Annotated in this window: 54 protein-coding genes and 1 tRNA gene (1 of these 55 running past the window's edge); 18 read left to right on the top strand and 37 right to left on the bottom strand. The window is 66.6% G+C overall.

Annotation, left to right across the window (positions count from 1 at the left end; all coding sequences use genetic code 11):
• Positions 1 to 140: 140 nt before the first annotated feature.
• On the bottom strand, positions 141 to 803 hold the full coding sequence (locus WKB88_RS04220; RefSeq protein WP_341393319.1) for an MOSC domain-containing protein: 663 nt from the start codon (positions 801 to 803) through the stop codon (positions 141 to 143).
• 10 nt (positions 804 to 813) lie between these two features.
• On the bottom strand, positions 814 to 2,112 hold the full coding sequence (locus WKB88_RS04215) for a glycosyltransferase 87 family protein (RefSeq protein WP_341393318.1): 1,299 nt from the start codon (positions 2,110 to 2,112) through the stop codon (positions 814 to 816).
• Between the two features lie 129 nt (positions 2,113 to 2,241).
• On the opposite strand from WKB88_RS04215, the gene WKB88_RS04210 reads away from it, so the two are divergent.
• Entirely contained in the window at positions 2,242 to 3,423 is a 1,182-nt protein-coding gene (locus WKB88_RS04210; RefSeq protein WP_341393317.1) for an amidohydrolase, read from the top strand.
• A complete protein-coding gene (locus tag WKB88_RS04205; protein WP_341393316.1) occupies positions 3,420 to 3,857 on the top strand; it encodes a hypothetical protein in 438 nt (145 codons plus the stop codon). The genes WKB88_RS04210 and WKB88_RS04205 overlap by 4 nt, the downstream gene beginning before the upstream one ends.
• A gap of 29 nt (positions 3,858 to 3,886) precedes the next feature.
• Here the strand turns inward: WKB88_RS04205 and WKB88_RS04200 are convergent, their stop codons facing one another.
• Both WKB88_RS04200 and WKB88_RS04195 read right to left on the bottom strand, forming a co-directional pair.
• Positions 3,887 to 5,035 (bottom strand): cystathionine gamma-synthase, encoded by a 1,149-nt coding sequence (locus tag WKB88_RS04200; RefSeq protein ID WP_341393315.1) that lies wholly within the window; start codon positions 5,033 to 5,035, stop codon positions 3,887 to 3,889.
• Positions 5,036 to 5,105: 70 nt separating this feature from the next.
• Positions 5,106 to 6,485 (bottom strand): cystathionine beta-synthase, encoded by a 1,380-nt coding sequence (locus WKB88_RS04195; protein WP_341393314.1) that lies wholly within the window; start codon positions 6,483 to 6,485, stop codon positions 5,106 to 5,108.
• A gap of 124 nt (positions 6,486 to 6,609) precedes the next feature.
• On the opposite strand from WKB88_RS04195, the gene WKB88_RS04190 reads away from it, so the two are divergent.
• From WKB88_RS04190 to WKB88_RS04180, 3 genes are all read left to right on the top strand, one after another.
• A complete protein-coding gene (locus tag WKB88_RS04190; RefSeq protein ID WP_341393313.1) occupies positions 6,610 to 7,635 on the top strand; it encodes a DNA-3-methyladenine glycosylase family protein in 1,026 nt (341 codons plus the stop codon).
• Positions 7,636 to 7,734: 99 nt separating this feature from the next.
• Positions 7,735 to 8,835 (top strand): Gfo/Idh/MocA family protein, encoded by a 1,101-nt coding sequence (locus WKB88_RS04185; RefSeq protein ID WP_341393312.1) that lies wholly within the window; start codon positions 7,735 to 7,737, stop codon positions 8,833 to 8,835.
• Positions 8,835 to 9,608: a ThuA domain-containing protein gene (locus WKB88_RS04180; protein ID WP_341393311.1), complete on the top strand. Its 774-nt coding sequence runs from the start codon at positions 8,835 to 8,837 to the stop codon at positions 9,606 to 9,608. Before WKB88_RS04185 ends, WKB88_RS04180 begins: the two co-directional genes overlap by 1 nt.
• On the opposite strand, the gene WKB88_RS04175 is transcribed toward WKB88_RS04180, so the two are convergent.
• The 5 genes from WKB88_RS04175 to WKB88_RS04155 form a co-directional block, all read right to left on the bottom strand.
• Positions 9,581 to 11,182, bottom strand: coding sequence for an ammonium transporter (locus WKB88_RS04175; protein WP_341393310.1), 1,602 nt, complete (start codon positions 11,180 to 11,182; stop codon positions 9,581 to 9,583). The genes WKB88_RS04180 and WKB88_RS04175 overlap by 28 nt on opposite strands.
• Before the next feature lie 264 nt (positions 11,183 to 11,446).
• Entirely contained in the window at positions 11,447 to 12,664 is a 1,218-nt protein-coding gene (gene fdhA, locus WKB88_RS04170; RefSeq protein ID WP_341393309.1) for a formaldehyde dehydrogenase, glutathione-independent, read from the bottom strand.
• Positions 12,665 to 12,899: 235 nt separating this feature from the next.
• Entirely contained in the window at positions 12,900 to 13,298 is a 399-nt protein-coding gene (gene trxA / locus WKB88_RS04165) for a thioredoxin (RefSeq protein WP_152219900.1), read from the bottom strand.
• Between the two features lie 132 nt (positions 13,299 to 13,430).
• A tRNA-Tyr gene (locus WKB88_RS04160) sits at positions 13,431 to 13,512 on the bottom strand.
• A gap of 125 nt (positions 13,513 to 13,637) precedes the next feature.
• Positions 13,638 to 13,991 (bottom strand): hypothetical protein, encoded by a 354-nt coding sequence (locus WKB88_RS04155; RefSeq protein ID WP_341393308.1) that lies wholly within the window; start codon positions 13,989 to 13,991, stop codon positions 13,638 to 13,640.
• Positions 13,992 to 14,118: 127 nt separating this feature from the next.
• On the opposite strand from WKB88_RS04155, the gene WKB88_RS04150 reads away from it, so the two are divergent.
• Together WKB88_RS04150 and WKB88_RS04145 are read left to right on the top strand one after the other, a co-directional pair.
• A complete protein-coding gene (locus WKB88_RS04150; RefSeq protein ID WP_341393307.1) occupies positions 14,119 to 14,610 on the top strand; it encodes a YajQ family cyclic di-GMP-binding protein in 492 nt (163 codons plus the stop codon).
• Positions 14,611 to 14,774: 164 nt separating this feature from the next.
• Positions 14,775 to 15,374, top strand: coding sequence for a hypothetical protein (locus WKB88_RS04145; RefSeq protein ID WP_341393306.1), 600 nt, complete (start codon positions 14,775 to 14,777; stop codon positions 15,372 to 15,374).
• An 11-nt stretch (positions 15,375 to 15,385) separates the two neighbouring features.
• Here WKB88_RS04145 and WKB88_RS04140 read toward each other — a convergent pair whose 3' ends face one another.
• The 3 genes from WKB88_RS04140 to WKB88_RS04130 all read right to left on the bottom strand — a co-directional run bounded on the left by WKB88_RS04140 (position 15,386) and on the right by WKB88_RS04130 (position 18,444).
• Positions 15,386 to 16,066 carry a histidine phosphatase family protein gene (locus tag WKB88_RS04140; protein ID WP_341393305.1) on the bottom strand — a complete coding sequence of 227 codons (681 nt, stop codon included), beginning with the start codon at positions 16,064 to 16,066 and terminating at the stop codon, positions 15,386 to 15,388.
• 42 nt (positions 16,067 to 16,108) lie between these two features.
• On the bottom strand, positions 16,109 to 16,981 hold the full coding sequence (gene htpX / locus WKB88_RS04135) for a zinc metalloprotease HtpX (protein WP_341393304.1): 873 nt from the start codon (positions 16,979 to 16,981) through the stop codon (positions 16,109 to 16,111).
• Between the two features lie 191 nt (positions 16,982 to 17,172).
• Complete coding sequence (locus tag WKB88_RS04130) at positions 17,173 to 18,444, bottom strand: MFS transporter (RefSeq protein WP_341393303.1); 1,272 nt, start codon at positions 18,442 to 18,444, stop codon at positions 17,173 to 17,175.
• A gap of 131 nt (positions 18,445 to 18,575) precedes the next feature.
• Between WKB88_RS04130 and WKB88_RS04125 the strand changes: the two genes are divergently transcribed.
• Positions 18,576 to 19,319, top strand: a complete 744-nt coding sequence (locus WKB88_RS04125) for an MBL fold metallo-hydrolase (RefSeq protein WP_341393302.1) — start codon at positions 18,576 to 18,578, stop codon at positions 19,317 to 19,319.
• On the opposite strand, the gene WKB88_RS04120 is transcribed toward WKB88_RS04125, so the two are convergent.
• Together WKB88_RS04120 and WKB88_RS04115 are read right to left on the bottom strand one after the other, a co-directional pair.
• Complete coding sequence (locus tag WKB88_RS04120; RefSeq protein WP_341393301.1) at positions 19,316 to 20,050, bottom strand: esterase/lipase family protein; 735 nt, start codon at positions 20,048 to 20,050, stop codon at positions 19,316 to 19,318. The two genes, WKB88_RS04125 and WKB88_RS04120, sit on opposite strands and share 4 nt — an antisense overlap.
• Positions 20,047 to 20,808: an alpha/beta fold hydrolase gene (locus tag WKB88_RS04115; protein ID WP_341393300.1), complete on the bottom strand. Its 762-nt coding sequence runs from the start codon at positions 20,806 to 20,808 to the stop codon at positions 20,047 to 20,049. The genes WKB88_RS04120 and WKB88_RS04115 overlap by 4 nt, the downstream gene beginning before the upstream one ends.
• Positions 20,809 to 20,898: 90 nt before the next feature.
• Here WKB88_RS04115 and WKB88_RS04110 point away from each other — a divergent pair, with 90 nt between their 5' ends.
• Positions 20,899 to 21,348 carry a Fur family transcriptional regulator gene (locus WKB88_RS04110; protein WP_341393299.1) on the top strand — a complete coding sequence of 150 codons (450 nt, stop codon included), beginning with the start codon at positions 20,899 to 20,901 and terminating at the stop codon, positions 21,346 to 21,348.
• Between the two features lie 34 nt (positions 21,349 to 21,382).
• Positions 21,383 to 22,873 carry a catalase gene (locus WKB88_RS04105; protein ID WP_341393298.1) on the top strand — a complete coding sequence of 497 codons (1,491 nt, stop codon included), beginning with the start codon at positions 21,383 to 21,385 and terminating at the stop codon, positions 22,871 to 22,873.
• A gap of 97 nt (positions 22,874 to 22,970) precedes the next feature.
• Here the strand turns inward: WKB88_RS04105 and WKB88_RS04100 are convergent, their stop codons facing one another.
• From WKB88_RS04100 to WKB88_RS04075, 6 genes are read right to left on the bottom strand one after another with little or no spacing between them, the layout of a single operon-like run.
• Positions 22,971 to 23,858 carry a prenyltransferase gene (locus tag WKB88_RS04100; protein ID WP_341393297.1) on the bottom strand — a complete coding sequence of 296 codons (888 nt, stop codon included), beginning with the start codon at positions 23,856 to 23,858 and terminating at the stop codon, positions 22,971 to 22,973.
• On the bottom strand, positions 23,855 to 24,289 hold the full coding sequence (locus WKB88_RS04095; protein WP_341393296.1) for a lycopene cyclase domain-containing protein: 435 nt from the start codon (positions 24,287 to 24,289) through the stop codon (positions 23,855 to 23,857). The genes WKB88_RS04100 and WKB88_RS04095 overlap by 4 nt, the downstream gene beginning before the upstream one ends.
• Positions 24,286 to 24,648, bottom strand: coding sequence for a lycopene cyclase domain-containing protein (locus tag WKB88_RS04090; protein WP_341393295.1), 363 nt, complete (start codon positions 24,646 to 24,648; stop codon positions 24,286 to 24,288). Before WKB88_RS04090 ends, WKB88_RS04095 begins: the two co-directional genes overlap by 4 nt.
• Positions 24,648 to 26,312: a phytoene desaturase family protein gene (crtI, locus tag WKB88_RS04085; RefSeq protein WP_341393294.1), complete on the bottom strand. Its 1,665-nt coding sequence runs from the start codon at positions 26,310 to 26,312 to the stop codon at positions 24,648 to 24,650. The genes WKB88_RS04090 and crtI overlap by 1 nt, the downstream gene beginning before the upstream one ends.
• Positions 26,309 to 27,220, bottom strand: coding sequence for a phytoene/squalene synthase family protein (locus WKB88_RS04080; RefSeq protein ID WP_341393293.1), 912 nt, complete (start codon positions 27,218 to 27,220; stop codon positions 26,309 to 26,311). The genes crtI and WKB88_RS04080 overlap by 4 nt, the downstream gene beginning before the upstream one ends.
• 3 nt (positions 27,221 to 27,223) lie before the next feature.
• Complete coding sequence (locus tag WKB88_RS04075) at positions 27,224 to 28,291, bottom strand: polyprenyl synthetase family protein (RefSeq protein ID WP_341393292.1); 1,068 nt, start codon at positions 28,289 to 28,291, stop codon at positions 27,224 to 27,226.
• A 35-nt stretch (positions 28,292 to 28,326) separates the two neighbouring features.
• On the opposite strand from WKB88_RS04075, the gene idi reads away from it, so the two are divergent.
• Complete coding sequence (gene idi / locus WKB88_RS04070) at positions 28,327 to 28,896, top strand: isopentenyl-diphosphate Delta-isomerase (protein WP_341393291.1); 570 nt, start codon at positions 28,327 to 28,329, stop codon at positions 28,894 to 28,896.
• Here idi and WKB88_RS04065 read toward each other — a convergent pair.
• Positions 28,893 to 29,651 carry a glycosyltransferase family A protein gene (locus WKB88_RS04065; protein ID WP_341393290.1) on the bottom strand — a complete coding sequence of 253 codons (759 nt, stop codon included), beginning with the start codon at positions 29,649 to 29,651 and terminating at the stop codon, positions 28,893 to 28,895. The genes idi and WKB88_RS04065 overlap by 4 nt on opposite strands.
• Positions 29,652 to 29,751: 100 nt before the next feature.
• On the opposite strand from WKB88_RS04065, the gene WKB88_RS04060 reads away from it, so the two are divergent.
• Positions 29,752 to 30,384: a hypothetical protein gene (locus WKB88_RS04060; RefSeq protein WP_341393289.1), complete on the top strand. Its 633-nt coding sequence runs from the start codon at positions 29,752 to 29,754 to the stop codon at positions 30,382 to 30,384.
• Positions 30,385 to 30,479: 95 nt separating this feature from the next.
• On the opposite strand, the gene WKB88_RS04055 is transcribed toward WKB88_RS04060, so the two are convergent.
• The 8 genes from WKB88_RS04055 to WKB88_RS04020 form a co-directional block, all read right to left on the bottom strand.
• A complete protein-coding gene (locus tag WKB88_RS04055) occupies positions 30,480 to 31,664 on the bottom strand; it encodes a TerC family protein (protein WP_341393288.1) in 1,185 nt (394 codons plus the stop codon).
• Between the two features lie 250 nt (positions 31,665 to 31,914).
• Positions 31,915 to 32,220 (bottom strand): DUF4193 domain-containing protein, encoded by a 306-nt coding sequence (locus WKB88_RS04050; RefSeq protein WP_229964803.1) that lies wholly within the window; start codon positions 32,218 to 32,220, stop codon positions 31,915 to 31,917.
• Between the two features lie 326 nt (positions 32,221 to 32,546).
• Positions 32,547 to 32,939, bottom strand: coding sequence for a hypothetical protein (locus tag WKB88_RS04045; RefSeq protein WP_341393287.1), 393 nt, complete (start codon positions 32,937 to 32,939; stop codon positions 32,547 to 32,549).
• 160 nt (positions 32,940 to 33,099) lie between these two features.
• On the bottom strand, positions 33,100 to 33,501 hold the full coding sequence (locus tag WKB88_RS04040) for a DUF779 domain-containing protein (protein WP_341393286.1): 402 nt from the start codon (positions 33,499 to 33,501) through the stop codon (positions 33,100 to 33,102).
• Positions 33,501 to 34,520 (bottom strand): alcohol dehydrogenase AdhP, encoded by a 1,020-nt coding sequence (gene adhP, locus WKB88_RS04035; protein WP_341393285.1) that lies wholly within the window; start codon positions 34,518 to 34,520, stop codon positions 33,501 to 33,503. Before adhP ends, WKB88_RS04040 begins: the two co-directional genes overlap by 1 nt.
• A 60-nt stretch (positions 34,521 to 34,580) precedes the next feature.
• Positions 34,581 to 36,104, bottom strand: a complete 1,524-nt coding sequence (gene exaC / locus WKB88_RS04030) for an acetaldehyde dehydrogenase ExaC (protein WP_341393284.1) — start codon at positions 36,102 to 36,104, stop codon at positions 34,581 to 34,583.
• A 109-nt stretch (positions 36,105 to 36,213) separates the two neighbouring features.
• Entirely contained in the window at positions 36,214 to 37,590 is a 1,377-nt protein-coding gene (locus tag WKB88_RS04025) for a GAF domain-containing protein (RefSeq protein WP_341393283.1), read from the bottom strand.
• A 217-nt stretch (positions 37,591 to 37,807) separates the two neighbouring features.
• Positions 37,808 to 39,229 carry an FAD-dependent oxidoreductase gene (locus tag WKB88_RS04020; protein ID WP_341393282.1) on the bottom strand — a complete coding sequence of 474 codons (1,422 nt, stop codon included), beginning with the start codon at positions 39,227 to 39,229 and terminating at the stop codon, positions 37,808 to 37,810.
• Between the two features lie 173 nt (positions 39,230 to 39,402).
• Between WKB88_RS04020 and rarD the strand changes: the two genes are divergently transcribed.
• Positions 39,403 to 40,446, top strand: coding sequence for an EamA family transporter RarD (gene rarD / locus WKB88_RS04015; protein ID WP_341393281.1), 1,044 nt, complete (start codon positions 39,403 to 39,405; stop codon positions 40,444 to 40,446).
• Positions 40,447 to 40,548: 102 nt separating this feature from the next.
• On the opposite strand, the gene WKB88_RS04010 is transcribed toward rarD, so the two are convergent.
• From WKB88_RS04010 to WKB88_RS03995, 4 genes are all read right to left on the bottom strand, one after another.
• On the bottom strand, positions 40,549 to 42,189 hold the full coding sequence (locus tag WKB88_RS04010; protein WP_341393280.1) for a CAP domain-containing protein: 1,641 nt from the start codon (positions 42,187 to 42,189) through the stop codon (positions 40,549 to 40,551).
• Positions 42,190 to 42,403: 214 nt separating this feature from the next.
• Positions 42,404 to 43,939, bottom strand: a complete 1,536-nt coding sequence (locus WKB88_RS04005) for an APC family permease (RefSeq protein ID WP_341393279.1) — start codon at positions 43,937 to 43,939, stop codon at positions 42,404 to 42,406.
• Positions 43,936 to 44,832 (bottom strand): universal stress protein, encoded by an 897-nt coding sequence (locus WKB88_RS04000; RefSeq protein ID WP_341393278.1) that lies wholly within the window; start codon positions 44,830 to 44,832, stop codon positions 43,936 to 43,938. The genes WKB88_RS04005 and WKB88_RS04000 overlap by 4 nt, the downstream gene beginning before the upstream one ends.
• A 12-nt stretch (positions 44,833 to 44,844) precedes the next feature.
• Positions 44,845 to 46,251 carry a flavin monoamine oxidase family protein gene (locus WKB88_RS03995; protein WP_341393277.1) on the bottom strand — a complete coding sequence of 469 codons (1,407 nt, stop codon included), beginning with the start codon at positions 46,249 to 46,251 and terminating at the stop codon, positions 44,845 to 44,847.
• A gap of 171 nt (positions 46,252 to 46,422) precedes the next feature.
• Between WKB88_RS03995 and WKB88_RS03990 the strand changes: the two genes are divergently transcribed.
• Positions 46,423 to 47,103, top strand: coding sequence for a TetR/AcrR family transcriptional regulator (locus tag WKB88_RS03990; RefSeq protein ID WP_341393276.1), 681 nt, complete (start codon positions 46,423 to 46,425; stop codon positions 47,101 to 47,103).
• A 12-nt stretch (positions 47,104 to 47,115) separates the two neighbouring features.
• On the opposite strand, the gene gabT is transcribed toward WKB88_RS03990, so the two are convergent.
• Entirely contained in the window at positions 47,116 to 48,468 is a 1,353-nt protein-coding gene (gene gabT, locus WKB88_RS03985; protein WP_341393275.1) for a 4-aminobutyrate--2-oxoglutarate transaminase, read from the bottom strand.
• A gap of 67 nt (positions 48,469 to 48,535) precedes the next feature.
• Positions 48,536 to 49,966, bottom strand: a complete 1,431-nt coding sequence (locus WKB88_RS03980) for a gamma-aminobutyraldehyde dehydrogenase (RefSeq protein ID WP_341393274.1) — start codon at positions 49,964 to 49,966, stop codon at positions 48,536 to 48,538.
• 166 nt (positions 49,967 to 50,132) lie between these two features.
• On the opposite strand from WKB88_RS03980, the gene WKB88_RS03975 reads away from it, so the two are divergent.
• From WKB88_RS03975 to WKB88_RS03960, 4 genes are all read left to right on the top strand, one after another.
• Positions 50,133 to 51,599 carry a PucR family transcriptional regulator gene (locus WKB88_RS03975; protein WP_341393273.1) on the top strand — a complete coding sequence of 489 codons (1,467 nt, stop codon included), beginning with the start codon at positions 50,133 to 50,135 and terminating at the stop codon, positions 51,597 to 51,599.
• A gap of 86 nt (positions 51,600 to 51,685) precedes the next feature.
• Positions 51,686 to 52,318, top strand: coding sequence for a putative glycolipid-binding domain-containing protein (locus WKB88_RS03970; protein ID WP_341393272.1), 633 nt, complete (start codon positions 51,686 to 51,688; stop codon positions 52,316 to 52,318).
• 57 nt (positions 52,319 to 52,375) lie between these two features.
• Positions 52,376 to 52,801 carry a hypothetical protein gene (locus WKB88_RS03965; RefSeq protein WP_341393271.1) on the top strand — a complete coding sequence of 142 codons (426 nt, stop codon included), beginning with the start codon at positions 52,376 to 52,378 and terminating at the stop codon, positions 52,799 to 52,801.
• Positions 52,802 to 52,811: 10 nt separating this feature from the next.
• Entirely contained in the window at positions 52,812 to 53,339 is a 528-nt protein-coding gene (locus WKB88_RS03960) for an HIT family protein (RefSeq protein WP_341393270.1), read from the top strand.
• Here the strand turns inward: WKB88_RS03960 and WKB88_RS03955 are convergent.
• Complete coding sequence (locus WKB88_RS03955) at positions 53,336 to 54,397, bottom strand: polyprenyl synthetase family protein (RefSeq protein ID WP_341393269.1); 1,062 nt, start codon at positions 54,395 to 54,397, stop codon at positions 53,336 to 53,338. The genes WKB88_RS03960 and WKB88_RS03955 overlap by 4 nt on opposite strands.
• A protein-coding gene (locus WKB88_RS03950) for a geranylgeranyl reductase family protein (RefSeq protein ID WP_341393268.1) crosses the window boundary here: on the bottom strand, positions 54,394 to 55,546 show its 3' portion. The gene runs 194 nt beyond the window's last position; only the last 1,153 of its 1,347 coding nucleotides appear in the window; the start codon falls outside the window, past its right edge — the gene reads right to left on this strand; its stop codon occupies positions 54,394 to 54,396. The genes WKB88_RS03955 and WKB88_RS03950 overlap by 4 nt, the downstream gene beginning before the upstream one ends.

Here is a 55,546-nt window from a genome sequence, read left to right as displayed (position 1 = left end):
ATTGGAAACCGCAGGAAAATAAGGGAATACCGGAGTGGGGGATGTTTCAAGTGTACGGCATGCGGGGACCGCGCGGTCCATACCGGGCGGTGAGCTTGGGCACAGCGGGCCACATCCGGTGTTTGGGCGGGCCCGGAGCCTCAGCTGCCGGCGGCCGGCTCCCGTGCCTTCAGGGTCCGCAGCACTTTCTGGATTTCCGGTGACAGGCTGATCTCCCCCGCAGCCTCTGCTGCGGTCAGCAGATGCGTCTGGTCCGGGGACAGGCCGCGGAACACGTCACCCGAGGTCACCCCGTGGCCGGGCCGGTAAATGACGGACACACTGTCGCCGGCGGAAACGGTGCCGTTGCGCAGAACCCGCAAATACGTTCCGGTGCGGCCGGCTTCGGTAAACCGGATAACCCAGCGCGGCTGATGCATGCGGGCGGCAAAATTACGGCAGGGGGTCCGTGGGCAGGTCACTTCCAGCACGGTTTTCTCGCCGATCTGCCAGCGTTCGCCGATGACTGCCTCCGAAACGGGCAGGCCGGCGATGCGCAGGTTTTCGCCGAAGAGACCCGGCGGGATCCCGGATTCCAGTTCCGCCGCCCAGTAATCGGCGTCCTCCTGGGAATAGGCGTAAACGGCCTTCGACTCCCCGCCGTGATGCTTGCGGCTGGCCTGCACGTCTCCGTTCAGTCCTAGCGCGTGCACCTTGACCGGGCCGTCGACCGGACGCTTGTCGATCGCGGTAACGCCCGTGGAGTCGGTGGTGGGCAGCAGTTGGTGGACGCGGCAGACCGCCAGCAGGGTTCCGGAGCTCATGCGCACCATCCTACGGTTGAACGTGCCTGAGGCCAGCCTGCTGGATTCCCGCCTGTTCCGGCTGCTTCCACCAGCGCGGCGGACGGTTCTTCCACAGGACGGCGGCCCACCAGCCCATCAGCGCAAGGCCCCAGAAGACACCGACACTGGAGGCCATGAGCCATGGTGCCGGCTGCTGGGAATCAAGATTGGGGGCGCCCATGAGCCAGCCGATGGACTTGGGCGAGAGCAGGAAAACCACGACGGCGGATACCAGCAGGGCGATTCCGGCTTTCCGCAGGCCCGTGCCCTTCGCAGTGAGCTCAGCAATATTCCGGCCGAGAACCGGAATGAAGAGGGCCACCCACACCCAGTGGTGCGACCAGGACACCGGGGAGATCAGCAGCATCAGCAGCGCGGTCGCTGCCAGAGCCGTGAACCAGTCGCTGCGGTTGCCGGCCAGGCGGATGATGACTGCGGCCGCCGCAACGCACACCAGCGACAGCAGCAGCCAGGGCAGGTCCACCGGGAAGTCCGGGCCGGTGAAATGCAGGATGGCCCCCTTGATGCCCAGGTTGTCCACGTAGCCCGCGCCGCCGATCCGCGAGGTGTCGGGAAGCAGGTCCAGCCAGTAGGTCCGTGATTCGCGCGGCAGGATGAGGAAGCCCAGTGCGAAGGTGGCCAGGAACCCAACGGTCATGTTCCGCAGGCCGCGCCAGTCTCCGCGGGCAAGGAAATAGAGGCCAAAAACCAGCGGGGTCAGCTTCAGTCCGGCGGCAACTCCGGTCAGGAGCCCGGTGGGCCAGCTGTCCCGCTTGATCAGGAAGTCGGCAAGGATCAGGCCGAACAACAGGATGTTGATCTGGCCGAAAGCCATGGTTTCCCGCCAGGGACCCAGGAGCAGCACAAAACCGACGCCGGCCAGGGCCAGCGGACGCAGCCGGGGATCTGTCAGGACGGCCTGCACGCTGCGCTTTCCGAAGGCATGGCGCACGCCGAGCACTGCTGTGGCGGCGGCGATCAGCACTGAGATCCCGGTGAAAATATTCAGGCCAAGGTTCTGCCCGAAGGGCGCAAGGACCGCGAACATCAGCGCCGAGAACGGCGGATAGGTGAAGAGGAGGCTGCTGCCCTCGCGGTACTGCAGCTCCTTCGTGTACAGCTGGCCGCCGGCGTCGATAACGCTCTGGCCGCCGGAGAGGTAGACGCTGAAATCCAGCCCGTGCCGAGGTGAAATAACAAACGCCGCGGTGACCATGACTGCTGCGGCAACAAGAGCTGCCAGAGTCGCTGCCAGCCGGACCATCCCGGATCGGGTCTTCAGGCCCATGATTCTCCCTGCACTACAGCCAGCTCAGATTATTTACTTGTGCAAGTCTACCGGCGGGGCGTGCCTGCCCGGCCTGCCGGCGGTGCAGGATAGGCTGGGCGCACCCGATCAGACCCCGGAAGGTTGCTCATGCCCGCACCCGTTTTGGCCATTATTAACGCCCGCATTGTCCCCGTCACCGCACCGCCCTTCACCGGGACGCTCCTGGTGGCGGACGGCCGGATCGCGGAGCTCGGCCCCGACGTGAGGGTGCCGGAGGACGCCGAGGTCCTCGACGCCGGCGGCAAGTGGCTGCTGCCCGGGCTGGTGGACGCCCATACCCATCTGGGCGTCCATGAGGAGGGTGAAGGCTGGGCCGGCAATGACACCAATGAAATGACCGATCCCGTGATGGCGGGAGTGCGGGCGATAGACGGCGTGAACCCCGAGGACGCGGGCTTCGACGATGCCCTCGCCGGCGGCGTTACCGCCGTGAACATCAACCCCGGCTCCGGCAATCCCATCGGCGGCCTCGCCGTTGCCCTGCACACCCACGGCCGGTACGTGGAGGAAATGGTCCTCCGCTCCCCCAGCGGCCTGAAGTCCGCCCTCGGCGAGAATCCCAAGCGGGTCTACAGCGACAAGAAGCAAACTCCTTCCACCCGGCTGGGCACCGCACTGGTCATCCGCAAGGCGTTCATGGACGCGCAGAACTACATGGGCAAGGACGACGACGACGCCCGCGACCCGCAGCTCGACGCCCTCGCCATGGTGCTGCGCCGGGAAATTCCGTGGCGCCAGCACGCCCACCGCGCCGACGACATCGGCACCGCCCTGCGCCTGGCCGATGAATTCGGCTACGACCTGGTCCTGGACCACGGCACCGAGGCGCATCTGCTGGCCGATGTGCTGGCCGAGCGCGGCGTGCCGGTCCTGATCGGCCCGCTGTTCACCACCCGTTCCAAGGTGGAGCTGCGCCGCCGCAGTTTGGAAAACCCGGGCAAGCTGGCCGATGCCGGCGTGGAAATCTCCATCATCACCGACCACCCCGTGGTGCCGATCAACTTCCTCATCTACCAGGCCGCCCTGGCGATGAAGGAAGGACTGGACCGGGAAACAGCGCTGCGTTCCGTCACCATTAACCCGGCCCGGGTCCTGGGACTGGGCGACCGGATCGGGTCGCTGGAACCCGGCAAGGACGCCGACGTAGTGCTCTGGAGCGGTGATCCGCTGGATGTCATGCAGCGGGCGCTGACGGTGTGGATCGGAGGCCGGGAGGTTTACCGCTACGACACCGAAACCCGGACGCCCGTGGTGGCTGACCGCCGGTGACCCGCCCTGTACGACGCCGCCCGGCAGGCGGCACCCCGCGGCCGCCGCTGCCCGGCATCATGCGTGCGGCGTCCGCCGCCTGGCTCGCCGCCGCCGCACTGGTGGCGGTGGCCGGAGCATCCTTCATTGTTTCCGCCGGCACCCAGCACCGCGACGGAGCCGCGCTGACGGCGCTGGGGGCCGTGGTCCTGGCTGTGGCGGCGGTGATCGGGTTCTGTGTTCTGCGGCTGCGGGCCGGGAAGCGCAGCGCGCGGGAAACCCTCACCACGGTGGGGGTCATTGTCGGAATCCCACTGCTGTTCCGCGGCCCGGCGCTGATTGCCGTCGGCCTGGTGCTGCTGGTGTGTGTGCTGCTGCTCTGGCTTCCGCAGAGCAGCAGGTTCTTCCAGGAGCGTGAGCCCAAGGCCCGGCGGCGCTTCTTCGGCCGCCGCTAGAAGCAGCCGGGCAACCGAAGAAGCTCCTGCTACAGCCGGCCCAGGGCCTGCTCCAGATCGGCAATCAGGTCTTCGAGATCCTCGATCCCCACGGAAAGGCGCAGCAGGTTCTCCGGCACGGCCAGTTCGGTGCCCTTCACGGAGGCGTGCGTCATCTCGGACGGGTAGTTCATCAGGGACTCCACCCCGCCCAGGGACTCGGCCAGCGTGAACACGCGGGTGGACTCCGCGACCGTGCGAGCCGCGGCTTCCCCGCCCTTGAAGGACACGGAGACCATCCCGCCGAAGTCCTTCATCTGGGCCTTGGCGAGGTCATGGCCGGGGTGGTCTTCCAGCCCCGGGTAGAGCACGTTCTCCACGGCCGGCTGGTCCTGCAGCCACCGGGCCACGGCCATCGCGTTGGAGGAGTGCCGGTCCATCCGTACGCCAAGGGTCTTCAGTCCCCGCGTGGTCAGCCAGGCTTCCATCGGAGCGGACACCGCGCCTACGGCGAACTGGATGAACCCGATCTTCTCTGCGGCGTCGCCGTCGTTCAGGATTACCGCACCGCCCACCGCGTCCGAGTGCCCGCCGATGTACTTGGTGGTGGAGTGCACCACGATGTCCGCGCCCAGGGACAGCGGCTGCTGCAGGTACGGCGAGGCGAACGTGTTGTCCACCACCAGCCAGGCCCCGGCGTCGTGCGCGGCCTGCGCAACCGCTGCGATGTCGGAGATCTTCATCATCGGGTTCGACGGCGTTTCCAGCCACACCATCTTGGTGTTGCCGGCGGCGATGGCTGCAGTGAGGGCTCCGACGTCGGACATGTCCACTGCCGCGTTGGTGATGCCCCAGCCGGCCAGGACCCTGTTGATCAGCCGGTAGGTGCCGCCGTAGGCGTCGTTGCCGAGCACAATGTGGTCACCCGGCGCGAGCAGCGCACGGATGAGCGCGTCCTCGGCCGCGAGGCCGGAGCTGAAGGAATAGGCGTGCGCCCCGCCCTCAAGCGCGGCGAGCTGCTTCTGCAGTGCGTCGCGGGTGGGATTGGTGCCGCGGCCGTATTCATAGCCGTTGCGCAACTTGCCGATGCCGTCCTGCGCGTAGGTGGTGCTTTGGTACAGCGCGGGAATCACTGCGCCGGTGGTCGGATCGGGAGTCTGGCCCGCATGGATGGCGCGGGTGTTAAAGCCTTCACTCATGGTTTGCTCCTTGCTTGCTGCTGGCTTGGTGCTTGCTCGGTGGCTGCTCGGTGGCTGCTCGGTGCGCCGGCTAGATGCTCATGTAGGACAGCAGGTCATGCCGCGTCAGTATTCCCACGGGAGCACCGTCGGAGGTGACCATGACGGCGTCGTGCTCCTGCAGTTTCTCCTTGGCCGCGGCCACCGAGTCCCCGGCACCGACCATGGCCGGCTGCGGGCCCATATGTTCGGAAATGCTGTCCGTGGGCTTGGCCTCGCCGCGGAACAGTTTTTCCGTCAGCGAGCGCTCGTCGGCCGAGCCGAGGACCTCGCCGATGCGAACCGGCGGCTCCTGGGACAGCACCGGGATGCAGGGAACCCCGTATTCGTTGAGGATGTTGATGACGTCCAGCACCGTCTCGTTCGGATGCGTGTGCACCAGGTCCGGCAGGGAGCCGTCCTTGGTGGCCAGGACGTCGCGCACCGCGGACTCCTGTTCGGGCCCCTGGAGGAAGCCGTAGGAACGCATCCACTCGTCATTGAAGATCTTGCCCATGTACCCGCGTCCGCTGTCCGGCAGCAGGACCACGACGACGTCGTCTGGCCCCAGGTCCCGGGCCGCCCGCAGCGCAGCCACTACAGCCATGCCGGAGGAACCGCCCACCAGCAGGCCCTCCTCGCGGGCCAGGCGGCGGGTCATCGCGAAGGACTCCGTGTCATTGACGGCAACAACTTCGTCCGGGACGGAGGGATCATAGTTGTCCGGCCACATGTCCTCCCCCACGCCCTCCACAAAGTAGGGGCGTCCGGTGCCGCCGGAATAGACCGATCCCTCCGGGTCCGCGGCAATAATGCGGACGGGTCCGGACGGGCGGTCCGCTGAGACTTCCTTCAGGTAACGTCCGGTTCCGGTGATGGTGCCGCCGGTGCCGGCGCAGGCCACAAAGTGGGTCACCCGTCCGTCCGTGTCCTGCCAGGCCTCCGGTCCGGTGGTCTCGTAGTGGCTCGCCGGAGCTGCGGGGTTGGAGAACTGGTCCGGCTTGTACGCGCCGGGGATCTCCCGCACCAGGCGGTCCGAGACCCCGTAGTAGGAGTCGGGGCTTTCCGGAGCAACCGCCGTCGGCGTCACCACCACTTCGGCGCCGTAGGCCCGCAGCACGTCGCGCTTTTCCAGTCCCACCTTGTCCGGAGTGACAAAAATACAGCGGTAGCCCTTCTGCTGGGCCACGAGGGCGAGCCCGACGCCGGTGTTGCCGCTGGTGGGCTCGATGATGGTGCCGCCGGGCTTCAGTTTGCCCTCGCGTTCGGCCGCCTCAATCATCCGAACTGCAATGCGGTCCTTGATCGATCCGCCCGGGTTGAGGTACTCCAGCTTCACCAGCACGGTGGCCGCCAGACCGTCGGTGACGTTGTGCAGCTTCACCAGCGGAGTCTTGCCGATCAGGTCCAGGACAGTCTCTGCATACTTCATGTGCAACACGTTACTTGTTCGGTCCCCGCCGTCCAGCTTTCCCCGGAACGCGGCGTAGCAAAAGCCACACCGGTGCCTTTCGCTTCCGGACCCGGGTGTCGGCAGTGCGTGCGACGATGGAGATATGTCGTTGTCCGTGCCGGTGTCCTCCCCTGGAACGTCCGCCCGAATCTCCGCTGGAACATCCCCGGCCGCAGTGCCCGCCGCATCAGGTGCCCTGTCGCTGCTGTGGGAATCCGAGCGGCCCTTTTCACTGGCCAGTTCGCTGGGAATCCTGGCACACGGCTCCAAGGACCCGTCGGTGCGCCTTGGCCGCGGTGTCGCGTGGCTCGCCTTTTCAACGCCCGGGGGCAATGCGTCCCTCGCCCTTTCCGAGCAGCCCGCTCCGGCGCCGGGCGCCCGGATTCTGGCGCGGGCCTGGGGCCCGGGCGCCGACTACGCCCTGGCCGGCGTGCCGGCCCTGCTCGGTGACCGGGATGACTGGACAGGATTCGACGAGCCCGGCTTCACCGCCACCCTCCCCGCGGCGCTGGCCGAAGTGCGCCGCCGCAACCCCGGCCTGCGCCTGCCCAGCACGGGACGGATGCTGGACAGCATTGTCCCCGTGGTCCTGGAGCAGAAGGTCACTGCCATGGAGGCCTACTACTCCTGGCGCTATCTGGTGACCAGGCACGGCGCCGCTGCGCCGGGTCCTGTCCCGCCGGGGCTGACGGTTCCGCCCTCGGCAGCCGGCTGGCGGCGGATCCCGAGCTGGGAGTGGCACCGTGCGGGAGTGGATTCCCACCGTTCGGCCACCATCCTGCGCGCCTGCGCCGTCGCCTCCGGCCTGGAGCGGCTATCCGGGGCGCCGCTGGGCCCGGATCTGACGGCTCGTCTGTGTTCGATCCCGGGGATCGGGCCGTGGAGTGCCGCCGAAATCACGCAGCGCACGCACGGCGCACCCGATTCGGTCTCCGTTGGCGACTACCATTTGGCGGCGTTTGTGGGCGAGGCCCTCACCGGACGCCGGACCGATGACGCCGGCATGTTGGCTCTGCTTCAGCCGTGGCTGGGCCACCGGCAGCGCGTGGTCCGCCTCCTGGTGCTGAGCGGTTTCCGGAAGCAGGCCTTCGGGCCGCGGCTGACGCCCGAAGATCACCGGCGCCGCTAAGGAGGGGGCGGGCCGGGGCACCAATGACGTAGGCTTCCCCCAACGTTTCCGTTACTGCGTCCGCATCCCCGTGAGGCCAACAGCAAAGGAACCCTTCACTTGAATGAGCAGCACACTGACCGGCAGGTCCTCCGGGTTGGAGTCATCGGCATTGGCTGGGCGGGACAACAGCACATCAAGGCCTATCAGGCGATTGACGGGGTGGAGGTCGTGGCGCTGGCCGGCATGGAAGCGGAGCTTCTGGCCGAGCTGCAGGGCCGGTACGGGATTCGGGACGCCTTCGCCGGCTGGGAAGAGCTGCTGGAGCTGGAGGACCTCGACGCCGTCAGCGTGGCGGTACCGACATTCCTGCACGCCCCGATCGCCGTCGCAGCGCTCGGCCGGGGGCTTCACGTGCTCAGCGAAAAGCCGATTGCCCGCAACGGTGACGAAGGCCAGCAGATGGTCGACGCCGCCCGCCGGGCAGGGCGGGTGCTGGACGTGGCCTTCAACCACCGGCTGCGCGGCGACATCCAGGCGCTGAAGCAGATCATCGACGCCGGGGAACTGGGCCGGCCCTACTACGCCAAAGCGTCCTGGCTGCGCCGGCAGGGCATTCCCATGCTGGGCAGCTGGTTCACCAGCAAGGACATGGCCGGCGGCGGGCCGCTGGCGGACATCGGGGTGCACGTGCTCGACTACGCCCTCCATCTGCTGGGCGAACCGAAGGTCCTGTCGGTCTCGGCCTCGGCCTACTCGGAGCTGGGTCCGCGGGGCAGGGGCGGGAATGCGAGCTACACGGCTCGCGACACCAAGCTGGCCTTCGACGTCGAGGACTTCGCTTCGGCGTTCATCCGCCTCGAGGGCGGCGGCACGCTCCTGCTGGAGGCCGGCTGGGCGACCTACCGCGAAACGGACGATCTGATGGATTTCACTGTGTACGGCACCGACGGCGGCGCCGAGCTGCGTGCCGTGGGAGCGTCCAACACCCCGGTGGCGGACCTGCGGGTTTTCACCGAAAAGGGCGGCGTGAACGCGGACTACGCACCCGTGGCGCACCCGGGCCTCGCGCACCTGGCCGTGGTGGACAGTTTTATCGCCACCATCCGGGCCGGTGAGGCAGTATGGGGACAACACGACGGCTCGCTTGCCCTGACCCGGGCCCGGGTCATCGATGCCTGTTACCAATCAGCAGCGCTGTACCGCGAGGTGATGATGTAGTGACATTTGACGACAAGCTCCGGATCCTCGTGTGGAACGAGGGCGTCCACGAGAAACATAATGAACCGGCCACCATGGCTGCGATGTATCCGGACGGGATCCACGGCGCCGTCAAGGCAGGGCTTTCCGGGTACTTTCCGGCGGCTGAAATCGGCACGGCCACCTTGGCCGACGATGAACACGGCCTCACCGAAGACCGGCTGGCGGAAACCGACGTCCTTTTGTGGTGGGGGCACCGCGCCCACGCTGACGTGAGCGACGCCGTCGTGGAACGCGTCCACCGCCAGGTCCTGGCCGGAATGGGGCTGGTGGTCCTGCACTCGGGACATTTCTCGAAGATCTTCACCAAGCTGCTGGGCACCAGCTGCTCACTGCAGTGGAGGAACGACGGCGAACGGGAGCTTGTCTGGACGGTCAAGCCTTCCCACCCCATTGCCGCCGGCGTGGAAAGCCCCATCGTCATCCCCCAGCAGGAAATGTACGGGGAGCTGTTCGACATCCCCGAACCCGATGACCTGATCTTCATCAGTTCCTTTGAGGGCGGGGAAGTTTTCCGTTCCGGAGTCACGTTTTCCCGCGGCAACGGCAGGATTTTCTACTTCAGCCCCGGCGACCAGGACTATCCGGTCTACCACCATCCGCAGATTCAGCGGGTCCTGGCCAACAGCGTCCAGTGGGCCGCCCGGCCCGAGGCTGCCCGGACGGTGCCCGGGGTCGGCAACCCGGCGCGGGGCTGGTTCCTGTCTCAGGGCGGGGAGACCGGCAGCCGGTAGATGGATTCCGGTTCCGCCCCGAAGCGTTTGAGCACCGCCGCGACAGCTTCCTCATGGTCGCGGTCGACGGCGGTGAGCACCCGGAGCCGGTCGTCGAAATCCAGCTTCCGTTTCCGGCCGCGGAAGTTCTCGGTCCGCACCGTCCCGGTGTAGACCGCCGCTTCGGCGAGCTCCAGGGACCGGGCTCCGGCCATCAGCAGCGCATCGCGAAGGCCGTCGATGCGGTTCGTGTCCACCACGGCGCTGAGCACGTACTCCGGCGGACCGATGCGGCTGTCCGTATTCCTGCCCGCGTAAAGGCCTTCCTCGGCGGCACGGCCGCTGGCCGTCGGGCGTGAGGTGATCCCGCTCAGTGCGTAGCCGGAGGCTCCCTGCTGGACATGGTCCAGGTCCTCCTGTTCCGGACCGGATTCCCTCAGCCCCATTGTGTGGCTGATGATGAGGGCGATAACCCAGCTCAGGATGAAGCTGAACAGCACCACGCAGACAATTGCGACCACCTGGTGCCAGAGAAGCACTCCCCCGCCGCCGGTGAAGACCCCGTCCTCGCTGACCGCGTTGACGGAGCTGTCTGCAAAGAACCCCAGAAGCAGCGAGCCGAGCACCCCGCCGACAAAATGGACGGCAATAACGTCCAGGGCGTCGTCGTAGTGCAGGACGTGCTTGATTCGCACCGCGAAGCAGCACACGCATCCGGCGATCAGCCCAATCAGCAGGGCGGCCCCGGTGCCCACGAACCCTGCACAGGGGGTGATGGTTGCCAGCCCCGCGATGGCACCGGACGCCGCGCCAACGAGGGTGGAGTGGCCGCTGCTGAGCCGTTCCACCAGGAGCCAGGTCAGCATCGCCGCGCCGCCGGCCACGTGGGTGTTGATCAGCGCCTGGGCGGCAATCTCGTTTGCCTGCAGCCCGTCTCCGGCGTTGAACCCGAACCAGCCGAACCACAGGATTCCGGCACCCACCAGCATCAGCGGCAGGTTGTTCGGGGATGTCTTTAGATTCGGCCAGCCGTGGCGCCGTCCCACCACCAACAGCACAGCGATGGCAGCGGCTCCCGCGGAGGCGTGCACCACCATTCCGCCGGCCCAGTCCTGGGCGCCCAGCTGCACAAGCCATCCCTTCGGATGCCACAGCCAGCGGGCGACCTGGGGGTAGACCAGGATGGACCAGGCTGCCAGGAACACGGTCCAGCCGGCAAATTTCAGCCGGCCCGCCGTTGCTCCCGTCAGCAGTGCCGGGGTGATGATGGCAAACATCATCTGATACGCCACAAAGGCGAGCGCCGGAATGGTTACCCCCGCCGCGACCGTATGGAACTGCGGGGTCTCCACGTCAATGAGGGCGAACGCGTCGAATTCCCCGACCAGGGAGTTGCCCCTGTTGCTGAAGGCCAGCGTGTAGCCCACCAGCACCCAGGTGAGGGTAATGATCCCCAGCGGAATGATGTTCTGCATCATCATGGTCAGGACATTCCGGACCGGGACCATGCCTCCGTAGAAGAGCGCCAGGCCCGGAGTCATGAACAGGACAAGGCCTGCACAGATGAGGACCCAGGCGGTATCGGCCCCGTTCACGGCCGGACTCCCCCGGCCAGGGGCGGAGCGGGAAGTATGTGGTGGTAATCGGCAGGCACGCGAGCGGACATGACATCCCCGTTTCCAACGCTGCAGCGGTGAGTGTGTGGAGGGCCTCCGGGGCCTCGGATACGGCGGGAATCCCGGTTAGTCGACTGTACGTCCCGGCCCGGAAGCAGCGGAAGCCACCACCTCGCCGAACACAGCCCAAGGGCCGAAACCGTGCGGTTCCGGCCCTTGGGCTCTGCTGTGGTGCGGAGAACGCTAGTTGCGCACCATGCCGTGCGGATCGATGACGTACTTCCGGGCTACCCCGGCGTCGAACTCCCGGTACGACTCCGGCGCCTGGTCCAGGCTGATGGTCGTCGCGTTCACGGCCTTCGCGATCTGCACCTTGTCATGCAGGATCGCCATCATCAGGTCCCGGTTGTATTTCATCACCGGGCACTGTCCCGTGGTGAAGGACAGCGACTTCGCCCAGCCCGCCCCGAGATTCAGGGACAGCGAGCCCACCTTGGCGGCCTCGTCAATGCCTCCCGGATCCCCGGTGACATACAGGCCGGGAATGCCCAGGGCGCCGCCTGCCGCCGTGATGTCCATGAGGGAGTTCAGCACCGTTGCGGGCGCTTCCGTCGCCGCGCCGTCCCCGTGTCCGCGCGCTTCGAAGCCGACGGCGTCCACCGCGCAGTCCACTTCGGGCACCCCGAGCAGCTGCTCGATCTGGTCTCTGGGATCACCCTTGGACACGTCCACCGTTTCACAGCCGAAGCTGCGGGCCTGGGCCAGGCGTTCCTCGTTGAGGTCCCCGACGATGACGACGGCGGCGCCCAGCAGCTGCGCGCTTACAGCCGCGGCCAGCCCCACCGGGCCGGCGCCGGCAACGTACACCGTGGACCCCACCCGGGTTCCCGCCGTGATGGCTCCGTGGTAACCGGTGGGGAAGATGTCGGAGAGCATCGTCAGGTCCAGGATTTTCTCCATCGCCTGGTCCTTGTCCGGGAACCGCAGCAGGTTCCAGTCCGCGTACGGCACCAGGACATATTCGGCCTGGCCGCCCACCCAACCGCCCATGTCCACGTATCCGTAGGCGCTGCCGGGCCGGTCCGGATTGACGTTCAGGCAGATCCCGGTCTTCCGTTCCTTGCAGTTCCGGCAGCGTCCGCAGGAAATATTGAACGGCACCGACACGAGGTCTCCCACGGAGAGGAACTCGACGTCGGGACCGGTTTCCACAATCTCCCCGGTGATCTCGTGCCCCAGGATCAGGTTGGGCGGCGCAGTGGTGCGGCCCCGGACCATGTGCTGATCCGATCCGCAGATATTGGTTGTTACGACTTTCAGGATGGCGCCGTGCGGCACCTTGCGGCCGATATTCGCCGGGTTGACCCCGGGGCCGTCCCGTAGTTCGAACGTGGGATAGTCGATGTCCTGCACTTCCACTACACCGGGCTCGATGTAGGCAACTGCGCGGTTTCCGCTCATGGGTTCTCGCCTCGCTCTAATCGTCATTGACTGTGAGCCTCGCGGGCGTCCGGTCTCCGCCGGCATGGCCGGCACGCCCCGGCTCCGCTCAAGGTTGGTATGACCCTACCGCTGCCGGGGGAACCGGGAACAGGGTAGCGGAGCACATAAAAAGGCCGTGCAGGCCCCGTCCGGGATCTGCACGGCCTTGATGTCCGTCAGGGTGGACCTGCGTCCACGGGTAAAAGGAGGAGGGCTAGCTCGCCTGTCCGTCCGAACCTGCGGCGGCCTGTCCGTTTTCCTGCGCGGCGATCTGCTCGTGAACGCCCTTCATGTCCAGTCCCTTGACCGCTTCCACCAGTTCGCTGAACTGGGAGGCGTTGAGCGCGCCGGGCTGGGAAAAGACCAGGACCTTCTCGCGGAAAGCCATCAGCGTGGGGATGGAAGTGATGCCTGCGGCAGCTGCCAGTCCCTGCTCTGCTTCGGTGTCCACCTTCGCAAAGGTGATGTCCTCGTGCTGCTGGGAAACGGCGTCGTACACCGGCGCGAACTGCTTGCACGGGCCGCACCAGTCCGCCCAGAAGTCCACGAACACAATGTCGTTTTCCTCAATGGTCTCGGGGAACGTTGCCTCGGTGATGTCGATAGTTGCCATCCCCCAACGCTATCCGGCGTCGGTGGAGATGTCTCTACATGTTCGCTGAGCGGTGAAGGCACCGGCCTGCTCCCGGGCACGAAAAAACCCGCCCCGGCCAGTTTCCTGGCGGAGCGGGTTTTCCCTGTTCGGTGGCAGATACTGGATTCGAACCAGTGAAGGCGTTGCCAGCTGATTTACAGTCAGCCCCCTTTGGCCGCTCGGGTAATCTGCCGAACATCTTCAGTGAAGAAGACCGCCGCAAGCGACTGCGGCCTAAACAACTTTACAGAACTTTTGCCCAAGATACGAATCGGGGGCCCAAAGGGTTTTTCCGGCCCGGGCCGGCGAGCTTCCGAGCTACAGCCCCCGCGCGATCCGGGACTGCATCTGGGCGTAGAACCGGTCGGCTTGCTGCTGGGTCACGGACCCCCAGGCAACCGCGTTTGCCAGGTCTTCACGGATTCCCAGCAGCCTGCCTGCATCGGATTTCCCCCGGTCCGCGTCGCTGCCGGGCGAGCCGGCGGCTTCTCCCGGACGGTCCAGCGGTGTCAGGAATGACCGCAGTTCTGCGGCGGAGGCCGGGGCGGCTGCGGCGCCGACTCCCGTAATGGATACCGCTGCCAGAACGGACCCCGCCGCCGCGGTGCGCAGCCGGTTCATGTGGGTGCGTCTCGGGCGGGGGTCTTCCGTGTTCTTTCCTGTGGTGGTCACCCCAATACTGTTGCCGGGAAAGATGGGACAACTCCCGGCGTAGCCTGAGTGCAACCTGTGAGGGCTGCCACTGATGCCCGGAGCTACTAGGCTGGATGCAGGAGAAAAACTACTGCAAGGAGCGCACATGGCCAGCGAGTCATCATTTGATGTTGTGAGCAAGATCGACAAACAGGAAGTTGCCAACGCCCTGAACCAGGCGCAGAAGGAGCTGTCCCAGCGCTATGACTTCAAGGGTGTCGGCGCCGAGGTGGACTTCAGCGGCGAGAACATCCTCATGAAGGCCAACTCCGAGGAACGCGTCAAGGCCGTCCTGGACGTCCTGCAGTCCAAGCTGGTCAAGCGCGGCATTTCGCTGAAGTCACTGGACGCTGGGGAGCCCTTCGCCTCCGGCAAGGAATACCGGATCGAAGCCTCCATGAAGGAAGGCATCGCCCAGGACCAGGCCAAGAAGATCAACAAGATCATCCGCGACGAGGGCCCCAAGGGCGTGAACTCCCGGATCCAGGGCGACGAACTGCGCGTGACCTCCAAGTCCCGCGACGACCTGCAGGCCACCATGGCACTGCTCAAGGGTGCGGACCTGGACGTGGATCTGCAGTTCATCAACTACCGCTAGGCCTTCTGCGGCTGCCCTCCGGCAGCAGCAGAACGACGACGACGGCGCCGCTCCCCTTGGCGGGGTGCGGCGCCGTCGTCGTTGCCTGCGGCTGCAGGTGAGGTGCCTCGCGGTTACACTTCCGCTAGGGGCGGCCGCCGGGCCTGCACCGGGAACGGGGAACCATGAAAGCCCACCAGCGTCTTCTTACAGCGCTGCTCCTCACCGGGGTGGCCGCAGCGGCAGGCTGCGGTTCACCGTCCGCCGGTCAGGGGCAGGCTGAACCGGATGCCGGGGCAGTGGAGTTCGGCTACATCGAGGGATCGGAGCCTGCCGGGGTGCCGGCCGCCGGCTCCCTGCCCGCACCAACGTCTTCCTTCACGGGCGTGGACGAAATCCCGGCAGCGGTCCTGGCGGCCCGCGAACGGTTCTCCGAAAAACTGCCGGACGGCGCTGTCTGGTCCCCTGAAGACTTCCGGACCGATTCCCTTCCCCCTGATGCCGTAATTGAGGAGGGTGTGTATGACGTTGGAGTCTCCGAGTACTGGCTGTGCGCCTGGATGGGCGAGTACGTCAAGGCCGAGGACGCCGGAGACCGGCAACGGACGGCCCATGCGGTAAGCGAACTGGAGAAGTATCCGACCCTGCCCGCCGTTGCGGCCTACCACGCGTCCCCGGAGACTGTCGCCGATTCCGTGATCGAACCGGCCAAGCTCGGAGATTCGTCAAAGCTCCGGGAATTCTTCGAAACCTGCACCAGCTACCAGCGGGCGAATCCCGAGTAGGCCACGCTGTCCTAGAGCTTCACATCCTCGCCGGCGGGGCCGTCCTCGCCGTAGTCACGCAGCTGGCGGCCGCCCACCGCCTCACCCATCCAGGTAAGCAGGTTCCAGGGGCCGGGGGTTCCCCCGCCGTCGTCGTCCGCCGATTCCATCACCGCCACGCCGGTGTTGCTCAGCGCGTTGTCCACGATGAAGTCAGGTTCCACGTTTGCAGCCCGGGCCGTGCACCAGGCGCGGATCATGGCGCCGTGGCTGACGACAACGGGCGTGCTGTGCCCGGCTGCCCGCAGCTCGGCGACAACGGCGTCGAACCGGTCAAAGGTCTCGCGGCCGTTGGGCCCGCCGGGCATATGCACGTCCAGGTCGCCCTGAACCCAGCTGTACACGGTTTTCAGATACGCAATGATCGCGTCCCGGTCATTGCGCATTTCCAGGCTTCCGGCGGACACCTCGCGCAGGCCCTCGCGCACTTCCACCGGCAGGCCCAGGGCCGCCGCCAGCGGATCGGCGGTGAGCTGGGTCCGCACCAGATTGGAGGCGTACACGGCATCGATCGGTTCCCCGGCCAGGGCTTTGGGCAGGGCCGCGGCCTGCGCCAGCCCCAGCTCGGTCAGCCCCGGGCCGGGAACCGCCGTATCCAGGAAGTGGTCAATATTGGACGGAGTCTGTCCGTGCCGGATCAGTATCAAACGCATGGAACCGACCCTACCCGGCCTGTCCGCCCAAACCGGAGCGGGTCAGGACCCCAGGGGACGGCCGGCCATGTTTTCCAGCCGCCGGATGCGGTCTGCCATGGGCGGATGGGTGGCGAGCAGGCCGCGGACGCCGTTCCGGAACGGGTTGGCAATCATCAGATGCGCTGCGTTTGCCAGCTTCTGGTCGGTGTCGGGAAGCGGTGCGCGCTGGGTGCCGGTTTCAAGCTTGCGCAGCGCGGACGCGAGCGCCAGCGGATCGTCCGTGAGCTTGGCGCCGTCTTCGTCGGCGTCGTATTCCCGGGTCCGGCCGATGGCCATCTGGATCAGCGAGGCGGCAAAGGGAGCCAGGATGGCCATGGCGATCATGGCCAGCGGGTTGGCGTTGCGGCGGTCACCTCCGCCAAAGAAGAGCAGGAACTGGCCCAGCGAGGTAATCACGCCGGCGATGGCGGCAGCCACCGAAGACGTGAGGATGTCGCGGTTGTAGACATGCATGAGCTCGTGGCCCAGGACGCCGCGCAGTTCACGCTCGTTCAGCAGGGCCAGGATGCCCTGGGTGCAGCAGACCGCGGCGTGCTGCGGGTTGCGGCCGGTGGCGAAGGCATTGGGTGCCATGGTCGGCGAGATGTAGAGCCGGGGCATGGGCTGGTTGGCGCGTGCCGAAAGCTCGCGGACAATCCGGTACATTTCCGGAGCCTGCTGCTCGGTGACCGGAACGGCGTGCATGGCGCGGATGGCCAGCTTGTCGCTGTTCCAGTAGCTGTAGGCAGTGGTGGCCAGCCCGATGAACAGGAAGACCCAGATGAAGGTGGGGCTTCCGGTTCCGCTCGAGAGCAGGGCGCCGATGCCCAGCAGCACGGCGAAGAGCACTCCGAACAGCGCGGCGGTCTTCAAACCGTTGAAGTGTTGATGCACGTGAGGTTCCTTCCTGAGCGGATCTGCACCGGGAGCCCCAAGCGGCACCCCGAAGATGACCGGATCCGCGAAACGTCAGTCTATCCATCGATTTCAACGCTTCATATACCCGGCTTGTTCCGCTTCGTTCCGCGGCTGAAAGCGTTGTCCGTTTACGGGACCCCGGGCCTGCGGGATCGCCAGTGCGGCTGCTACGGCTCCGGGTGGCGGGCGTCGTAACGGGCGAACTGCGGCTGCCAACGGGCCAGGACCCCCACCAGCGCAACGCACACCAGCCCGCCGATCACCGCCACCCAGCCTTCGCCCAGGAAGGACGCGTCGACGCCGGCTACCAGGTCGCCCAGGCGGGGCCCGCCGGCTACGACGACGACGAACACCCCCTGCAGCCGGCCGCGCATCGCGTCCGGCGTTGCTGACTGCAGGATGGTGGAGCGGAAGACGCCGCTGACCGAGTCCGCAATACCGGCGCAGCCCATGGCAACCGCTGCCGGTATCAGCCAGGCGCTCGGATCGTCGCCGCCGTTGCGGCCCGCCATGACCACCACCGCACCGAAGGCCGACACGGACAGCCCCCAGGCAACCACCGACCACAGCACGGCCAGCCCCTGCCGGCGCACCGCACCAAGAGGTCCGGAGAAGAGCCCGGCGAGGAAGGCGCCGACGGCGGTGGCCGCCAGCAGCACGCCCACCGTGGTCGCCCCGCCTCCGAGCAGCAGGGCCCCGACGGCCGGCAGCAGTGCCCGCGGCTGGGCCATCACCATTGCGGCGAGGTCCACCAGGAAGGTCATGCGGATGTTCGGGCGGGTGGCCAGGAAGCGGAATCCCTCGAGGACGGATTTCAGCCCCGCCTTTTGCACTTCCCCCTCGGGAGGCATCGGCGGCAGCCGGTAGACGGCCCACAGTGCAGCGGTGAAGGTTACGACGTCGATCGTGTAGGTCCAGCCGTAGCCCACCTGCGCCACCAGGACGCCTGCCAGCAGCGGCCCGATGGTCATGGCCAGGCCGAAGGTAATCATGCTCAGGGCGTTGGCTGCCGGCAGCAGTTCGGCCCTGACCAACCGCGGGATGATGGCGCTGCGCGCCGGATGGTTCAGGCCGGCGGCGCCGGCGTTGACCGCCACCAGGGCGTAGAGCAGCCAGATATTGCCCGCCCCGGCCCAGGCCTGAGCGGCAATGCCGATGGTGGACACCCACAGCAGCACGGAGGAGACGAGTGCAACCTTGCGGCGGTCGTATGCGTCCACGATCGAGCCGCCGTAGAGGCCGGCCACCACCAGCGGCACCAAACCCACCAGGCCGAGCAGCCCCACGTAGAAGCTGGAGGAGGTCAGCGAGTACACCTCCAGGCTGACGGCCACCAGGGTGAGCTGGGTACCGACGGCGGAGAGGGCCGTTCCGGTCCACAGCCGGCGGAAATCCGGGCTTTTGCGCAGCGGAGTGAGGTCGGCGAGGAGTCTGGGCACCCGAGAAGTCTAAGCGCGAGTCCGCGCTGCCGCGGCCAACGCGCTACCCCGGCCCGCTGCGCAGGCTGCACCACGGATAGAAAGCATGCTTAGGATGGAGGCGGAACTGCCCCAGCTGCCGAGGAGGTCACGTGTTTACCCGCAACGTCGCAGACGGAATCCACCGCATTGAGCATGCCTACGTCAACACCTATCTGGTGGAGGATGACAACGGCCTGGCCATCATCGACGCCGGGCTGCCCGGCATGTGGCCGGAGCTGTCCCGGGCGGTTCGGGAGCTGGGCTACGGGGCAGGGTCCGTCACCGCGCTGGTGCTGACACATGCCCACTTCGACCATGTGGGCACGGCCGCCAGGATCAGGCGCGAGTTCCGCACTCCGATCCTGGTGCATGACGCCGACCGGTACATTGCCGCCCACCCCTACCGGTACGAGCATGAAAACAACCGGTTCCTGTATCCGCTGCGCTACCCCAAGTCGGTCCCCTATCTGGGGGCCATGACGCTGGCCGGAGCGCTGACCGTCCGCGGCGTGACCGATGTGCACAGCCTCGATGGGGATTCCGGCGGAGCCCTTCCCGGCGCCCCCCTGATCATCCACACGCCGGGACACACCGCGGGCCATGTTGCCCTGCACTATCCGGAGCGGGATGTGCTGATCTGCGGCGATTCCCTGGTCACCCTCAACCCCTACACCGGCGCCAAGGGACCGCAGATCGTATCGGGGGCGGCCACAGCCGACAGCCCGGAGGCGCTGGCCTCCCTGAATCTGCTGGCCAAAACCAACGCCCCGCTGCTGCTGACCGGCCACGGGGAGCCGTGGACCGGCGGGGTACAGTCCGCCGTCGAGCAGGCGCTGGCCCGCGGGGCCTCCTAAAGCTCCCGCTCGAGTTCCTCTTCCAGCACGGCCAGCAGCCGCGGATCGCCGATGGGACGGAAATGCCCCATGGTCTCGAGCTGGATATTTCGGGCGCCGGGCAGATAGCTGCCGCCGGGGATGTGCGGATCGAAGCTGCTGTACACCGAGGTGATGCGCGCATTCACGTCCCGGCTCTCCTGCAGCCGGCGGAGGAACTTGTTGCGGGGCGCGAAGGCCCGGACGGACGGCAGGATGAAGAAGTTCGCGTAGACGGAGCCGGAAAACGGAGTATTGACGGCGATCATGCGCTCCACGCGCCGGCCGCCTTCGGGCAGCAGCATCAGCTGCTTGCCGATCAGCCCGCCCTTGCTGTGCGCCACCACCACGGCGCCGGTGAGGTCCTTCTCCACCAGATACTGCTGGACCAGCAGTGCCATGCGGTCTATCCGGCCGCGGTTGTAGCCCAGCGGCGCCACCGTGTGCACCGGGTGCCCCCGGGCGGAAAGCGCCTCGGCCAGCGGCCGGAGGAACTGCCAGGTCTCGTAGACGCCGGGCACCAGCACAACGGGCCGGCGCGGGGTCTCCGGGGCGTCCGGGGCGTCGGAGGGCGCCAAGTAGGCGGAGGGATCCCTGCGGAAGAGGAACCCGTGCACCTGCCAGTAGCCCACGTACGCGTAGTCGGCCGCCCAGGCCCGGGCCTGGGTCAGCCGGCGGCGCAGGCACGCGAACCTCGGGTGCGCGAAGGTCACGGCCGGGAAGACGCGGCTGCCCGCAGCAGCGCAGCGGTCTGCGCGGGTTCGGTGAACATGCAGACGTGCGGCTGCCGGGGCAGTTCCACGGCCACGGCCCCGGGCCGGGCGGCCGCCAGCTCCTGCAGCCAGCCGGAGGGCACAATGGGATCCCGTGCTCCGCGGACCAGCGTCACCGGCGCCTGGACCTTGCCGATGCGCTCCTCAAGCCGGTGCCGCACCATCTTGGGCATGGTGCGCAGGTACCAGCGCGGCCCGGCCCGCAGGTAGTCGGTAAGCAGGATCCAGTTGATCGCCGGGGGCTCCCGCAGGCAGTCCTGGGCCAGCCGGACGCCCTGCAGCACGGCATGGCGCTCGCCGCGGTTGATGGTTGGCCCCAGCAGCACCACGGAAGTGACCAGGTCCGGGGCGTACAGCGCCATTTCCGTCACCACCTGGCAGCCCATCGAATGTCCCACCCACTGCGCCGGCCCGATGCCTGCGGCACGCAGGGCATCACAGGTGACGGCCGCGAAGTCGGCCATGTCCAGGCTGCCGCGGGCGGGTTTGGGTGCCGATCCGAAGCCCGGCATTTCCACGGTATGAACGGTGGAAGTTTTCGCCAGCTCCTCCACCAGTCGGGAGAAGTACCGTCCTGACGCTCCGATGCCGTGCACCAGCACCACCTGTGCGGCCCCGGAGCCGTAGGTGCGGATGTCGACGTCGTACTCGCGAACCCTCACGCGCTGATGGTGCGCCTGGGTCTTGATGCTTGCCACTGGATCTCCCCGTCATGTTGTCCTTCTCCCTCCAGTGTGCCACCCGGGGTCTTATTATGAATTATTCATAATTAGTGGTTAGCTGGGTGCATGACATCGACAGCAGCCCCCACCGAGGCCACCGAAAGGTGGACCGGAGCGCTGCGTGCCCACGGCCGTCGGGTCACGAAGCAGCGGATGGCGGTCCTCACCGCCGTCGAGCATCTGCCGCACGCTGTGGCCGACGACGTCGCCGCCGCAGTGCGCAGCGAGCTTCCCGACATCAGCCTGCAGTCGATCTATGTGGTCCTTGCGGACCTGACCGAAATCGGGCTGCTGCGGAAGATCGAGCCGCCGCATTCCCCGGCCAGGTACGAGACCCGCGTGGACGACAACCATCACCACGCGATCTGCACCGGATGCGGACGGATCGAGGATGTTGACTGCGCCGTGGGGCACGCGCCCTGCCTGACGCCGGAAAACACCCACGGCATGACCATCCAAATTGCGGATGTGCTGTACCGCGGGCTCTGCGCCGACTGTGCCGCAAAAGCTTCCTGACGTCACCGCACCACCCCTTATTGAAAGAGAGAGTATGTCGAACTTCACCACCACTCAGACCGGTACTCCGGTTGGCAGTGACGACCAGTCACTGAGCGCCGGCGCCAACGGCGCAATTGCCCTTCACGACCGTTACCTGGTCGAGAAGCTGGCACAGTTCAACCGCGAGCGCATCCCGGAGCGCATTGTGCACGCCAAGGGCGGCGGCGCATTCGGTGAATTCGTCGTAACGGAAGACGTTTCCAAGTACACGCGCGCCGCTGTCTTCCAGCCGGGCACCGTGACGGAAACCGTTCAGCGCTTCTCCTCGGTTGCCGGCGAGCAGGGCTCCCCCGACACCTGGCGCGACGTGCGCGGCTTCGCGCTGCGTTTCTACACCTCCGAGGGCAACTACGACATCGTCGGCAACAACACCCCGGTGTTCTTCATCCGCGACGGCATCAAGTTCCCGGACTTCATCCACTCGCAGAAGCGCCTTCCGGGTTCCGGCCTGCGCGACGCCGACATGCAGTGGGACTTCTGGACCAACTCCCCCGAGTCGGCCCACCAGGTCACCTACCTGATGGGTGACCGCGGCATCCCGACGTCGTGGCGCGAAATGCCCGGCTTCGGCTCGCACACCTACCAGTGGATCAACGCCGCCGGTGAGCGCTTCTGGGTGAAGTACCACTTCACGTCCAACCAGGGCAACCACGAGATCAACGGTGCCGAGGCTGAGAAGATTGCCGGCGCCGACGCCGACTACTACCGCCGCGACCTGTACGAGGCCATCGCCGAAGGCAACTTCCCGTCCTGGGACCTGCACGTGCAGGTTATGCCGTACGAAGATGCCAAGACGTACCGGTTCAACCCGTTCGACCTCACCAAGGTTTGGCCGCACGCGGACTACCCGCTGATCAAGGTGGGTACCCACACCCTGAACCGGAACCCGGAGAACTTCTTCGCGCAGATCGAACAGGTTGCCCTGTCCCCCGCGAACCTGGTCCCCGGCATTGACGCCAGCCCGGACAAGATGCTGATGGCCCGCATCTTCTCCTACCCGGATGCACAGCGTTACCGCATCGGCGCCAACTACAACCAGCTGCCGGTGAACGCACCGAAGGCTCCGGTGAACAACTACTCGCAGGACGGCGCGCAGCGCCACTTCTTCAACTCCCCCGAGACCCCGGTCTACGCGCCCAACACCCTGGGCGGCCCCGTAGCCGATGCCGCACGTGCCGGCGAGGGTTCCTGGGAGAGCGACGGCATGCTGGTGCGCGCCGCCGCTACCCTGCACTCCGAGGACAGCGACTTCGGCCAGGCCGGAACGCTGTACCGCGAGGTGTTTGACGACGCCGCCAAGGAGCGTTTCCTCGAAACGATCACCGGTGCCGTCTCCGGCGTAAAGCGCCCGCACATCCGCGAAGCCGCGATCCAGTACTGGACCAACGTTGACGCGACCCTGGGCGAGAAGCTGCGCCTGAACCTGGCGACCGGCGACACCACGCCGATCGAAAAGGCTGAGTTCGTGGGCGTTTCCGAGTAATTTCGGCAGTCCTGAACCTTCCGGCGCAACTGCCGGATACAAGAGCGGCCGGTCCCTTCGGGGGCCGGCCGCTCTTGTGTTCCCTCCCCCGATGGCGCTACCGGGACGGCCAGTACCAGATGATCAGCATGGTCACGAGGAATCCGGTGAGGAAGTTCAGCTTCAGGAACCGCTTCCAGCCGGCGTTGGCCTGCTCCGAGTCCGCGTCCGGGATGTTCCAGAACGGCAGCAGGTTCAGGATGTACGGCACCGCCAGCAGGCCGCCCAGCACCGCAGGCCAGGGCGTGAGCAGCATCAGCAGCCCGCCGGTAAGGTAGGCGGCGGCAGCGAACCGGACCACCGCTTTGGCCCCCAGGACGGTGGCGATCGAGGAAATCCCGCCCTCGCGGTCCGGCACCACGTCCTGCACCGCGCCGAAGGCCTGGCTCGCCACGCCCCAGAGGAAGAACGCCCCCAGCACCGCCCACAGCCCCGGAGTGAAGGCGGCCCCGGCCAGCACCAGTCCGTACACGGCCGGTGACACAAAGTGCGTGCTGGAGGTCAGGGAATCCAAAAACGGACGTTCCTTGAACCGAAGCCCGGGCGCACTGTAGGCGACCACGGCAAATACGCTGACGGCGAGGACCAGCCAGGACAGCGGGTTGCCCAGCAGGAGCAGGGCAACCAGGAACGGTACGTTGGTGGCCACTGCCGCCCACAGGGTGATCCGGTGGAAGCTGCGGTCCAGCACCGCGCCCTCCACCCCGCCCTTGCGCGGGTTGTGCAGGTCCGACTCGTAGTCAAAGACATCATTGATGCCGTACATGGCCAGGTTGTACGGGATCAGGAAGTACAGCGTGCCCAGGACCCAGGCCAGGTCGATGCCGCCGGTGGTGATGAGGTAGGCGGCGGCAAAGGGATAGGCGGTGTTGACCCAGGACAGCGGACGGGACGAAACGAGCAGCATCCGCAGCGTCGAGCCCGGGGTCCGGGTTGATGTGCTCACTGCTTCTCCTCGTGTTCTGCGCTATGTTCTGCTCTGCGTTCTGCGCTATGTTCTGCGCTGTCGCGCTCCGGGGCCTTCGGCCTTTTCTCCAGCAGCACCCACAGCGCCGGCAGCAGCAGCACCGCGGCCAGGGCGTAGGCGAAGTCCTCCAGCGGGGCGCTGCCGATGAAGGCCCCGGAAATCCGTTCCGGGTTGTACCAGAACAGCCCCGCGGCGATCATCACGTTGTCGAAGACCGCGGTGAGGACCAGCAGGACGACGGCGGTGACGGCCAGTGCGGCCGGCATGCCTTTCCCTCCTGGTGCCCCGGGTTTCCCGGAAGCTTTCGTTGCACCGGACTCCGCCGATGCGCGGCGCCTGCGCAGCAGGGCGAGAACCAGCACGGCCGCGGCCGGAACCAGGAAGACGGCGTTCAGCGCCCAGTACGTCACCGCTTCACCTCCTGCCGCCCGGTGTGCTGCCGTCCGGAGCGGCGCCGGGCAGTGCGCAGCACCAGCGATACCAGCCCGAAGAGCACCATGGTGAGGTAGCAGAGGAAGGCCAGGAAGAAGACCTCCTCAACGGGCAGGTGCGGGGCCAGGACAATGCCGAGCATGATGGGGGTTTCCCCGCGGTGGAAAATATCCAGGCCGATGCCGCCGAGGTCCCACAGCAGGAAAAACACCAGGCCAATGGCCGTGACCAGCGCCGCGCGCCTGGCATCGGCGAAAAAGAACAGCTTGAACCTGTGGTCCAGCAGCGCCATGCACCCGATGGAGGCCAGCAGCAGCAGCAGGTAGAGCGCCCCCATCAGGACCGGCTCCCGGAATTCGGATCCGCTGCCGGTTCCGGAACCGGCAGCTCTTCGGTGCTGGTGTCTCCGCGGAGCCGTTTAAGCACCAGTTCCGCGCTGATCAGGCACATCGGCAAGCCGATGCCCGGCAGCGTGGAGCCGCCGGCGTACAGCAGCCCCTCCACTCTGCGGCTGGCGTTGGTGCCGCGGAAGAAAGCGCTCTGTTTCAGGACGTGCGCCGGGCCGAGCAGGGTTCCGCGCCAGGAGTTCAGGTCCTGCACAAAGTCCTGCGGCCCCACGGTCCTGCGGACGGTGATGCGCTCGGCCAGATCGGGGATCCCGGCCCAGGCCGAGATCTGCGCGATGACGGCGTCGGCCATGGCCTCAATCCGCGCATCGCCGCCGCCGTCCATCCCGCCGGAACCCAGCGAGGGGTCTGAAGGCACCGGCACCAGGACAAACAGGTTTTCGTATCCCTCGGGGGCAGCGCCGGGATCTGTCGCACTGGGCCGGCACACGTAGAGCGACGCCGGATCCGGAACTGAAGTTTCCCGGCCGAAGATCTTGCTGAAGTTCGCTTTCCAGTCCGAGGTGAAAAGCAGCGTGTGGTGCGCCAGGGACGGCAGCTCACCCCGGACTCCCAGATGCAGCAGCAGCCCGCCGGGACCGGGAATGCGGTGCTTCCAGTAGCTTTCCGGGTAGGTCTGCAGCTCGCGCGGCAGCAGCGCGGTCTCGGTGTGGTGCAGATCCGCGGCGGACACCACGAGGTCGGCCTCCAGTCTCAGCAGCTCTCCGGCGGCGTCGGTGTACTCGACGCCGGTGGCCCGGGCGCGCTGCCGGCCGGCGAGCCGCCGGGGCAGACGCCGGCTGCCACGTCCCGCGTCGGGTTCCGTGGTGAGGATCCGGGTGACGGCGGTTTCGGTGCGGATCGTGACGCCCTCGGCCCGGGCCAGCTCGGATATGACGCTGATCAGCCGGGTGAAGCCTCCCATCGGATACAGCACGCCGTCGGCCAGGTCCAGCCGGCTCATCAGGTGGTACATGCTCGGGGTGGTGAACGGCGAGGAGCCGAGGAAGACCGCCGGATAACCCAGGATCTGCCGGATCCGGGGATCGGTGAACTTTTGCGCCACAAAGGAACTGAGCGGCTGCAGCAGCAGCTGGGCCAGCCGGGGGCCGCGCCGCAGCACATCGGGCCGCAGCAGGGGCAGGAAGGACGCGAAGGTGGAATACAGGAAGCGCTTCTTGGCCATGTCGTAGACGTCGACGGCGGAGTCCAAATATTTCTCCAGGCGCGCTCCCGCGCCGGGCTCCAGGGACTCGAACAGCTTCACGTTCTCGTCGCGGGTAGCTGCGATATCCACCGGCTCGGCGAAACCTTCAAAGAGGACGCGGTAGCCCGGATCCAGCCGGACCAGCTCCAGCTGTTCCTCCGCGGAGGTGCCCAGCAGCCGGAAGAAATGGTCAAAGACTTCAGGCATCAGGTACCAGGAGGGCCCGGTGTCGAAGCTGAAACCGGCACTTTGCCAGGTTCCGGTCCGCCCGCCGGCCACGGGCTGCTTCTCCAGGACGGTGACCTCCAGCCCTTCCCGGGCCAGCAGGGCTGCGGTGGCCAGTCCGGTGATTCCGCCGCCGATGACGACGGCGGTGCGTGGCTGTGCCGTTGCGGAACTGCGGGTCATGGCTGCCTTCCGGCGTAGGAACCGCGCGGCGCCGTCCGGCGGAGGCGGTGGACGGCAAGGATCTGCGCGGCGATGCGCAGCTTGACGGGGTTGGGCACCCGGACCCGGGTGCTGCGCAGCTCTTCGGCGGGGGTGGCCCGCAGCCGGCGGGAGAGCTCTGCAAAGAGCTCCTGGGCCAGTGCGACGGCGGGCCGGGCTGCGGACGGAAGCTCGGCGATGGAGGCCCCGGAAACCAGCAGGTCAGCGTCAATGTCATCGAGCAGCCGGTGTTTGTCCGACTCGGAAAACGCGCCCACGCTGACCCCGGGAAAGTAGCTGCGGCCCAGGGCATCGAAGTCATCGGCCAGGTCGCGGAGAAAGTTGACCTTCTGAAAGGCCGCCCCGAGGCGCTGCGCACCTTCCCGAAGCCGTTTCGCCCGGTCCTCGCTGACCTCGACGCCGTCCAGGAAACACAGCAGGCACATGAGCCCAATGACTTCGGCGGACCCGTAGACGTAGTCGTCGAAGGAGGCCTGGGTGTGTTCCGCGCGCAGCAGGTCCGCACGCATGGACCGGAAGAAGGGCGTGGTCAGCTCCTCTGTGATGCCGGTGGCACGGGCGGTCAGGGCGAAGGCGTGAACCACCAGATTGACGCTGTAGCCGGTGCGCAGGGCCTGCCGCGTGTCGGCTTCCAGTGCATCCAGCACCCGGCCGACGTCCGCCGCCGGAAGGCCCGCGGCCGCTGCCACGCCGTCGACAATTTCATCCGCGAGCCGCACCAGCGCGTAAACGGCCTCAATCTGCAGCCGGGTTCGGGGACGCAGCAGCCGCGAGGCCAGCCCAAAGGAAGTGGAATAGGAACGGATAACTCCCGACGCCGTTTCCACCGCCACCCTGTTGTACAGGTCCAGGCCTGTTTCTCCGGCCATTCCCTACCGGCCCCGGTTCAGGGCGCCGGCCACGATGCGTTCGAGCACCAGACGCAGCGGGGGCGGAACGGCCGGGCAGTCCAGGTGGGCGCGGGCCCGGTCGGCGTGCTCCTCGGCGAGGGAACGGGCGTAGTCGCGGGCCCCGGAGCTGATCAGGAGTTCCCGCGCCCGGTCCGCTTCTTCGGGGGTGAGGTCGGGGCAGCCGATCAGGTGTGAGAGCTCGGCCCAGCAGGGTCCCTGTGCTGCGTGCGAGATCAGCGCGGTCCGCTTGCCCTCCCGGAGGTCGCTCAGGTTTGACTTGCCCGTGGCGCTTTCCTTGCCGAAAACCCCCAGGAGGTCATCAACGAGCTGATACGCAATTCCCGTGTCCCGGCCAAAGTCGCCCAGAGTGGCAACGACGTCGTCGTTCGCTCCGGCGAGCACAGCCCCTGCCTGCAGCGGAGCCTCGAAAGAGTAGACAGCGGTTTTCAGCCGTTCCATGTCCAGGATCTCGGGCACCGGCGGGGCGCCGGGTGAGAAGGAGAAGTCGACGTCGATGAGCTCGCCGGCGGCGGAGGCAAACACCGCATCGTCCAGGATCCCGGCCAGCCGCTGCCTGGTGCCGGGATCGGTGTCCACCGTGTCCAGCATGCGGAAGGCGCCCGTCAGGGCCAGGTCACCGGCGATGATGCCGGCCGACATGCCGCGGTGCCGGGCTGCTTCGGGCGTCTGTCCCGCCGTCTCCGCCAGGGAGCGGTAGGTTCCGGAGACGTTGTCGTGGCCCCGGCGGACGAAATCCAGGTCGATGACGTCGTCGTGGATGATCAGCGCCGTGTGCAGCAGCTCAAAAGCGGCGCCAACCCGCGCCGCTGCGCTGATGTTGGTGCCGCCCAGATGCTGGTACGCCGTCATCAAGATGCCGGGACGGACCCGCTTGCCGCCAACGGTGGACGTCTCCAGCGTTTCCCAGAGGCTAAGGTAGCTGGGGCTGAGCTTGGCGGCACGGAGCTTCGCCCGCTCGAAAAAACTGTGCAGGACACTCTCCACCTGCTCTTGTCCGATTGCTGGTTCAAGCAGGGGTTCAGTCTCCATAGGTAAAGTAAACACGGAGAAGATACGGAGGAGAAATGGCGCAACACGCGGAACTGGTCGTTCTCGTGGATCCGGACGGCACGCCCGTCGGAACGCACGAAAAAGCAACGGTGCATACTGTTGACACGCCTTTGCATTTGGCGTTCTCCACTCACGTTTTCAACCGGTCCGGCCAGCTGCTGGTCACGCGGCGGGCTCTGGGCAAGCTGACCTGGCCCGGCGTCTGGACCAACTCCTTCTGCGGGCACCCGGGCCCGGGGGAAGCCACCGCCGACGCCGTGCTCCGGCGCGCGGAGCGGGAACTGGGGCTGACCCTGTTGCCGGAGCAGCTGACGCTTAAGCTGCCCGATTTCCGTTACCGGGCAGTGGACGCGTCAGGAATCGTGGAGCACGAAATCTGCCCGGTCTACACCGCGGTGGCCGACGCAGACCCGATTCCTGCCGCCGATGAGGTGATGGACTGGCAGTGGGTTGATCCGCTGGCCCTGGCTGAGTCCGTCCGTCTGTCCCCGTGGGCCTTCAGCCCCTGGCTCGTGCTGCAGCTGCCCCTGCTGTATCCGCAGGTTTTCGCCGCTTCGAACTCGGCAGGCCCCGGCCTCTCCTAGCGGCGGCCGGCTTCGGCAGGCGCGGCAAACCGGCGGGGCCAGCGCACCCAGGGGGCCTCGGCCGGCCAGTGTGCCAGCAGCGTATGGAAGGCACGGCGGAAGCGTCGGGCGAGGTTGGCCGCGCCGATGAGTGCCCGCGGCGCCATGCCCACCACGAGGGTCGGTTCGAACCGGCAGCGGTACTGCTGGCCCAGATGCAGGCTCAGGCAGACGTCGTCGTGCATTTCCGGATCATGCCGGTGCACCGCGGGGCGGATCTGATGCCAGACGGAGGCCCGCATGGCGAGGTTCGAGCCGAACAGCGGCAGGTGCCCCAGCGCCAGCCCCATCGCCAGATAGTAGGAGCCGAGGTACAGCACGCTGAGCGCCGCGCCCACCGGCCGGGGGAAGCCGTAAAAGGCTCCCGGGCCCGAGAGTGCTCCGAGCTCCGGATCTGCGGCAAAGCGTTCTGCTATCCGCTGAACCCAGTCCGGGGGCAAAACACAATCAGCGTCACAGCGGGCAATAATCCCGCCCCCGGCTGCGTCATAGCCGGCGGCGGCTGCCGCCGGAATCCCGGGCACCGGCTCGACGATAACGCGGGCACCAAACCGTCGGGCGACGGCGGCGCTGGAATCGGTGCTGTTGTTGTCCACCACCACAATTTCCCAGGGCTGCAGGGTTTGTCCGGCAAGAGAGGCCAGGCAGGCCTCGAGGGCGGCGGCGTCGTTCAGGCAGGGAATAACCACGCTGACTGAGGGCAGGACGGCAGGCATGGAGGAAGTCTAGCCGCAGCGGCTCCGGACGCGGCTCCGGAGAGGCGGTGCAGGAACTGCCGCTCTCCCGCGGGAGGAGGTGCTGCGATACCGTAAATCCATGATCGACGCCCTCCTCCGCCGCCCGTCCGGTGCCGGAGAGTTCTTCGCAGATGCAGTACGACTTCTTTGCGTGTTCAGTCTCGCGGCAGCTGTTCTTTGGTACGGACCGGTGGACGTTGCCCTGTTCCTGCTGGTGCTGATGGGAATACTGATCTCCCGGTGCCTGGACATTTCGCGGGTATTTGACGGCATCTACGGCCTGACGCTTTTGGCAGCGGCCTGGAGCAGCGTCCTGAACCTGTACGCGCGCGTGAGCTGGTGGGACCTGCCCGTGCACTTCGCGGCCACCGGAGTCATTGCGGCAATGACCTATCTCCTGCTGGCGCGGCTGGGCGCAGTCCCCGCCCCCGCGCCTTCCCCCGTACCCGGCCGCAGCCTGGCGCTGCGGATCGCGGTGCCCGTCCTCGTTCTGGCGCTGGGCCTTGCGGTCAGCGTGCTCTGGGAGCTGGGCGAATGGTGGGGCAACGCGTTTGTGGACGGGAGCATCAACGTCGGTTACCAGGACACCATGGGCGACCTTGCCGCCGGCGGGCTCGGGGCGCTGCTGGCCGGCCTCGCCCTGGGGAAAGCATCCCGGCCTCCGCATCGGCGGCAGGAGGCCGGCGCGGAGGAGACCTTCAGCCGGCGCTGATCCACTCGGAAAACACCCAAGAAAAAAGGCACCGCCGGCAGTGCTGCTTTTGCCGGCGGTGCCTCAAAGGGTCCTGTTAGGACTGGAGGTACTTCTTAGGACTTGATGTACTTCGCGTGCTCTTCGTGGGCGCGGGCCACCTCGGCGCGGATGTCCTCAATGTCCTTGACCTTGTCGCGGTATTTCTTGTCCATGGTGGAAATCTGCCGTTCCTCTTCACAGAGAGCGGCGTAGATGCGCTCGCGCTCGCCCTCGTCCGAAGTGTAGGACAGGTCGAGGTAGGCGTTCGCGTGGCGGCGGGCGTTGTTGACGGCGGTCTGCGCCTTGCCGGCAGGGCTGACGAGCGAAGCAATAACGGTGACCAGCAGGACACCGATGATGACGCTCAGGGACAGGCCGGTTCCGATCTCGACAACCGGCACATGCTCGCCGTTATTGATGAACGGCAGGGTGTTCTCGTGCAGGGCGTGCAGCACGAGCTTCACGCCGATGAAGGCGAGGATGGCGGCCAGTCCGAAGGAGAGGTAGATCAGGCGGTCCAGCAGGCCGTCGATCAGGAAGTAGAGCTGGCGCAGGCCCATCAGGGAGAACGCGGTGGCGGTGAAGACGATGAAGGTGCTCTGCGTCAGGCCGAAGATCGCGGGGATGGAGTCCAGGGCGAAGAGGATGTCGGTTCCGCCGATGGCCACCATGACCAGCAGCATCGGGGTCAGGACCTTCTTGCCGTTCTCCACGGTGAAGAGCTTGTCGCCGTCGTAGTGGTCAGTGGTGGGCAGGACCCGCTTGGCGATCCGGATGATGAAGTTGTTTGCCTCGTCCTTCTCGCCTTCGGGCTTCAGCAGGTTGCCCGCGGTGATCAGCAGGATGAGGCCAAAGATGTAGAAGATCCAGGAGAAGGAGTTGATCAGTGCCGCGCCCAGGAAGATAAAGCCGGTGCGGGCAATCAAGGCAAACACGATGCCGAAGAGCAGCACCTTCTGCTGGTCCTCACGCGGCACCCGGAAGCTCGCCATGATGATCAGGAAGACAAACAGGTTGTCCACGGAGAGCGCTTTTTCCGTGATGTAGCCGGCAAAGTACTCAGCACCGGCGGTGGTACCGCCGAACACCAGCACCAGCACGCCAAAAAGAATCGCCAGCCCCACATAGATGCTGGACCAGACGGCAGCTTCCTTCAGCGTGGGAATATGCGCCTTGCGGATGTGGAAGAAGTAATCGAAGGCCAACAGGCCCAGAATGACGACAATCGTCACTCCCCAGATCAGGGGGGAAACAGTCATGGAACTCCGCTTTCGTAGGGTACGTCAAAGAACCATAGGTCTCTCCGGCGTCCCTGTGAACGGATGCCCGCGGTTTCCGGCTGCGGCTTCGGCGCCGAACGTGTTGACGGAAAACTGCGTGGTGGATACTCCCCTACGAATGCCCCAGTCTAACGGCTTTTAAACCGGGCCTGCCACCCGGGGGCCGGGACACGGGCGGGTACCACCCCGGCGGCCGGTACGACGGCGGCAGCCGGGGAGGTCACGGCAGTTACCCCTCGCAGTCCGAGCAGTACTTCTGGCCGTTCTTTTCCAGGGCTACCTGGGAGCGGTGGCGGACCAGGAAGCAGGAGGCACACGTGAATTCGTCGTCCTGTGCCGGGACTACCCGGACCAGCAGTTCCTCGCCGGAGAGATCGGCGCCGGGAAGTTCAAAGTTCTCGGCGGCGTCGGTTTCGTCAACGTCCACGGCCGTGGCGGACGGGGTCACACTGCGCTGTGCCTGCAGTTCCTCCAGCGAGGCGGTCGATGCCCCATCGTCCTCGGTCTTGCGCGGTGCGTCGTAATCTGTTGCCATCTGCCTTAACTCACACTCCATTTTTCAGCTAGCTGTTGGGATCCGGCCTCGATCGTAACGGATGGACCGCATGCCCTCCGCTTCCCGGAGCAACATTCGGGACATATTCGCCGCGGGCCGAATCGGCAGCCCGGAATTCAGTCATGCGGACCCTCTTCGGGAGAACGAACAGCTGGCCAAAAGAATTTCCGGTGCGCGGTTCGCGCCGCGCACCGGGCCATGGGCCCCGGACACGCCGGAGGGGGGCGTTCCGTGGAACGCCCCCCTCCGGGACTGCTGTTCTGAGGCGCCGGTGTTCAGGCGCCCGGTGTACCTGTGCGCTGCGGCTACTGCTTCGGCTCGGGCTGCACTTCGGCCGGCGTCATGGTGTGCTGGCCGCCCGTCGTAAAGCTGCCGTTCCCGGTGGAACCGGTCGAGCTGGTGCCGCTTGCCTCGGCTGCCGCGGGCGTGGAGGCCGAGGAACCCGTGGAGGTGCCCGAGTCGGAGGCAGGCTTGCCCGACGTGGACGAGTGCGAGACCTTGTCCTTGGCCGTGGAGGCCACTTCCGTCACCTTTTCCTGCAGGCCCGGCGCCTTTTCCTTGGCCCACTCGGTGCCCTGCGAGACGGTCTCCTGGACCTTGGGATCCTTCCAGAGTTCCATCAGCTTTTCGCGGCCGCCCTTCGAGCCAACCAGGTAGCCAACGCCCATTCCGGCGAGAAATACGAACTTCTTAACCATGTTGTCCTCTTTTCCGCCCCTTGCAGGGGCATCGCGAATACCGTCCGATACTGTCCATATGCACACTACCGCCGGAAGCGGAAGAATAAACAGCAACCTTACTATGCCCGGGGGCAACCCTGTGTCCACTCTCGGCTTTTCGCCGGAGAAACGTCCCGCGTCAGCCCGCCATCAGCCGGGAACGGATCAGGAAGCGCTTGCCTTCCGGTGCCTCGACCGAAAACCCGCTGCCGCGCCCCGGCACCACGTCCACGGTCAGGTGCGTGTGCTTCCAGTATTCGAACTGTTCCAGGGACATCCAGAAGTCCAGGGACTCCCCCGGCGTCAGCTCGAACGTTCCCAGCAGTACGTCAGCTTCGGAGGTGATGAAGTCTCCGGCCGGATAGCACATGGGCGAAGAACCGTCGCAGCATCCTCCGGACTGATGGAACATGAGCGGCCCGTGCATCTCGCGCAGGCGCAGCAGCAGCTCCTGTGCCTGCGGTGTGAGCGCCACCCGGGACGTGCTCTCCCCGGGCAGCGTCACGGCCGCCTCAAGACCGGTCTCCATGGAAGCACTCATCAGTATCCGATCACCACGCGGCCGTCGACCCGGCCCCCTCGAAGTTCGTCCATGACGTTGTTGATCTCCTCCAGATTTCGGGTGGTGATGTTCGGGTGGATGAGTCCGCGGTCATAAAAATCGATCGCCTCCGCCAGGTCCTGGCGGGTTCCCACAATTGAGCCCCGGATGGTCAGGGCCTTGAGCACGATGTCGAAGATGGGCGCCGGGAAATCGCCGGGCGGCAGCCCGACAAATACGATGGTCCCTCCGCGCCTCGCCATGCCGATGGCCTGACCGAACGCCTCCGGATGCACTGCCGTCACCAGCACCGCGTGGGCACCTCCGACCTTCGCCTGGACAGCCTCGGCCGGATCCTCGTTGCGTGCGTTGACCAGCACTTCGGCCCCGTACTTCTTCGCCAGCTCCAGCTTGTCATCGGCGATGTCCACGGCTGCCACCCGCAGGCCCATGGCTTTGGCGTACTGCACCGCAACATGGCCCAGTCCGCCGATGCCGGAGATCACCACCCACTGCCCTGGCCGCGCTTCGCTGACTTTCAATCCCTTGTACACGGTGACGCCTGCGCAGAGGATCGGGGCGATCTCCTGCGGATCTGCGCCCTCGGGGATGCGTGCCGCGAAGCTGGCATCCACCAGCATGTACTGGCCAAAGGAGCCGTCCACGGAATAGCCGCTGTTCTTCTGCTCTTCGCAGAGCGTTTCCCAGCCTGTCCGGCAGAATTCGCAGTCACCGCAGGCGTAGGCGAGCCAGGCATTGCCTACCATGTCGCCTGGCTGCAGGTCGGTGACCCCCTCACCGACCTGCACCACCTCTCCGACGCCTTCATGTCCGGGAATGAACGGCGGGGTCGGCTTGACCGGCCAGTCTCCGTCCGCAGCATGGAGGTCGGTGTGGCACACACCGGTCGCCACCAGTTTGACGAGCACCTGTCCGGGGCCGGGCTCCAGTACTGCCACGTCCTCGACGGCGAGTCCTTCGCCGAGCCGGTTTACCACTGCTGCTTTCATGCTGGCCATTCGATCCTCATTTCTTCGGTCAATGCGGCGTCCACCCAGCGTAGGCGCGGAGCGTGCGGCTTAGAAGAAGCCCTGCTTGTTCTCCGCGTAGCTGACCAGCAGGTTCTTGGTCTGCTGGTAGTGGTCCAGCATCATCGCGTGGTTTTCGCGGCCGATGCCGGAGGACTTGTAGCCGCCGAAGGCTGCGTGGGCCGGGTAGGCATGGTAATTGTTCACCCAGACCCGTCCGGCCTGAATGTCCCGTCCGGCGCGGTAGGCAGTGTTGCCGTTGCGGGACCAGATTCCGGCCCCGAGTCCGTAGAGGGTGTCATTGGCGATGGCCAGGGCTTCGCCGTAGTCCGAGAAGCGGGTCACCGAAACCACCGGGCCGAAGATCTCCTCCTGGAAGATGCGCATATTGTTGGTGCCTTCGAACACGGTGGGCTTCACGTAGAAGCCGCCGGCCAGGTCGCCGTCGAGCATCAGCCGCTCGCCGCCGGTGAGCACCTTGGCGCCCTCCTGGTGCGCAATATCCATGTAGGACAGGATCTTTTCCAGCTGGTCGTTGGACGCCTGCGCTCCCACCATGGTGTTGGTGTCCAGCGGGTTGCCCTGGACGATCTGCGCGGTGCGGGCCAGGGCATCGGACATGAAGCTGTCGTAGAAGGAGTCCTGGATGAGCGCCCGTGAGGGGCAGGTGCAGACTTCGCCCTGGTTCAGGGCGAACATGTTGAACCCTTCCAGCGCCTTGTCGTAGAACGCGTCGTTTTCCTGCGCGACGTCGGCGAAGAAAATGTTCGGGCTCTTGCCGCCCAGTTCCAGGGTCACCGGGATCAGGTTCTGCGAGGCGTACTGCATGATCAGCCGCCCGGTGGTGGTTTCGCCGGTGAAGGCGATCTTGCGGATTCGCGGGGAGGAAGCCAGCGGCTTCCCCGCTTCCACGCCGAATCCGTTCACCACGTTCAGTACGCCGGCCGGCAGGATGTCCGAGATCAGCTCCATCAGCACCATGATCGAGGCAGGGGTCTGCTCGGCGGGCTTCAGAACAATGGCATTGCCCGCCGCGAGTGCGGGAGCGAGCTTCCAGACAGCCATGAGAATGGGAAAGTTCCACGGGATGATCTGGCCGACAACGCCCAGCGGCTCGTGGAAGTGATAGGCAGTGGTGTCGTCGTCGATCTGGGAGAGGGTGCCCTCCTGGGCCCGGACGGCACCGGCAAAGTACCGGAAGTGGTCCACGGCCAGCGGCATGTCTGCGGCGAGGGTCTCGCGGACAGGCTTGCCGTTGTCCCAGCTTTCCGCGACGGCGAGCATCTCCAGGTTTTCCTCGATGCGGTCGGCGATCCGGTTCAGGACCTGAGCCCGTTCCGCAACGGACGTCTTGCCCCAGGCCGGTGCTGCCTTGTGGGCTGCGTCCAGGGCCAGGTCAATGTCCTCGGAGGTGCCGCGGGCCACCTCGCAGAAAACTTTTCCGTTGATCGGGGAAACATTCTCGAAGTAGCCTCCCTTGACCGGCGGCACCCACTCTCCGCCGATCCAGTTCTCGTAACGGGGTTTGAAGGAAAGCTTGGATCCCTCGGTGCCGGGCTGCGCATATACGGTCATGTCTGCTCCTTGGAGGTGACGACGTCGGTGTCTGACGTACTGAGGGTACGTATCCGCACGTTGCACGAAGGTTGCATGGGCGCACGGACCGCCGCACGCGGGAGGGGTCCTAGCCCAGTTCCCGCTCCAGCCGCTCCAGATGCGCCACCACGGAGGCGCGGCGGGGTGAGCGCAGCGGCAGCATCCGCAGGGCAAGGGACCAGGCCTCGACGTCGTTGCCGGCCTCCGCCAGGGACAGATATGCCAGGAGGACCTCGGCGTCGGCGTCGGAAAGCACCGCTTCACGCAGGACGGTGCTGACTTCGCTGCGCAGGACCATGACGGCCGGGGCTTCCGACCGGGGAAGCACGGGTCCGCGGTACAGGTTCAGGGCCCGCCGGTACGCTCCGCGCTCCAGGTAGCCGAGCACCTGCCGGGCGTCGATGGCCAGATGGTGCGGCAGCCGGTAGGGCCGTGACTGCGGCACCAGCGCCGGCCCCGGCATCCCCTCGCTGTGTTTTCCCAGCAGGTTCCGCAGCCGGAGCATTTCCGCGCGGACGGTGCTGACCGAGGCGCTTTCCGGATAAACCATGACGGAGAGTTCGTCGGCGGTAAGTCCTTCGGGGTGCAGCGCAAGGAGAGTCAGGAGCTCCGAATGCCGGATACTCAGGGCAGCGGAGCGCCCTCCCACGGTCACCACGGCGGAATCCCGGCCCAGGATCTGCAGGCTGTCCGGTGCTCCTGCCGGCACGGCACGCAGGGCGGGTGTTCCTCGGGGTGCTCCGCGCGCGGCGCGGGCCCCCGCTTGTGTCTTCCTCCGCCGGCGCGCGCTGTCGGCGTCCTGCAGCCGCTCCACCCGCAGGTGGGCCTCGGCGGCCGCCACCGTTGCCTCGACCAGCGCGAGCGTGTGTTCGGCCACCGCCTGGTCCCGGCCGGTGATGTCAACCACGCCCAGGACGGAGCCGGTGTCCGGGTCCCGAAGCGGCACCGCGGTGCAGCTCCAGGAATGGACCTGCCTGCTGAAGTGCTCTGCCCCCGCAATCTGGACACTGTGCCCGGAGGCCAGCGCCGTTCCGGGGGCGCTGGTACCGATGGACTGTTCCGACCAGTCCGTGCCCGGGATGAAGAGCATTCCTTCGGCGCGCCGCTGCAGTTCGTCGTCGCCCTCCACCCAAAGCAGCCGGCCCAGCTCGTCTCCGACCGCTACCAGCAGCCCGCTGTCCGATCCGGGGCGCACCAGCAGCTGCCGGATAACGGGCATGACAGCGGAGAGGGGGTGCGCGCGCCGGTACTCGTCCAGGGCGGAGCCGGTGAAAACGAGTTCCGGAACGGCCTTGTCCGGGTCGGTGTGGTGACGCAGCGACCGTTGCCAGGATTCCCGGACCGGCGTCCTCAGCCCGCGCAGAAATCCGTCAGCGGAGTCCAGGCCCTCATGTGCCCGGTGCGCGGCACGCTGGAGGCCCTCCGCGGAACGCCGCGGCGGAAGGAGATAATCCGAATTGTGCACTGCCCCGACCTATCCGCACTGATAAGGAGACCGCTGACACCGCGTTCCGAGCTGTGGTGTGCGAGACAGTCTACCCATGCCCCGCCCCGGCTGCCACGGGGACCGGGGCACCCCTGTGCGTCTGCTGCAGGACGGGCCGGATCAGGCGTTAAAAGGGGCTGCCGCAGCTCCCGGGGACAATGTCCCCGGGGCCGCGGCTGCAGGCCGGGCAAGCGGGCTACTGGCCCCGCGCTACCCGGATCATTTCCTCGCGGTCAACAACCTTCACGCGCTCGCGGATCAGTTCGCCGCTGGACGGATCCGGGTGCACGTAGGAAGCACCCAGGCTCTTCTCGTAGGCGTCCAGCTTCAGCCAGCCCTCCCAGGTGACGTACTCGACGCCGCGGTCTTCGAGCAGCTTGATGATGGAGTCCTCATCCGGCTCCTCGGCCGCGGGAAGGTTCAGCCGGTCTTCCAGCAGGAACCCGATGGTTTCCAGTGCGTCGCCCTTGGTGTGGCCGATCAGTCCCACCGGGCCTCGCTTGATCCAGCCGGTGGTGTAGATGCCCGGGACGGGAGTGCCTGATTCGTCGATGACGCGGCCGCCCTCGTTGGGAATGACGCCGCGGCGGGTATCAAAGCCGACCTCCGGCAGTTCCGAGCCGAAGTAGCCGATGGCCCGGTACACGGCCTGCACCGGGTAATCGACAATCTCGCCGGTGCCGCGGGCGTTGCCGGTGCCGTCGAGTTCGTTGCGCTCGAATTTCATGCCGGCAACCTTGCCGGGGTTGGCGGGATCCTCGTAAATCTCCACCGGGCTGTGCAGGAAGTGCAGGTGCAGGCGGCGGGAGGCCCCGGTGTCCTGCTCTTCGACGAGCCAGTTGGTCAGCGTGTTGACCATGGTCTTGGTCTGGTTGTTGGTGCGGATCTGCTGGTCGGAGCCTTCATCGAATTCGAAGTCCTCCGGGTAGAGCACAATGTCGACGTCGCGCGAATGGGACAGTTCGCGCAGCTCCAGCGGGGTGAACTTCACCTGGGCCGGGCCGCGGCGTCCGAAGATGTGCACGTCCGTCACGGGAGACTTCTTCAGGCCCTCGTAGACGTTGTCCGGGATCTCGGTGGTCAGCAGGTCATCGGCGTGCTTGGAGAGGATGCGCGCCACGTCCAGGGCCACGTTGCCGTTGCCGATGACGGCAACTTCCTTGGCCTCCAGCGGCCATTCACGCGGCACATCGGGGTGCCCGTCATACCAGGACACGAAGTCGGCACCGCCGAAGGAACCTTCCAGCTCAACGCCGGGGATGCTCATGTCCGCGTCCCTGATGGCACCGGTGGCGAAGATGATGGCGTCATAGAAGTGGCGGAAGTCGGTAAGGGTGAGGTCCTTGCCGTAGTGCACGTTTCCCAGGAAACGGATGTCACCGCGGTCCATGACCTTGTGCAGGGCGTTGACGATCCCCTTGATCCGCGGATGGTCCGGAGCTACGCCGTAACGGATCAGGCCGTACGGCGCCGGGTACTTGTCGAAGAGGTCGATGCTGACCTCAAAATCCCGTTCAGCTTTGGTGAGGATATCTGCGGCATAAACACCGGCGGGGCCAGCGCCGATAATGGCGACTCGCATGGGGCGCTGCGACCGGTCCGCGGCTGAATTAGACACTGATAGTCCTTCGTCTCGGGGGAAACCTCGTGCGGAATAACGCACAGTTTCCTATTCTAAATGCCGGGCACGACGGCGTCTAAACGGTTCGGTGCGGCAGCCGCCTTGGATGGCCTGCCGCGCCCTCCGCCCGGCCCGGGAATACCCATTGCACGAGTTATGTTGAGGATCACGTGTCATCATCAAACGGAACAGGCGCTCCGCGCTCCGCACCCTCACCCGAGTCCTTCCGCCCGCCTTCCCCGGCAGGGTCCGGCACTGCCGGCCCGACGGCGGCCGGCGGCGGCGCACCGGCTGCACGCACCCGGGGCGAGAACACCCCCGGCCTTCTCTTCGGCGTCGGTGCCTACATGCTGTGGGGCCTGCTGCCCCTCTACTTCATGGTGCTGGTTCCGGCCGGAGCCGTGGAGATCGTTGCCGCGCGCATCGTGTTCTCGCTGGTGTTCTGCGCCGCCCTCCTCACCGTGATGCGGTCCTGGCGGACCCTGTGGGCTGCCGCACGGAACTTCCGGCTGGTAGGAACCCTGGGCGGTGCCGCGGTCCTGATCGCGGTCAACTGGACCACGTACGCATGGGCGGTGCTGAACGAACATGCCGTGGAAGCGGCGCTGGGCTACTTCATCAATCCGCTGGTGTCGGTGCTGCTGGGCGTGATCGTGCTCAAGGAGAAACTGCGGCCGCTGCAGTGGGTGGCGATGGGCGTCGGCTTTGTTGCCGTACTGGTCCTGGCCCTGGCCTACGGCACCGTCCCCTGGATCGCCCTCATCCTTGCCTTCAGTTTCGGCACGTACGGACTGGTCAAGAAGGGCGTGGGCGGCAGGGTGGACGCCATTTCCAGCCTGACCATTGAAACCGCAGTCCTCACGCCCGTGGCCATCGCCGTCCTGGTGTGGATGTCCCTCAACGGCACAGCAACCATTCTTTCCAACGGTCCCGCGCATTTCTGGCTCCTGGCGGCCTCCGGGATCGTGACGGCAGTTCCGCTGATCTTCTTCGGTGCCGCCGCCCGTCGCCTTCCGCTGTCCACCGTGGGAATGCTGCAGTATCTGGCCCCCACGCTCCAGTTCATCATCGCTCTGGCGGTCTTCAAGGAAGTCATGCCGCCGGAGCGCTGGGCCGGGTTCGGGCTGGTCTGGCTGGCGCTGGTGATCCTGACCGTGGACATGATGGGCGGTCCGCGGCGCAACCGGCTTCTCCGCGCGGCCGCAGCGGCCTAAGAAAGCGGCCCGGAGCAGCAGCCTAAGACGCAAAAAAGCCCCGCTCACCAGTGACCGGTGGGCGGGGCTTTTTTCGAACTCAGGTAAAGGAGCCCGCGAAGGTTACATCGCGGAGGTGCTGCGCTGGCGCTGCAGGGCCACCAGTGCTGCTGCTCCGGTCAGTGCCATGAGGGCGCCGATCCCGCCGATGGCCAGCTGTGCGGCGTTCAAACCGGTTGCGGCCAGTTCGATCTTTCCGTCAGCTGCAGGAACCGGCTGGGCTGCCAGGACCGTAACGGCCTGCTCGACGGTGAACGTTGTCCACCCTGCGAGGATCCCGTCGCGGAACAGTGCCACCTTGTGCTCGCCGGCCGTCAGCACGGCGGGAACAGCCACAGCCAGCGAGCCGCCGGCGTCGGCAGTGGTGGCCCCCAGGTTGACGCCTGCGGACGGAAGAACGACTTCATAGGAAGCAGCTGCGTCCAGGCCGGAGATTCGCAGCTGGCTGCCGGTGGCAACCGCTGTAGCCGTTCCCCGCGCCGAGGCTGTCAGGAGAGCTTCGTTTCCGAGCGACACCTGTTCGATGGCCGCTGCCGCAGCGGCCTGGGCCTTCTTCTCAGCGGCCTGGCGTGCGGCGGCATCAGCTGCAGTCTTCTGCGCTGCTGCCTGTACGGCTGCAGCTTCTTCAGCGGCGGCCTGCTCGGCTGCCTCTGCTTCGGCAGCCCTAGCGGCTTCCAGTGCGGCTGCGTCCTGCTCGGCAGCGGTTTCGGCTTCGCGGGCCGCTGCCTGCTCTGCAGCTGCGGCTTGCTCAGCTGCAGCCGCATCGGCCGCAGCCTTCTCGTCAGCGGCCGCCCGGGCAGCTTCAGCGGCCTTGGCTGCGGCTGCCTCTTCAGCGGCCTTGGCTGCGGCTGCCTCTTCAGCAGCCTTAACTGCAGCTGCCTCTTCGGCTGCCTTATCTTCGGCGGCCTTGTCCTGTGCAGGCTGCGTGGCACCGGGTGCGGGCACAGCAGCTTCCTCCTGGGCAGCAGCGTCAGCGGCGGCCTTCTCAGCGGCAGCCTTTGCGGCGGCGTCAGCGGCGGCCTTCTCAGCGGCAGCCTTTGCTGCTGCATCGGCGGCTGCCTTCTGTGCAGCGGCTTCCGCGGCGGCGGCATCGGCAGCAGCCTTCGCGGCGGCTTCCTCGGCCGCTGCCTTCGCTGCTGCTTCTTCCGCTGCGGCGCGCGCTGCGGCTTCGGCGGCTGCCTTCTCCGCTGCGGCACGCTCGGCTGCTTCCCGTGCTGCGGCTTCATCCGCAGGAGTAACGGTGGACCGGCCGAACTGTGCGGTGGCGAGGTAGACGCCGCGGTTCGGGCCGGCAGTCAGCTGCACGGCGCCGATTCCGATGTCGGTGTCGGCGGCGCGCAGCATGTTGGCGCGGTGGGCGGGTGAGTTGACCCACCAGGAGAAAGCCTCGTCTGCACTCATGTTCCAGACAATGTTCTCGTGGAAGGCATAGGACCCGGGGCTGTGCTGAAAGACGCCGGCACCGTGGATGTTGGCCTGGTCAGCGGACTGCTGCGTCCAGGACTGGGACTCGCCGGACATCTGCGCATCCCAGCGCAGCGGCGCCAGTGCATGCTGCGCCCGGTAATCATTGATCAGTACGTACAGGCGGTTCGCGAATTGTGCATCCGCGGAACTGGCAGCTGCGGACGGAATCGAGATCACCGCCGTCAAAAGTGCAATGGCGAGCGCCGTGAAAACGCCCACAAGTTTCTTAACGCGCATTGTCTTTCCTTATGCCTCGAGACTTGGTGACCGCCAAAGCGAAAACACCGAAGCCAGACCATGCACAGCCTCCCCAGAGAGCTGCGGTGCCCGGCAAAAACGTCACGGGGCAACGATGTGAACTTACCTTAGGCCCCTCTAATAGACAACAACACCTTCATTATCATCAGTAACGGCAATAACAAGTTGGACACGCAGGAGACTGCCCGGGGCGCTACTCCCGGTCTGCGGCGGTTCCCTGCCGCAGGGTTTCACCGCGGAAGTAGCCGGGATTCCGGAAATACATGAACATCATCAGCACGGCTCCCAGGGCTATGACGCCGGTGCCCAGCACAAAGACCAGCCCCACTCCCCCCACTGAGGAGCCGGAGCCGTAGTCGGGGTCCATGGAGTCAACCGCGGTCTTCAGGAACATCACGAACAGGATGACGGCCCCCAGCAGCGGCGCCAGGAACTTCAGCAGGAAATCGCGCACGCCGCTCAGCGCTTCGGCCCGGAAATACCAGACGCAGGCCAGTGCGGTGATCCCGTAGTAGAAGCAGATCATTAGGCCCAGGGCGGTGATGGTGTCCCACAGTGCGTTTTCCGACAGCAGGCGGGTGACGGTGTAGAAACCCGCCGCAGCCACGGCGGAGGCGACGGTGGCGTACCCCGGGGACTTGTGCACCGGGCTGATGCCGCCGAAGCGCCGAGGAAGTGCCCGGTAATGCCCCATCGCCAGCAGCGTGCGTGCCGGCGACACGAAGGTGGACTGCAGCGATGCGGCTGAACTGCTGAGGATGGACAGGGACATCAGGATGGCAAACGGTCCCATGACCGGACCGGCCAGGACCGCGAAGATGCTCTCCTGGTTCTCGGGATTCCCTGCTCCCAGTTCCCCCTCGCCGACACCGGCGTAGGACAGCACGGCAAGGGAAACCATCATGTAGACCAGGACAATGACGAATACCGTCACTGTTGCCGCACGGCCCGGCGTCTTGCCCGGATCCTTCGTTTCCTCGTTCATGGTCAGCGTCACGTCCCAGCCCCAGTAGACAAAGATGGAGAGCGAGACGCCGGCGGCGAAGCTGGAAAAGGACTCCACGGCAAAGGGATTGAACCATTCCGTGGTGATCGGGGTGGCGTCAAAGGCGGTTCCCGCTCCGACGTGGAGGAAGGCCGCCACGGAGAACCACCCCAGGACCAGCAGCTGGAAGCCCACCAGGATGTATTGGAACACCTTGGTGGTTTCCAGGCCTCGGTAGGAGATCCAGCAGGCCACGGCGATGAAGACGCACGTGGTGAGGATGTTCAGCGGCAGGTTGGTGGTCAGCTCCGCCAGCGAATCGTTGCCGGTCACCTGCGCGAGCATCAGATAGAAGAAGTCAACGGCCACGGCGGCGAGGTTGGACAGCACAATGATGGTTGCCGCAATCAGCCCCCAGCCGCCCATCCACCCAACCCACGGACCGAAGGCGCGGGTGGCCCAGGTGAACGACGTGCCGGAGTCCGGCATGGCCTTGTTCAGTTCCCGGTAGCCCAGTGCCACCAGGATCATGGGAATGAAGCCCACCAGGAAGATGGCCGGCAGCTGCACCCCCACCTCGGAGACGGTGGGCCCCAGACCCGCCGTCAGGGTGTATGCCGGCGCAATGCAGGACACCCCGATCACCACCGCGCCGAGCAGCCCCACGGTGCCGGATTTCAGCCCCTTGCGGCTGAGTCCGCTGGACTGGCTCTGCTTGGCCGGAACAATTTTGCTTGAGCTCATTCGGTCACCTCTGTCGGACGGGATGTGCCGCCGGCGGGGCGTGACCGGAAGTTCCGGGGCACCACCACCATGGGAACGGGAAGGCTGCGCAGCACCTTGCTGGCAGTGGGGCCCAGGAAAAGACGGTTGTTCTGCGCCAGCCGGCTGGACCCGATGAGCATGATTTCGCCGTCGTCGAACTCCAGGTCGTCTATGGCGTTCTCAATCGTTCTGCCCTGCGCGACGACGGCGGTTACCGGGCAGCGGCCGGCAGCCAGTTCCTGCGCCCGGGCCAGCCGGTCGGCTGCATGCAGGTCCGCCTCCAGCACGGCGCCGCCGTCCCGCCCGGAGGCGTCCAGCGCCACCAGCGACACCAGCCGCAGCGGAAGTCCGCTCCGCGCCGCCGTCGCCACCGCTGTTTCCAGCACGTCCTCGGAACCGCGGCGGTTGCCCACCGCGCAGGTGATCCGGGTCAGCGTCCCGGTCCTGCTGTAGCCGCGCGGTGCCAGTGCCACCGGCACCTGCGCGGCATGCAGCAGCGCATTGGCAACGCTGCCGACGGTGAACCGTTTGAAGAGTCCGTTGCTGGCGGCGCCCACCACAATCAGTGCTGCGTTCAGTTCATCGGCTGCAGCTATCAGTCCGCTGGCGTCGGAGTCCGCGTTGCGGATGTATCCGGCGGCGCGCACATCGGAGGGAACCGCAGCCAGGGCATCGGACAGCCAGATCTTCAGCTGTTCCTCGAGCAGGTCCCGGTATCCGCTTTCGGGCGGATAGACGGCGGTATAGGGAGAATGCACCGGGTCGACCATGACCAGATCCAGCTCCGCGTCCTGGCTTCGGGCCAGGACGGCCGCGAGGTTCAGGGCGTCCCGGCCCCTCTCATTGGCGGTGTATCCCACGACGTAACGCATGCGGACTCCTCTTTAACGCTGTCCGGATACTGCGGCGGACGTTTCGGCTGACGCGGCGGCGAGGATGCTGTCGGCGGTGAGCTGGCCCATCCGGACCGCTCCGTCCACGTGCTGATAGCCCTCTGCGGCGAGGTCGGAGCAGGACCAGTGGATGGGACCCACCGGGGCCAGCTGGTCCGGGCCGTAGCGGTGCAGGCCGCCGAGGTCGTAGCTGGCGGCGTAGGCGCCGCGGGTCCACTCCTCGGAGCCCCAGTCGGACTCGTAGTAGACCTCCGGGCTCAGCGCTTCCTCGCCGAGGAAAGCCGCGATGGAAGACAGGATGGCCTGCCGCCGGTCTTCAGCGGAGAGCTCAAACATCGCGTCGGCCTTCTCATCCGAAACGAACCCCACCAGCGTGCCGCGGGGGTCTTCGTGGTTGGTGTTGTCGTAGACCTCCTGCACCAGTGCCCCGGCGCCGAAGCAGGTGCCGGACAGGCCTTTGTCCCGCCAGAACGGCGTGGCGTACACGGCGTGGACCTTGATGACCAGGCCGAGTGACTGGTGCTGGTGCATCTGGTGCTGGCGGCGCGGCAGCGGCGGGTCGAAGGACACCCGCGAATAGAGGTTGGGCGGCACTGCCATGACGGCGTAGCGGGCATGGACGGTGACGTTGTCCGCAACGGCCGTGACGCCGTCGTGCGCGGAGCCGTCTTCCCCCGGCCAGCGCAGGAAGCGCACGGGGTTGGAGAGCACGACGTCGTCACCCAGGTCGGCAGCCATGCGTTCGGAGACCTGCTGCATGCCGCCGGCAACGCGCCGGTCCAGGATGAAGTCCTCGTCCACCAGGTGGGAGAAGGATCCGGCCGACGCCGCCATCAGCACCGCCTGGAGCACCGAGAAGGCGTGGGCGGGCTTGGTGAGCATGCCGCCCGCCACGAACAGGCCGATGTTGTTGCACGCCTCTTCGTCGTCGGACAGCTCGCGCAGCCAGCTGTGGAAGGACACCGTGTCCAGTTCCCGGGCGCGCGGATGTTTCCAGGGGGCGGCCGGATCCGTTTCCGCGGCCAGCTGGTCCAGGATGCCGATCAGCCGGAGCATTTCCGTTTCGGTGCGCTCCCCCACCGGAAACATGTCGCCCGAGTAGGTGCGCCGGGTGCCGTCCGGCGAGATGTAGACGGACTCCCCGGCACGGTAGCGTTCAAAGGTTTCCAGGCCCAGTTCCTCCACCAGGGCGGCAAGCACCGTCTGGTCCGGGGAGATCCACTGGCCGCCGATCTCGAGCATGGCTCCGTCGATGGTGTCGGTCCAGGTGCGGCCGCCCACCCGGTCCCGGGCCTCCAGCACCGCGACGGACAGCCCCGCGGCCTTGAGCCTGCGGGCAGCGCTCAGCCCCGAGGGTCCGGCTCCAATGATTACAACGTCACGTTCCAGCGTCTGCACGGTGTCCTTTCCTGCGGCCGGAGGGCCGCCAGTGTCCTTCGAATAAATGAATGCTGTTCATTTATTAGAACGAGACTGTAGCGTGGGTCACGTCCGCTGGGAAGCGAAAGAAGGAAATGTGACGGCTGCGTGAAACCATGAAGACCCGAACCGCGGAAGGAAAATGCGCACATGACAAGGGATGAACCGCACCGCAGGGGTGCCGGGCGGCCGGTAAAGGAAGTCCTTTCACAGGCGCGGATTACCACGGCGGCGCTGGCGATCATTCAGGCGGGCGGCTACGGTGCCCTGACCATGTCCGCCCTGGCCAAGCGGCTGGGGGTGGCTCCGTCTGCGCTGTACAACCACGTGGATTCCAAGCAGGAAGTGCTCCGCTGGCTGCAGGACCACGTCATGTCTTCGGTGGACACATCGGGTTTCGCGGAGCTGCCGTGGGATCAGGCGCTCCGGGGCTGGGCCCGCTCGTACCGGAAGGTGTTTGCGCGGCACACACCGCTGATTCCGGTCATTGCCGTGCTCCAGGTCAGCGGCGCTCCCCGCACGCTGGCCATGTATGAGGCGGTCACCGAGGGACTGGTCCGCGCCGGCTGGCCTCCCGCGCAGATTGTGCCGGCCATCGTGGCGCTGGAATCCTTCATCTACGGATCCGCGTACGACGCCGTGGCGCCGCAGGATATTTTTGAGACCGGCGCCCTGGCGGGGCAGAGCCCGCACTTTACCGCTGCAGTCCGGGAACAGTGCGGACGGTCCGAGGGCCGGGCGGCGGAAAGCGCCTTCGAGGCGGGACTGGACGCCCTGGTCACCGGGCTGGCCCGGCAGGCCGGACTCCGGGCGGAGTCCGGCCACGCCTAGGGCGGTCAGCTGCTAAACGGCGGAACGGACGGCAGCTTCGAGGACGTCCAGGGCGTCAGCCAGCAGGTCCTCGCCGATAACCAGCGGCGGCAGCAGGCGCACCACGTTGCCGTAGGTTCCGCAGGTCAGGATGATGACTCCTTCGGCCAGGCAGGCCGCTGCCACCGCTTTGGTGATCTCGGCGTCGGGCGTCTTGGTGCCCGGCTTCACGAACTCCAGCGCCAGCATGGCGCCGCGGCCGCGCACCTCGCCGATCACACCGGTCTCTTCAGCCAGCGCCCGAAGGCGGGGAACGCAGATCTCTTCAATGCGGCGGGCCCGGCCGGCCAGGTCAGAGGTTTCCATCGTGTCGATCGCCGCCAGTGCTGCGGCGCAGGCGACCGGGTTGCCGCCGTAGGTGCCGCCCAGTCCGCCCGGGTGGACGGCGTCGAGCAGTTCTGCGCGCCCGGTGACGGCCGAGAGCGGCAGGCCGCCGGCAATGCCCTTGGCCATGGTCATGAGGTCCGGAACCACGCCCTCGTGCTGCACGGCGAACCACTCGCCGGTGCGGCAGAAGCCGGACTGGACCTCGTCGGCGATGAAGACAACACCGTTGTCGGCGGCCCACTGGGCCAGGCGCGGGAGGAAACCCTCGGCCGGGACAATGAAGCCGCCCTCGCCCTGGATCGGCTCGATCAGGATGGCGGCGGTCTGGTCCGCACCAATCTGCTTTTCAATGGCGACGATGACACGCTCGGCGGCCTCGGTGCCGGTGATCTCAGGGTTTTCCTCGCGGTACGGGTAGCTCATGGGCATCCGGTAGACCTCGGAGGCAAACGGCCCGAACCCGGTTTTGTACGGCATCGCCTTGGCAGTCAGCGCCATGGTGAGGTTGGTGCGGCCGTGGTAGGCATGGTCAAAGGCGACGACGGCGTTCCGTCCGGTAGCGGCGCGGGCAATCTTGATCGCGTTTTCCACCGCCTCCGCCCCGGAATTGAACAGGACGGTGCGCTTTTCGTGGGTGCCGGGCGTGACTTCCTGCAGCTTTTCGGCCAGGGCGATGTAGCCCTCGTACGGGGTCACCATGAAGCAGGTGTGGGTGAAGTGGTCCACCTGCTCCTTCACGGCGCCGACGACGGCGGGGTCCGAGGCACCGACGCTGGTCACGGCAATGCCCGAGCCCAGGTCGATGAAGGAGTTGCCGTCAACGTCGCGGATGATCCCGCCGTCGGCGTCGGCCACGTAGACCGGAACGGAGGACGCCACGCCCTTGGCGACCACGGCGGCGCGGCGGGTGTTCAGCTCGACGGACTTCGGCCCGGGAAAGGTGCCGTTGATGCTGCGTTTTTGTTCCAGCCGGAAAGCGGGAACGGCTTGGGTGCTCATGGGGTGTGCCTTTCGAACGGTGCTGCGAAAAAAGGGTGCGGCGGGCTGCTGCCGGCCGTGAGGGGAACTAGGCGTCCAGGGCCGTCATGACGTGCTTGATCCGGGTGTAGTCCTCCACGCCGTACATCGACAGATCTTTGCCGTAGCCGGAGCTCTTGAACCCGCCGTGCGGCATTTCGGCCGTGAGCAGGATGTGAGTGTTGATCCAGACCGCACCGAAGTCCAGGTCACGGGCCAGGCGCATGGCCCGGCCGTGGTTGGTGGTCCAGACAGAGGATGCCAGGGCGTATTCGACGTCGTTGGCCATCTCCACCGCCTCGTCCTCCGTAGTGAAGGTCTGCACGGTAATGACGGGGCCGAAGGTTTCCTTCTGCACCACGTCGTCGTCCTGGCGGGCGCCGGTGATCACGGTGGGTTCAAAGAAGAAGCCCTTGGCGCCGGCCCGCCTGCCGCCGGTGGCGATGCTGCAGTGTTCCGGCAGGGACTCGATGACGGCGTTGACCGCATTGAAGTGGTTGATGTTGTTCAGCGGGCCGAAGTAGTTGGCTTCGTCGTCCTCGTGCCCGGTTTCGAGCGTCTTGGTGTGTTCGACCAGGGCCGCCACAAACTCGTCCTGCGCGGAGTCCTCCACCAGTACGCGGGTGATGGCGGTGCAGTCCTGCCCGGCGTTGAAGAAGGAGAACTCGGCGATGGCCTGTGCTGTTTTCTGCAGGTCGGCGTCGGCGAAGACCACGGCCGGCGCTTTGCCGCCCAGTTCAAGGTGCGCACGCTTGAGCGTCTTGGCTGCACCCGACGCCACGGCAATGCCGGCGCGGACGGAGCCGGTGATGGAAACCAGGCCGGGGGTCGGATGCTCCACCATCGCGGACCCGGTTTCACCGGTGCCCAGGACGACGTTCAGGACGCCTGCGGGGAAGATCTCACCGGCGAGCCGGGCCAGGACAAGGGTGGATTCCGGCGTGGTGTCCGAAGGCTTGAGCACCACGGTGTTGCCCGCTGCGAGCGCGGGGCCGATCTTCCAGACCGCCATCAGCAGCGGATAGTTCCACGGGGTCACCTGCGCCACGACGCCGATGGGCTCGCGGCGGATGAAGGAGGTGTGCCCCTCCATGTACTCTCCGGCGGCCTTGCCCTCAAGGAGCCGGGCGGCACCGGCGAAGAACCGCAGCTGGTCTGCTCCAACCGCCACTTCCTCGGCTGCAATGATGGAGCGGACCTGCCCGGTGTTGCGGTGCTGGGCTTCCACCAGCTCATCGGAGTTTGCTTCCAGTGCGTCGGCGAGCTTCAGCAGCATCAGCTGGCGCTCGGACGGCGTGGTCCGCTTCCAGGTCTTGAACGCGGCTGCGGCCGCGGCCATGGCGGCGTCGACGTCGGCCCGGACGGACACCGGGGAGGAAGCCACCACTTCGCCGTTGACGGGGTTGACGATCTCCAGCTGCTCGGTTCCCCGGGCCGGAACAAACTCTCCGTTAATAAAGTTCTGCAGCGTCTGCGCCATCGCATTGTCCTTTCAGGATTTCAGGATGAAGAATGCCCGGACGCCGGCGTCCGGGGCTTTCCTCCAAACCTAGGCGGTGACGTCCGTGTTCCAAAGGGGCAACCGGACAAGAGTCACGGGCCGTAACTGTGCAGGCGACCAAACAACGGAGCTCTATAGTTGCTCCATGCCGATCTACCTGTCCGACCTGCTGGCCGCCCCGGAGCTGGACCTGCGCCCGCACGGAACCGCTCCGGTCTCCCCTGCTCCCCTGCACTGGGTAGCCGTCACCGAACTGGAGGACCCGTTTCCCTTCCTGGGCGGCGGCGAGGTTGTCCTGACCACCGGGCTGCGGCAGCGCACGGGAGCCGTACAGCGCAGCTTCGTCGACAGTGTGCACCGGGCCGGGGCGGTTGCCATTGGCTTTGGCACCGGCCTGAGCCATGCCAAAGTGCCGGCGGCCCTGATCGAAGCTGCCGATCTGCACGGCCTGCCGGTGTTTGAGGTGCCGTACGAAACCCCTTTTGTCGCGCTGGGCAAGATGGTTGCCGATGCCCTCTCCACCGACCACGTCACGCAGCTGCGGGAGCTGCTGGCAGCCCACCAGTCCCTGGCCGGAGCACTGCTGGGCGGCAACGGACTGCCGGGACTGCTGCAGGAACTCGCCGTGCTGCTGGGCAACGATGTGGCGCTGTACCAATACGGGGCACGGGTGCTGGCGGCCGGTTCGGATGGCGGGGCCCTTTCCGGAACCGGCTCCGGCGGGGCCGGCTCCGGCGCGGCCTCCTCCCGGCACCGCATCCCCATCGCGACCGGGCTCCGGGACCGCTGCACGCTGGTCATCACCGAGCCTTACCGGCGTCCCGATATTGTTGCCTACGCCCAAAGCCTCATCAGCGTGGAGTTGAGTAACCAGGCCCGGCGGCGGGCCCGGGACCGCGCTGTCACCGGCCAGCTGCTCTCCGATGTGGTGGCAGGACGCCTGACCGGCAACGATGCGGCGCTGCGGCTGCTGGGCGCCGGAATCTCCACCGCCCGGCGGCAGCTGACCTTCCTGGTGGAGGTAGCCTCCGGCCAGGTCCGCTCGCTGCCCGCCCTGCCGCTGCCCCCGGAGTTCGACGGCGCCGCCACCGCCGTCGTCGACGGCCGGCTTGCCGTGGTGGTGGCCGAAGGCGACGGCGCCGCGCTGGCACGCGTTCTCGGCGACTACCTCTACGGCACCGGGCTGACGGCGAGGATCGGGTTCGGCGGATCCTATGCCGAACCTGCCGGGCTGCGCTGGAGCTACTTTGAAGCAAAGGAATCTCTGCAGCGCGGGCAGAGCATCAATGAACCCGAACGGCTGAGCCTGACCTCGCTGCTGATGTCCGGCGCCGATGTTCCGCTGGCGGATCTGGCGGCTGAGGCACTGGATCCGCTGACGGATTTTGATGCCCTCCATGACGCGAGTCTGCTGGACACTTTGGAGCAGTATCTGGCCCTGAACGGGTCGGTGGCCGCCGTTGCCGACGCCCTGGGCCTGCACCGGAACACTGTCCGCTACCGGCTCGGGCAGATAGCGGACCTCACCGGCTACGACCCGGCCGTCACCGCGGACCGCGTGCACCTGTTCCTGGCTCTGCACGTGCGCCGGCTCGGTCTCGGACAGGGCTGATCAGGAATCCGGCCGGACCTCCAAACCCGCCGGACACCCAAAACCCGCCGTTGCCGCGCGCCGGGCGTGAACCATAGGGTGTAGGGATGGACAACAGCGTGCGGCCCGCCCGAATCTTCCGCTGGCAGGGCGTGGACAACTCCGCACGCCGGGACACCGCAGCTGTCTCTTTCCGCGAGCGGGAACTCGCGGCCGGGGGCACTTCCGTCACGGAGGACTACACCGCCACGTGGACACTCACCACTTCCACCGGCTGGGTCACCCGCCGGTTCAGCATCCAGGTCCAGGCCCCCGGCTGGTCGCGGTCCCTTGAACTCACCCGCTCCAGCGACGGGAAGTGGAGCGCGGAAACGGAAGTCTCCGGCGACGCCGGACTCCCCGCCCCGGGAATCACCGACCCCCGCGCCCTGGACAACGCCCAGGATGTGGACCTGGCCCTGTGCCCCCTGACGAACACCATGCCCGTCCTCCGCCTGGACCTGCTGAACTCCGCCGCGCCCGTGGACGACACCCCGCTCACCATGGCCTGGGTGGAAATGCCGAGCCTGCGGGTGCTGCCCAGCAACCAGGTCTACTCGCAGGTTTCGGCCTACGACGACGCCCGCGGGTACGGGGTTGTGCTCTACAGTTCGGCCACCCGAGACTTCACCGCGGAGCTGACCGTGGATGCCGACGGCGCCGTGCTGAACTATCCCCGCCTGGCTGTGCGGGTGCGCTGAGGGGCCTTCGCACCCGGCTAGGATTGAAGTACACCACCCGCAATTTTGGAGACCCCATTGAGTCAAATGTTCCTGGACAAATTCAAAGCCCTGGTCCCCAAGTATCTTGAGGATGACTGGCGCGAAGAAGAAGACGGCATCCCTGCAGACGTCCTGAACGAAATGCTGGACGCCCACGACTTCACCATCCCCCTGGTGCTGCGGGAGTTCTACCTCGCCCTGGGCAACAACGAGGACCTCATGGAGGCCTTCCACTTCTTCTGGGATCCGGACGAACTCGAAATCGAGGACGGCTACCTGCTCTTCCTCGAGGACGAGGACGAGAAGTTTGCCTGGGGTTTCCGCGTGGACCAGCTCGATGTTCCCGACCCGATCGTCTGGCGGCGCAACAACGCCCGCGGCGACTGGCAGAGCGAAGAAGGAACCTTCAGCGAATACGTCTTTGACATGTTTGAGTGGGTCTTTGAGGAAGATCCGAACTAAGGAGCCCTGAATGCAGCAGCCCGGCACGGTTGGCGATGCGCCGCGGAAGGCCATCTGGCCCAGCCATGCACCCGAAAACTACCAGTGCCCGTTCTGTGACATGGCCTCCGGGGAGTTCAAGGCTCCGGGCAACCTGTGCGAGCCCGGGGACCTGGTCTACTCGGACGAGCTGGTGCTGGCGTTCATCGCCTCGCACGGCTTCGATCCGGAGCCCGGGCACGTCCTGGTGACTCCCCGGGAGCATTTCGAGCTGCTGTATGAACTGCCCGACGACGTCGCCGCCCGCCTGATGATTGTCACCCGCGACATTGCGGTGGCCATCAAAAAGGCCTGGCGGCCCGACGGCGTCACCACCCGGCAGCACAACGAGCCGGCCGGCAGCCAGCATGTCTGGCACTACCACCAGCATGTGCTGCCCCGCTGGGACAATGACGGGCTTTACTTCACGCCCAAGCGCCCGATCGTGGATCCGGCCGTCCGCGCCCGGAAGGCCCGGGAGCTCAAGTCAGTCCTCACCGTCTCGGAGTACGGGCTCTAGACGTCCCGCTCCACCACTGCGTGGGCGAAGCTGGCCAGTGCCCGCTTCACCACGGACTCGGGCAGCGGCTCCAGCACCGCCACGGCCTCGTCGGACCACTGCCGGGCCACTGCCCATGCTTCGGCGGTTGCCGGGTTTTCCCGCAGGGCTTCCACGGCCGCGGACAGTGCGTCGTCCGAGCTCAGGTCCCCGTCCACCAGATCCAGCACGGCGGCGGCTTCCGCATCGCCGGCAGCGGCGTTGCGCCGCAGCAGCAGCACCGGCAGGGTGGGAACGCCTTCGCGCAGGTCGGTGCCCGGCGTCTTGCCGGATTTGGCCTCGAGGCCGGTCACGTCAATGACGTCGTCGGCCAGCTGGAAGGCGGTGCCGACCTTCTCGCCGTACTCCACCATGATGTCGATCGCCTGGCGCGTCGCGCCGGAGAACAGTGCGCCGAGCTGCCCGGAGGCGGCAATCAGCGACGCCGTCTTGCCGGAGATGACGGAGAGGTAGTGTTCCAGCGGATCCTGGCCGTCGTTGGGGCCCACTGTCTCGTGCAGCTGGCCCAGGCAGAGCCGCTCAAAGGTGCGGGCCTGAATGCCCAGCGCTTCGCCGCCAAGTTCGGACACCAGGGAGGACGCGCGGGCGAAAATCAGATCGCCGGTCAGCACCGCCACCGAGTTGCCCCAGACCTCGTGCGCGGTGGGAGCGCCCCGGCGCAGCGGCGCGGAGTCCATGACGTCGTCGTGGTACAGGGTTGCCAGATGCGTCAGTTCGACGACGACGGCGGACTGGATCACCTTGGCGTTGGTCGGCTCCGGGCCCAGATGCGAGGCCAGCAGCGCGAGGAGCGGTCGGATCCGCTTGCCGCCTGCCTCGGCCAGGTGGCGCGAGGTGGCGTTGGCGAAGGGATCGGAGTTGGAAATCGCGTCCAGGAGTTCGGCTTCGACCTGTTCCAGGGACGCAGCGATCGAAGGACCCAGCTGCGGGTCTTCGGCGATCAGCGCGAATCCGGCCGGCAGCACAGGCGCGGCCTCGTCGGCGGCACTATCCGGGCTGGTGTTCGAGGATTCAGTCACGGTTTTAGACTAACTTTTCGTCGGAGCGGGTTGGACGGCTGGCTGGGTCCTGCATCTTGATTCGAGGCGGCCGGAACCAGGGCTTCCAGCACGGCGATAACTCTATCCTCCGAACCCTTGCTGCTGTGGTCCGTGAGGTTGGCCAGCATTCGCACCACAAACCGCATCAGCACCGGAATCGGCATGCCGGTGCGCAGCGCGAGCTTCATGATGGCCGGTTTGCCGATCAGCCCCGCAAAGATCCTGCCCAGGGTGAAGTGGCTGCCCCATTCGGCGCGGATGTGGTCGGAGTAGCCGGAGAGACGGCGGTCAAAGGCCGCGTCGGCGGAGAGCAGTCCCGGTGTGCGGGCTTCGCTTTCCGCGGCCACTATGAAGTCCGCGGCAAACCGGGCGGATTCCATGGCGTAGGAAATGCCCTCGCCGTTGAACGGGGACACCATGCCGCCGGCATCGCCGAGCAGGAGCAGTCCCGGCGAGTAGTGCGGGGTGCGGTTGAAGCCCATCGGCAGGGCAGCACCGCGGATTTCCCCCACCTGGTTCTCGGGGCTGAACCCCCACTCGGCGGGCATGCCCGCGGTCCATTCCCGCAGCACCTTGCGGTAGTCGAGCTTGCCGAATTCCTTGGAGGAGTTCAGGATGCCCAGGCCCACGTTGGAGGTTCCGTCGCCTACGCCGAAGACCCAGCCGTAGCCGGGCAGCGGGTTTCCGGCGGCGTCGGGAAGTTCCAGCCAGCCTTCCATCCAGTCATCGTTGGTGCGCGGACTCTGGAAGTAGGTGCGCACGGCCACGCCCAGCGGCCGGTCGTCGCGCTTTTCGAGCCCTAAGCTCAGTGCGGTGCGGCTGGAGTTGCCGTCAGCGGCCAGGACGACGTCGGCGGAGAACTCCCGGGTCTCCCCCGTGCGCCGGCCGGCGTCGTCGAGCACGTTGGCCACCACGCCGGTGACCCGGCCGGCGTCGTCGCGCACCGCGGCGGTAACCGAATGGCGTTCCAGGATGGTGGCGCCGGCAGCCTCGGCATGACGGGCCAGAGCTTCATCAAAGCCCAAACGGGTACGGATCAGGCCGTAGTCGGGGAAATCCGAGAGCACCGGCCACGGCAGCTCAAGGGTGCGGCCGGCGGCAATGAGGCGCAGTCCCTTGTTCCGGCGC

The sequence above is a fragment of the Arthrobacter sp. G119Y2 genome (assembly GCF_038069765.1).
Lineage (GTDB): Bacteria > Actinomycetota > Actinomycetes > Actinomycetales > Micrococcaceae > Arthrobacter_B.
This window is presented reverse-complemented; position numbering and strand designations above follow the sequence as displayed.

What these genes read in the sequence shown, in the direction of transcription:
- WKB88_RS04060 (WP_341393289.1), top strand. Translation starts at nt 29,752, where the DNA reads ATGATCGACGCCCTCCTCCGCCGCCCGTCCGGTGCCGGAGAGTTCTTC.
- WKB88_RS04040 (WP_341393286.1), bottom strand. Translation starts at nt 33,501, where the DNA reads ATGAGTGCTTCCATGGAGACCGGTCTTGAGGCGGCCGTGACGCTGCCC.
- WKB88_RS03975 (WP_341393273.1), top strand. Translation starts at nt 50,133, where the DNA reads ATGCCGATCTACCTGTCCGACCTGCTGGCCGCCCCGGAGCTGGACCTG.
- WKB88_RS03970 (WP_341393272.1), top strand. Translation starts at nt 51,686, where the DNA reads ATGGACAACAGCGTGCGGCCCGCCCGAATCTTCCGCTGGCAGGGCGTG.
- WKB88_RS04110 (WP_341393299.1), top strand. Translation starts at nt 20,899, where the DNA reads ATGACATCGACAGCAGCCCCCACCGAGGCCACCGAAAGGTGGACCGGA.
- WKB88_RS03980 (WP_341393274.1), bottom strand. Translation starts at nt 49,966, where the DNA reads ATGGCGCAGACGCTGCAGAACTTTATTAACGGAGAGTTTGTTCCGGCC.
- WKB88_RS04220 (WP_341393319.1), bottom strand. Translation starts at nt 803, where the DNA reads ATGAGCTCCGGAACCCTGCTGGCGGTCTGCCGCGTCCACCAACTGCTG.
- WKB88_RS04215 (WP_341393318.1), bottom strand. Translation starts at nt 2,112, where the DNA reads ATGGGCCTGAAGACCCGATCCGGGATGGTCCGGCTGGCAGCGACTCTG.
- crtI (WP_341393294.1), bottom strand. Translation starts at nt 26,312, where the DNA reads ATGACCCGCAGTTCCGCAACGGCACAGCCACGCACCGCCGTCGTCATC.
- WKB88_RS04140 (WP_341393305.1), bottom strand. Translation starts at nt 16,066, where the DNA reads ATGCGTTTGATACTGATCCGGCACGGACAGACTCCGTCCAATATTGAC.
- WKB88_RS04055 (WP_341393288.1), bottom strand. Translation starts at nt 31,664, where the DNA reads ATGACTGTTTCCCCCCTGATCTGGGGAGTGACGATTGTCGTCATTCTG.
- WKB88_RS04150 (WP_341393307.1), top strand. Translation starts at nt 14,119, where the DNA reads ATGGCCAGCGAGTCATCATTTGATGTTGTGAGCAAGATCGACAAACAG.
- idi (WP_341393291.1), top strand. Translation starts at nt 28,327, where the DNA reads ATGGCGCAACACGCGGAACTGGTCGTTCTCGTGGATCCGGACGGCACG.
- fdhA (WP_341393309.1), bottom strand. Translation starts at nt 12,664, where the DNA reads ATGAGCGGAAACCGCGCAGTTGCCTACATCGAGCCCGGTGTAGTGGAA.
- WKB88_RS04000 (WP_341393278.1), bottom strand. Translation starts at nt 44,832, where the DNA reads ATGCGTTACGTCGTGGGATACACCGCCAATGAGAGGGGCCGGGACGCC.
- WKB88_RS03960 (WP_341393270.1), top strand. Translation starts at nt 52,812, where the DNA reads ATGCAGCAGCCCGGCACGGTTGGCGATGCGCCGCGGAAGGCCATCTGG.
- WKB88_RS04045 (WP_341393287.1), bottom strand. Translation starts at nt 32,939, where the DNA reads ATGGTTAAGAAGTTCGTATTTCTCGCCGGAATGGGCGTTGGCTACCTG.
- WKB88_RS04210 (WP_341393317.1), top strand. Translation starts at nt 2,242, where the DNA reads ATGCCCGCACCCGTTTTGGCCATTATTAACGCCCGCATTGTCCCCGTC.
- WKB88_RS04200 (WP_341393315.1), bottom strand. Translation starts at nt 5,035, where the DNA reads ATGAGTGAAGGCTTTAACACCCGCGCCATCCATGCGGGCCAGACTCCC.
- adhP (WP_341393285.1), bottom strand. Translation starts at nt 34,520, where the DNA reads ATGGCCAGCATGAAAGCAGCAGTGGTAAACCGGCTCGGCGAAGGACTC.
- WKB88_RS04090 (WP_341393295.1), bottom strand. Translation starts at nt 24,648, where the DNA reads ATGGGGGCGCTCTACCTGCTGCTGCTGCTGGCCTCCATCGGGTGCATG.
- WKB88_RS04080 (WP_341393293.1), bottom strand. Translation starts at nt 27,220, where the DNA reads ATGGCCGGAGAAACAGGCCTGGACCTGTACAACAGGGTGGCGGTGGAA.
- WKB88_RS04005 (WP_341393279.1), bottom strand. Translation starts at nt 43,939, where the DNA reads ATGAGCTCAAGCAAAATTGTTCCGGCCAAGCAGAGCCAGTCCAGCGGA.
- WKB88_RS04010 (WP_341393280.1), bottom strand. Translation starts at nt 42,189, where the DNA reads ATGCGCGTTAAGAAACTTGTGGGCGTTTTCACGGCGCTCGCCATTGCA.
- WKB88_RS04105 (WP_341393298.1), top strand. Translation starts at nt 21,383, where the DNA reads ATGTCGAACTTCACCACCACTCAGACCGGTACTCCGGTTGGCAGTGAC.
- exaC (WP_341393284.1), bottom strand. Translation starts at nt 36,104, where the DNA reads ATGACCGTATATGCGCAGCCCGGCACCGAGGGATCCAAGCTTTCCTTC.
- gabT (WP_341393275.1), bottom strand. Translation starts at nt 48,468, where the DNA reads ATGAGCACCCAAGCCGTTCCCGCTTTCCGGCTGGAACAAAAACGCAGC.
- WKB88_RS04050 (WP_229964803.1), bottom strand. Translation starts at nt 32,220, where the DNA reads ATGGCAACAGATTACGACGCACCGCGCAAGACCGAGGACGATGGGGCA.
- WKB88_RS04065 (WP_341393290.1), bottom strand. Translation starts at nt 29,651, where the DNA reads ATGCCTGCCGTCCTGCCCTCAGTCAGCGTGGTTATTCCCTGCCTGAAC.
- WKB88_RS04195 (WP_341393314.1), bottom strand. Translation starts at nt 6,485, where the DNA reads ATGAAGTATGCAGAGACTGTCCTGGACCTGATCGGCAAGACTCCGCTG.
- trxA (WP_152219900.1), bottom strand. Translation starts at nt 13,298, where the DNA reads ATGGCAACTATCGACATCACCGAGGCAACGTTCCCCGAGACCATTGAG.
- WKB88_RS03990 (WP_341393276.1), top strand. Translation starts at nt 46,423, where the DNA reads ATGACAAGGGATGAACCGCACCGCAGGGGTGCCGGGCGGCCGGTAAAG.
- WKB88_RS04190 (WP_341393313.1), top strand. Translation starts at nt 6,610, where the DNA reads ATGTCGTTGTCCGTGCCGGTGTCCTCCCCTGGAACGTCCGCCCGAATC.
- WKB88_RS04145 (WP_341393306.1), top strand. Translation starts at nt 14,775, where the DNA reads ATGAAAGCCCACCAGCGTCTTCTTACAGCGCTGCTCCTCACCGGGGTG.
- WKB88_RS04075 (WP_341393292.1), bottom strand. Translation starts at nt 28,291, where the DNA reads ATGGAGACTGAACCCCTGCTTGAACCAGCAATCGGACAAGAGCAGGTG.